Raw genomic sequence first — 44,125 nt, 5'->3', positions numbered from 1 at the left:
GCTTTTCTCTGCTGACCCGGCGGCGTGTGTGCCGTTGTTCCGTGTCAGTGGAGGCGCATTATAGGGAGTTATTCCGAACCTGCAAGGGTAAAGTGAAAATTATTTACTAACTGCTCACTTTCCAGGCAAACCATACTCCAGACCTCAATTTTCGCCTGGTTTTTAAACAAAAACGAGCCGCAAGCAGCTCGTTTTTGCGTTTTGTGACTTACTGCACTGCCACAATACGATCGTCGTTGGCTTCCAGACGGATAACTTTGCCAGGGATCAGCTCTCCGGAGAGGATCTGCTGCGCCAGCGGGTTTTCGATCTGCTGCTGGATAGCACGTTTCAATGGACGCGCACCGTACACCGGATCGTAACCATTCTCGCTCAGCAGCTTCAGGGCCTCGTCGGAGATGTGAATTTCATATCCACGCTCTTCCAGACGTTTGTACAGACGCTGCAGCTGGATCTGCGCAATCGACGCAATGTGTTTCTCACCCAGAGGATGGAATACCACCACTTCATCAATACGGTTGATGAACTCAGGACGGAAGTTATGGCTCACGACACCGAGCACCAGATCCTTCATATGGCTATAGTCCAGTTCACCGAAACGTTCCTGAATCAAATCGGAACCCAGGTTCGAGGTCATGATGACAACCGTATTACGGAAGTCGACCGTTCTCCCCTGTCCGTCGGTCAGACGGCCATCATCCAGCACCTGAAGCAGGATGTTGAACACATCAGGGTGCGCTTTTTCCACTTCATCCAGCAGGATGACGGAATAAGGGCGACGGCGAACGGCTTCCGTCAGATACCCCCCTTCTTCATAACCAACGTATCCCGGAGGCGCGCCGACCAGACGTGAGACGGAATGTTTCTCCATAAACTCGGACATGTCGATACGTACCATCGCATCGTCGCTGTCGAACATAAAGTTAGCCAGCGCTTTACACAGCTCGGTTTTACCGACCCCCGTCGGTCCCAGGAACAGGAACGAACCAATCGGACGGTTTGGATCGGACAGCCCTGCACGACTACGACGAATAGCGTTCGAAACCGCTTCAACCGCTTCGTTCTGGCCAATCACCCGATTGTGTAGATCTTGCTCCATGCGCAGCAGTTTTTCACGCTCGCCTTCCAGCATGCGCGCCACCGGAATACCGGTCCAGCGAGCAAGCACTTCTGCGATTTCTGCATCCGTCACCTTATTACGTAACAGACGCATCGTTTTCCCTTCTGACTGCGTCGCTATCTCAAGCTGTTTTTCCAGCTCAGGAATTTTGCCGTACTGCAGTTCAGACATCCGCGCCAGATCGCCGACACGGCGAGCCTGCTCAATGGCAATTTTGGCCTGTTCGAGTTCAGCTTTAATGGTCTGAGTGCCGGAAAGGGATGCTTTCTCGGCTTTCCACTCTTCTTCCAGCTCAGAATACTGGCGCTCTTTATCGTCCAGTTCTTCATTGAGCATATCCAGGCGTTTCTTACTGGCTTCATCAGACTCTTTCTTCAGCGCCTGCTGTTCCAGCTTGAGCTGAATGATGCGTCGGTCGAGCCTGTCCAGCTCTTCCGGTTTCGAGTCAATCTGCATACGAATGCTCGAAGCCGCTTCATCAATAAGGTCGATCGCTTTATCCGGCAGCTGGCGGTCAGCAATGTAACGGTGTGAAAGCGTCGCTGCCGCAACGATAGCCGGGTCAGTGATCTGCACGTGGTGGTGCAGTTCATAGCGCTCCTTCAAACCACGCAGGATCGCGATGGTATCTTCAACGCTTGGCTCAGCAACAAACACTTTCTGGAAACGACGTTCCAGCGCAGCATCTTTCTCAATGTACTGACGGTACTCGTCGAGCGTGGTGGCACCGACGCAGTGAAGTTCACCGCGCGCCAGCGCAGGTTTCAGCATGTTCCCGGCATCCATCGCGCCGTCCGCTTTACCCGCCCCGACCATGGTGTGCAGTTCGTCGATGAACAGAATGACGTTGCCTTCCTGCTTCGCCAGGTCGTTAAGCACGCCTTTCAGACGCTCCTCAAACTCACCGCGGTATTTCGCACCGGCCACCAGCGCGCCCATATCCAGCGCCAGTACGCGGCGGCCTTTCAGGCCTTCCGGCACTTCCCCGTTAACGATACGCTGCGCCAGCCCTTCAACAATGGCGGTTTTACCGACACCCGGTTCACCAATCAGCACCGGGTTGTTCTTGGTACGACGCTGCAGTACCTGAATCGTACGGCGGATTTCTTCGTCACGGCCGATAACCGGATCAAGTTTGCCCTGTTCAGCACGCTCGGTCAGATCGACCGTAAATTTCTTCAAAGCCTGACGTTGGTCTTCGGCTCCCTGATCGTTCACGCTTTCACCTCCGCGCATTTTCTCAATCGCCTGAGTCACATTGGCGGTGGTCGCACCGGCAGATTTCAGCAGGTCGGTCAAGGTACCGCGTGATTCAAGCGCCGCCAGAACAAACAGCTCTGACGAAATAAAGTTGTCCCCACGTTTTTGCGCCAGCTTGTCGCAAAGGTTAAGCACGCGCACCAAATCCTGAGACGGCTGAACGTCGCCGCCGGTACCTTCTACCTGCGGTAAACGGCTCAGCGCCTGATCGATAGCGGTGCGTAACTGGCCAGCATTAATGCCAGCGGACGTTAATAAAGGACGTACCGATCCCCCTTCCTGATTCAGCAAGGCGCTCATTAAATGAAGAGGTTCGATAAATTGGTTGTCGTGCCCCAGTGCGAGGGACTGGGCATCGGCGAGAGCAAGCTGGAATTTATTAGTAAGACGATCCAGACGCATAACTCCTCCCATAACAGGTCAAATTTGCTACTGGAGATTAAATGAGGTCATCCCTCAATTATTCAAGGTTAATGACCTGAATTATGTGAAAAGAAAACGGCACGTACCGGATCGTCTTGATTCTTTAGGTTATATCAGCCAAATGAAACTTGCCATACGCCCCGTGGTCTTGTCGCGACGATAGGAGAAAAAATCACCCTTTTCGGTGAATGTGCAGCGATCGCCGCCGAAGATCTGCATCACGCCAACGTTATTCAGACGCTGACGGGCGAGCTGGTAAATATCGGCCAGATATTTATCCCCCGAAGGCAGGAAGGCTTCAACCGCTTGCGGATCTTTTTCCATAAAGGCTTCGCGAACCTCTGGCCCCACTTCGAAAGCGCGAGGACCAATGGCCGGGCCAAGCCAGGCCATAATATTGGCTGGCTCATCGCTAAAGCAGGCGACAGTTTCTTCGAGCACGCCTTCACACAGACCACGCCAGCCCGCGTGTGCTGCAGCCACCTCGGTACCTGCACGGTTACAGAACAGAACCGGCAGACAATCGGCGGTCATCACGGCACAAACGGTTCCCGGAGTATTACTGTAAGAGGCATCAGCACGTTTAGAAGCATAGGGTTCTCCCGTCAACTTCAGCACCGCGTTACCATGAACCTGTTCCAGCCAGACCGGTTTCGACGGCAAGTTCCCCGCAGCAAACAGACGTCGGCGGTTCTCTTCAACATGTTCCAGGTTGTCGCCACAGTGCGCACCGAGGTTCAAAGACTCCCACGCGCCCTGGCTAACACCGCCAATACGGGTTGAACTGCAGGCGGCCACGCCTGCAGGCAATGGCCACTCCGGGACAATCAGTTTGGTCATAACCAGTCCACTTGATCCTTATGTTCTTCGAAATCAGCACGCATGGCGTCAATAAGGTCCACCATATCCTGCGGGATAGGCGCATGCCATTCCATCTGAATACCGGTGATAGGGTGGTAAAGACGCAACATAGTTGCATGCAGCGCCTGACGATCGAATTTACGCAATACGCTGATGAACTCATCCGATGCGCCTTTAGGTGGACGCGGACGACCACCGTATACCTGATCCCCGACCAGCGGATGGGTAATGTGGGCCATATGCACGCGGATCTGGTGAGTACGTCCGGTTTCCAGACGCAGACGCAGGCGCGTATGAATACGGAAGTGCTCCATAATGCGATAGTGCGTCACCGCCGGTTTACCCATCGGATGCACCGACATATGGGTACGTTTGGTTGGGTGACGGCTGATTGGCTCTTCCACCGTTCCGCCAGAGGTCATATGCCCAATGGCTACCGCTTCATACTCGCGGGTGATTTCGCGCAGCTGCAGCGATTCCACCAGACGGGTCTGAGCTGGAACGGTCTTCGCCACCACCATCAAACCGGTGGTGTCTTTATCCAGACGGTGCACGATGCCCGCGCGCGGGACATCCGCGATCGGCGGATAATAATGGAGAAGTGCGTTAAGTACCGTACCGTCAGGGTTCCCCGCGCCCGGATGAACAACCAGGTCGCGCGGCTTGTTGATCACCAGAATGTCATCATCTTCATAGACGATGTCCAGTGGGATATCCTGCGGCTCGAAGCGGATTTCCTCTTCGATTTCAGCATTGATGGCGACAGCTTCCCCACCTAACACTTTCTCTTTTGGTTTGTCCCAGATCTTGCCGTTTACCAGCACGCGCTGGTCAAGGATCCATTCTTTTATGCGTGAACGCGAATAATCAGGGAACAATTCGGCCAAAGCCTGATCTAAGCGTTGACCGAGCTGATTTTCGGAGACTGTTGCGGTGAGTTCTACTCGTTGTGCCATAAACTGCTTCTTCGTTTAACGTTGGGTTTTACGGCTTTGCCGTTTAATATAGTGTGCTATTGTAGCTGGTCTTAATCGGGAGCAGGAACAGAGTTTCTCCCGGACAAACATTTGAGGAAAGTCAAAACGTCATGACGCGCATGAAATATCTGGTGGCAGCGGCCACGTTGAGCCTGGCTTTGGTGGGCTGCTCCGGTTCAAATGAACAGGTCCCTGACAATCCGCCGAATGAAATCTATGCGACTGCACAACAAAAGTTGCAGGACGGTAACTGGAAACAGGCGATAACGCAACTGGAAGCGTTGGATAATCGCTATCCATTTGGTCCATATTCGCAGCAGGTACAGTTAGATCTCATCTACGCATACTATAAAAATGCCGACCTGCCGCTGGCTCAGGCAACCATCGATCGTTTCATGCGTCTGAACCCGACTCATCCTAACATCGACTATGTGATGTACATGCGCGGCCTCACCAACATGGCGCTGGACGACAGTGCGCTTCAGGGCTTCTTCGGCGTGGATCGTTCTGACCGTGACCCGCAGCATGCGCGTGATGCCTTCAATGACTTCTCCAAGCTGGTGCGCGGCTATCCGAACAGTCAGTACGTGACCGACGCGACCAAACGTCTGGTGTTCCTGAAAGATCGTCTGGCGAAATATGAATACTCCGTAGCGGAATACTATACCCGTCGTGGCGCATGGGTTGCCGTGGTTAACCGCGTAGAAGGTATGCTGCGTGATTATCCGGATACTCAGGCAACGCGCGACGGCCTGAAGCTGATGGAAAATGCTTACCGTCAGATGCAGATGACCGCTCAGGCTGAAAAAGTGGCGAAAATCATCGCCGCGAACAGCAGCAACACCTGATATTGCCTCAATGCAAAACGGCAGCCCGAAGGCTGCCGTTTTTTTATTCATTTTAGCGCGTCGCTGAAGCGCTTAAGCCTCAACACATCCAGTCAACTATGGCCCCAATTTTTACCTTCGACAAGGTAAATCTCACCTCTTCCTGCCCTGCCTCACAAAAAAGATTCCCTGACAAAAACCGACAAAATAACGTGATCTAAATCACACATTTTGACATTAGGTCGGGTATGCTGGAATCACCAAGACGGAAAGACAAGAGGTAAAATTTATGACAATGAACATTACCAGTAAACAAATGGAAATTACTCCGGCAATCCGCCAGCACGTCGCAGACCGTCTCGCCAAACTGGATAAATGGCAAACTCATTTGATTAATCCACATATCATCCTGTCCAAGGAGCCGCAGGGTTTCATCGCTGACGCAACTATCAATACTCCAAACGGCCATCTGGTCGCCAGCGCAAAACATGAGGATATGTACACAGCAATTAACGATTTGATCAACAAGCTGGAACGGCAGCTCAATAAAGTGCAACACAAAGGTGAAGCCCGTCGCGCCGCAACATCGGTGAAAGACGCCAGCTTCGCGGAAGAAGTTGAAGAAGAGTAATCCTTTAAATTGAGTGTACCGCCAACGCGCCTTCGGGCGCGTTTTTTGTTTTTTATTGACAGGGTGAAAACAGTACGGGTACTTTAACGGTATCAATCACAGGATGACTTTATGAAACTTACGCCGTTCTTCTTCGCATTCTTTTTTACCTTCCCCTGAACGGGAGGCGTTTCGTCGTGTGATAAAGAATGCGAAGACGAACAACAAGGCCTCCCACACCGGGGGGCCTTTTTTATTGATAACGATAAAATGAGACAGGCAACACTATGACACCGGAAAACCCGTTACTGGATCTGCGAGTAAAAATCAGCGCGCTGGATGAGAAACTGCTGGCGCTGCTGGCCGAACGCCGCGCGCTTGCCGTTGAAGTGGGCAAAGCCAAGCTGGACTCCCATCGCCCGGTACGAGATATCGACCGCGAGCGCGATCTGCTGGAACGTCTCATTCAGCTCGGCAAAGTGCATCACCTCGATGCCCACTACATTACCCGGTTGTTCCAGCTCATCATCGAAGACTCCGTTCTCACTCAGCAAGCGCTGCTCCAGCAGCATCTGAACAAAACCAATCCACACTCTGCGCGTATTGCCTTCCTCGGTCCGAAGGGATCTTATTCTCACCTGGCCGCACGTCAGTATGCCGCACGCCATTTCGAAGAATTTATTGAGAGCGGCTGCGCGAAGTTTGCCGACATTTTTAACCAGGTTGAGACCGGCCAGGCGGATTACGCCGTCGTACCGATTGAAAACACCAGCTCCGGCGCCATCAACGACGTCTACGATTTGCTGCAGCACACCAGCCTGTCGCTGGTAGGCGAGCTGACGATCCCTATCGATCACTGCGTGCTGGTCTCCGGCTCAACGGACCTGAGCAAGATCGAAACGGTTTACAGTCATCCACAGCCGTTCCAGCAGTGCAGCCAGTTCCTGAACCGCTATCCGAACTGGAAAATTGAGTACACCGAAAGCACCTCGGCGGCGATGGAAAAAGTGGCGCAGGCTAACACCCCAACCGTCGCCGCGCTCGGCAGCGAAGCAGGCGGGGCGCTGTATGGCCTGCAGGTGCTGGAACGCAACCTGGCGAACCAGACGCAAAATATCACCCGCTTCGTGGTGCTGGCCCGCAAGGCGATCAATGTGTCAGACCAGGTGCCGGCCAAAACCACGCTGCTGATGGCGACCGGCCAACAGGCCGGGGCGCTGGTTGAAGCCCTGCTGGTGCTGCGTAATCACAACCTGATCATGACCAGGCTGGAATCACGCCCAATCCACGGTAACCCGTGGGAAGAGATGTTCTACCTCGATATCCAGGCCAACCTGGAATCTGCTTCCATGCAGAAGGCCCTGCGCGAACTGGGCGAGATCACGCGTTCCATGAAGGTGCTGGGCTGCTATCCGAGCGAAAACGTGGTCCCGGTTGACCCGGCTTAACGTTCGATGAACCGGCTTTTCTTCATCCCTGCCACGTTCACCGGCAGGGTGAATATGGCGCCGGAGAGCGGATACTTCGCCAGCTCGTCCGCGTCCATATTTTCCCGCGTGGTGGTAATAAACAGTGTTTTCATGTCATCGCCGCCAAAGCAGACCATCGTCGGGCAACGCACCGGCATGCGGTATTCTTCCAGCTGCTCCCCTTGCGGAGAAAAACGCGCAATACGCCAGCCGTCAAACAGCGCGCTCCAGTAGCAGCCTTCCACATCCACGGCAGCGCCGTCCGGTATCCCTTCGCCCTCTTTAAACTGACGAAACACCTCGCGCCTGCCGGGTTCGCCCTTCTCATCAAGCTGCGTTCGGTAAATAACGCCGTTTGGCGTATCTGAAGTAAACATCCATTGATTATCAGGGCTAAACGCTAAGCCGTTGTGCCCGTGAATATCGCACTGGATCACTTTCGGCGTCAGGTCGTTGTCGATGCGCATCAGCAGGGCACCGTTGTAATCTCCCGGCCCCCAAAACGTGCCCGCGTAGAATCGCCCCAGAGAATCGGTGCCGCCGTCGTTAAAGCGTGCGAGCTGTGGGTTAGAGGGGTTATCGCACACCTTGCGGCGCAGCAGGCCGTGTTTATCGGTCAGCCAGATACCCGTTCGCATCGCAACGATAAAACCACCCTGCTCGCGCAGCGCGAAACAGCCCACCTCCTCATGGAAAGAGAGTACGGTGTGTTCTGCCGTCGGCAGATGGTAGCGGTGGATCTCCCCTTCCAGAATATCGGCCCAGTAGAGCGCGTGCTCTTCTGCGCTCCACGTCGGGCATTCAGGCAGATGCCCGGTGTAATTCAACAGCAGCTGCGGTTCGGCCATGACAGTTCCCCAAAATAAAAAAAGCCAGCATTGCTGGCTTTCAGTATATACATCATCGCATTACTGGCGACTGTCATTTGCCTGGCGCAACAGCGTCCGGCTCTCACTCTGGAAACGCTGAGCGTAATCGCCAAACCAGTGCTCGACCTTGCGGAAGCTGTCGATAAACGCCTGCTTGTCTCCGTGCTCCAGCAGCGTAATGGCTTCACCAAAGCGCTGATAGTAGCGCTTGATGAGCGCCAGATTGTTCTCGGAGGACATAATAATGTCCGCGTAAAGCTGCGGATCCTGAGCAAACAGGCGCCCGACCATCGCCAGCTCCAGACGATAGATAGGCGAAGAGAGCGCCAGAAGCTGTTCAAGCTGCACGTTCTCTTCCGCCAGATGCAGACCGTAGGCAAACGTCGCAAAGTGGCGCAGCGCCTGAATGAACGCCATGTTCTGATCGTGCTCGACCGCGCTGATGCGGTGCAATCGCGCGCCCCATACCTGAATCTGTTCCAGGAACCACTGATAGGCTTCCGGCTGACGACCGTCGCAGTAAACCACCACCTGCTTAGCCAGGCTGCCGCTGTCCGGGCCAAACATCGGGTGCAGACCCAGTACCGGGCCCGTATGCGCAGCCAGCATCGCCTGTAGCGGACCATTTTTGACGGAGGCCAGATCCACCAGGATACAATCTTTCGGTAAAGCAGGAAGCTTTCCGATGATCTGCTCCGTCACGTGGATCGGCACGCTGACGATAACCATCCCGGCATCTTTCATGAGTTCCGGAGCATGCGCCCAGTCCTCTTTTTCCAGAATGCGCACCTGATAGCCAGAAAGCGTCAGCATTTTTTCAAACAGACGCCCCATCTGTCCTGCCCCGCCGACAATCACCACCGGCCGCAGGGACGGACAGAGGGTTTTGAAGCCCTTGTCGTTTTCGCTGGAATAGGATTCCCGCATCACGCGACGCAGAACATCTTCAATTAAATCCGGCGAAACGCCCAGCGCCTGGGCCTCTTTGCGACGAGAGGCCAGCATTGAGGCTTCGCGCTCCGGGACGTAAATCGGCAGGCCGTATTTGCTTTTCACCTCACCGACTTCGGCAACCAGCGCCATGCGGCGCGCCAGCAGGTCCAGCAGCGCCTTATCCACTTCATCAATTTGATCGCGCAGTGCGGTCAATTCAGCAACCATAACTAACCTCTTAAGCCAGACGCGTCGCCAGCTGGCCTTTCAAATCTTTGTGGATCTCACGCAGCAGCGCATCGGTGGTTTCCCAGCTGATGCAAGCATCCGTCACGGAGACGCCGTGCTTCATTGCACTGCGCGGTTGTTCAGATGATTGATTGCCTTCATGAATATTGCTCTCAATCATCAGACCGATAATCGAACGGTTGCCATCTTTGATCTGTGCGACCACGGATTCCGCAACCGCAGGCTGGCGACGGTAATCTTTATTTGAATTACCATGACTGCAATCTACCATCAGTGCCGGGCGCAGTCCCGCCTGCTCCATCTCTTTTTCACACTGCGCCACGTCCGCCGGGCTGTAGTTAGGTGCTTTCCCGCCGCGCAGGATCACATGGCCGTCCGGGTTACCCTGCGTTTGCAGGAGGCAGACCTGACCCGCCTGGTTGATACCGACGAAACGGTGCGGCATCGCAGCAGCGCGCATGGCGTTGATCGCCGTCGCCAGGCTGCCATCGGTACCGTTTTTAAAGCCAACCGGCATTGACAGGCCAGACGCCATCTCGCGGTGGGTTTGCGATTCCGTGGTACGCGCGCCAATCGCCGACCAGCTGAACAGATCGCCCAGGTACTGCGGGCTGTTCGGGTCCAGCGCTTCGGTTGCCAGCGGCAGCCCCATGCTGACCAGCTCCACCAGCAGGCGACGCGCAATCTTCAGGCCTGCTTCCACATCAAACGAGCCATCCATGTGCGGATCGTTAATCAACCCTTTCCAGCCGACGGTCGTACGTGGCTTCTCAAAATAGACGCGCATCACCAGATAGAGGCTATCGCTGACCTCCTCCGCTAACGCTTTAAATCGACGAGCATATTCAATGGCGGTTTCAGGATCGTGAATGGAGCAAGGACCGCATACCACCAGCAGGCGCGGATCGCGGCCGGCGATAATGTCAGAAATGGTCTGGCGAGAGTGCTCGATCTGAGCCTCCTGCGCGACGCTCAGCGGAAATTCCGCTTTCAGTTGATCCGGAGTGATTAACACCTGTTCGTCAGTGATATGTACGTTGTTCAGCGCGTCTTTTTGCATGATGGCGATCCTGTAAAGCTCGTTTGCGATAGTTGTATTCCTCAATGAGGTGAAACCACGATACCATAAAAAGTAAACATTTCAATCCAAAATACGTACACATTAGTTTACACAAGCCAATTTATTGCAAAAATCAGCCGATAAAAACGTAAACTTTAAATTACAGACAGATTTTCTTTAGCCAGGCTATGCTGAAGAAAAAAGGAGAATGGCTATGCGTTCAATTGCTCTCGCGCTGTTGTCGCTGTTTTTAACGGGCTGTCAGATCAATCCTTACACCTTCCAGCCAGACTGGACCAGCCCATCCTGGTTTGATGCAGGTAAAGAAGACGCCATGAATGGCCTGCCGGTTAAAGATAACCAGACCCTGGCCGATAGCTTTAACGACACACACGTTGATCGCAGTGAATATCTTCGCGGCTATGCTGATGGTCAGAAGAAAGTCTGCGAAGAAGGGTTTATTCACGCCTGGGGATTAGCAGGCAAATCTTTCCCTGCCAGTTGCGATACAGCCGAAAACGCGGCAAAACTGCGTTCGTCATGGCAGCAAGGGATGGATGAAAGTATGCGCTCCAGCAGACTGAATTAATCTATTTTTATCCACCGGAAAATAAACAACAGTAGGATTTAGCTTAGGTCGGCCTCATGCTATTTCTGACATAATGACGGCCCTGATAAACAATGGTATTCTGCCCGCAACTCTTAAGGACATCTATTTCCAGAGCGATGTGGCGGATTCTGGTGAGAAATTTATTCTTGATCTCTTTTTTCCGACTCACTCTGGTGATAATGCTGTTCCTTATGGTGGGCCCTGCGGCGGCAGGCACGCTTACGGAAACGGATAAATCGGTACGCTCGATTGTCTCAGGCATCGTGAGCTATACGCGATGGCCGTCACTTTCCGGTCAGCCTAAACTCTGCGTCTACGCCACTTCGCACTATACGCACGCCCTCAGCGGCGATGAGGGGCATAGCGAGTTACCTTATACTCCCGTTATTGTACGTAACGATCAGGAAGCCCTGGCCGCGACGTGCGATGCGATCTATTTCGGGTCTGAATCACCGGCAAAACAACTTGAATTAATAAGTCAATATCAGGGCAGAGCGTTGCTATTAATCTCAGAGCAAAATCCGGAATGTGTAATTGGCAGTGCCTTTTGCCTGATAATCGATCGCGGCCAGGTACGGTTCGCCGTCAATCTGGATGCATTGACACGCAGTGGCGTAAGAGTCAATCCGGATGTATTAATGCTTGCACGGAATAAGCAGCATGGATAAAGATTTCACTTCAACGCCACGTCCGACGTTTAAAAGAACGTTGAGGCGAAACAGCATGATAAGCGTCATCATCACGATGACGTTAATATGGCTGCTGCTCTGTTTTGCTTCCGTCGTGACGTTAAAACAATACGCGCAAAAGAATCTCGAATTAACCGGCGCAACAATGAGCCACAGCCTGGAAGCCTCGCTGGTGTTCAACGACTCGCTGGCGGCCAACGAAACGCTGGCTGCGCTGGGCAAACAGGGGCAGTTTGCCGTGGCCGAGGTTATTAACGCGCATAAAAAGCGGTTTGCCTACTGGTCCTGGAACCCGGAGGACAACAACGACACGCTGGGCGCACTGGTCAGCCGCTGGCTTTTCCCCGTACCGGTTGCGCAGCCCATCATGCATAACGGCGCAACGATCGGCGAAATTCGCCTGACCGCGCGTGACAGTCTGATCGGCCATTTCATCTGGATGTCGTTTGCCGTTCTGACCGGCTGTATTCTCTTTGCAACCGTCGTCGCGCTCACCATTACCCAGTCTTTGCACCATGGGATGGTCACAGCCCTGCAAAACATCACCGACGTGGTGCATGACGTTCGCACTAACCGCAACTTCTCCCGCCGGGTGAAAGACGGCCGTATTGAAGAGTTTCACCAGTTTGGTGAGGACTTCAACAGCCTTCTGGATGAGATGGAGGAGTGGCAACTGAAGCTTCAGGCGAAAAATGCCCAGCTGCTGCGTACCGCCATGCACGACCCGCTCACCGGTCTTGCCAACCGCGCGGCGTTTCGTAACAGCATTGCGGCCTTAATGAACGACCCTTCTGCCAAAACAAACTCGGCCCTGCTCTTCCTCGACGGTGATAATTTCAAGTTTATTAACGACACCTGGGGACACGCGGCAGGTGACTGCGTGCTGATAGAAGTCGCCAGCAGGATGATGGAGTTTGGCGACAAACGTCACCATGCATACCGCCTTGGCGGTGACGAATTCGCTATGGTGCTGTACGGCGTACACTCTGAGCTCGAGGTTCAACACATTTGTGCTGCGCTATCGCAGCAGTTTATCCGTCCGTTTGATCTTCATAACGGACAAAAAGCATCGATGTCACTCAGCATTGGCTTTGCTCTGGCGTGGGAAAATGCTTCCGTGGAAGCATTACTGGAGAGGGCTGACCGCAACATGTATCAGGTGAAAAACCAGCGTACGAAAACAACAAGTTAGAAAGGATACACTATGTTAAAACGTTACTTCGCGCCGATAGTTCTGGCCTCACTGGTTCTGGCAGGCTGTCAGTCGCCCCCGGAAGGCAAATTCACTCCTGAGCAAATTTCGGCGATGAAGTCTTACGGTTTTAACGAACTGAACGGTGACTGGTCGCTTGGCATGTCGGACACCATCCTGTTTGATAAAAATGACGCCAGACTGCGCCCGGAAAGTGAAACGCAGATCCAGTCCATGGCCTCTCGCCTGGCGGAAACCGGCCTGAACCACGCGCGAATGGACGGTCACACGGATAACTACGGTGAAGAAAGCTACAACGAAGCGCTGTCGTTAAAACGCGCCAATGCCGTGGCCGATGCCTGGGCGAAGGGGGCAAATATCCCGCGCAGCAATCTCACCACGCGGGGGTTAGGTCAAAAATATCCGGTTGCGAGCAACAGTACCCCGCAAGGGCGCGCTGAAAACCGCCGCGTCGCAGTGGTGATCAGCACGCCATAGGGTTATTTAGCGGATGATTCGGCGAGCGTCACCCTGGTTGCCGCTCGCCAGCGCAGCCAGTCCACCAGAACAAACAGCGCCAGACTCACGCCCATGACCGGCAAGGCCAGCCCCAGCAGTATGCTGATTATCACCGTAATCCCTCTTCCCCACCCTGACAGCGCCAGCCAGCTCTGGCAAAGCGTCTGCACCGGATCCACGGCCGACCGTGCCGGACGACGCATCCACCACATCCGGTAACCCCAAATGATGAGCACGCACAGGGCGAGGCCGAACGCCACCAGCAGCAGCTGATTCACCAGCCCGAATAAGATCCCCATATGGAAATCCACGCCCCAGCGGGTCAGTTTTGCCATTAACGGGAAATCCTCGAATCGGGTTCTGTCCAGGATCTGCATCGTTGAAGGATCAACCGCAACGGCGTCCACCTGAGTCGGCCAGCTGCGATCGATTTCCGTCACGGTCCAGGCGCTATCCGCCGTTTTTGCCGGGCGGATCTCCAGCCTGTTGGCATCAATTCCTGCGTTACGCGCCGCGCTTAATACTCCGTCAAACTGCGTCAGATCCATCGCCATTTCCGGCATCATCATGCCGCCGTGATGGCCCCGGTGTTCGGCGTGCTCATCCACGATCTTCTGTTGACCGGAAAGCGTCGTGTTCACCTGCGGGGTAAGCCAGTTCATCTCTGCCCGCACCTTATCAACGTTCCCGCCTGCCCATTGAGACCAGGTCAGGCCGGTTGCTGAGAACAACAGCATTCCGCCCAGCAGACTCCAGCCCAGCGTCACGTGCATCCGACGACGATTCTGGAAGCGATTATTGATCCGCCGTTTGGGTCGGGTATAAAACCACAGGGCAGCACCGCCCAGCGCGGCAACCCACATCCAGGAGGCGGCAAGCTCGCTGTAGAGCCGCCCCACGTCGCCCAGCATCAAAGAGGTATGCAGATAATCAATGGTCTGACGCAGCGGTAAAATCCCGCTGGTGCCGTATACCGTCATATCTCCCAGCACCGCCAGGCTTACCGGATCAATAAAAATAGCCCGGTTCTCCGATGGCCCAAGCGTCGGGTCAGCAAACATCACGCGGGTGGTTTCGCCTTCAGCCAGCCCGGGACGCACGGCGTGCAAATGCACATCTGATCCAACGTTTTTTTCCGCCACGGCAATTTGTTCCGCCAGCGGCTGCGGCACGCCCACGGAATCCGTGTGGAGCGCGTGCCGGTAGAGCGCATTCTCCAGCTGCGGGGTCGCCACATACAGCGTACCGGTCAGCGCGGCAAAGAAGATAAACGGACCAACAAAAAGCCCGACGTAGAAATGGAGGCGACGCAGCAGGTTTCCCCATGCCGCGCGCGGAGTGCAGGTAGTCATGCTTTTCCTTTTTAAGGCAAAAAGTTATCGATTTAGTTTTAAAGGGAAAAAGCAGACTGCCGCGGCGGCGCGCGGGTATCAGGGTAAAGCCAGGGGAAAAAGTGCCAGTGGCTGACCGCCTGGCGCGGCGGCTTAATGCGAAGCCTCTGTAATACCGCGCTGAGCAGGACGATCAGCGCCAGCATCACGCCAGGGACATGCGCTAACAGCACGCAGTAGCCGCACGCTTCCGCATGGTCGACAGGCATCGTATGCGGCATATCGCCCTGATGCTCGTCCATCGACATCATGCTCATGTCATGATGCATGCCCGGCATCGCGCTCATGGGATCTTTCTGCAAGGAGACGGAGATAAGCGGCGCCACCACGATCAGCAGGATCGCAAACAGCGCGGTCAATGCCGCTGCGCGTTTCCGGTTAGGCTGATGCAGTACGTTATCCACTTCTCCTCCTTTCAAGAGGCAAGCATTGTAAATGATTTATGACAAAAGGGTTAACGCGAGAGGTGCGCAGGGATAAAAAAAGGGCCAGCCTTTCGGCCAGCCCTTTCTAACAGGATGTCGCTTAAGCGAATCTTAGTTCAGACGCTCTTTAATACGAGCAGACTTACCAGTACGCTCACGCAGGTAGTACAGTTTAGCTTTACGTACAGCACCACGACGTTTAACAGCAATGCTGTCAACTACCGGAGAGTGAGTCTGGAAGACACGCTCAACGCCTTCGCCGTTGGAAATTTTACGAACAGTGAATGCAGAGTGCAGACCGCGGTTACGAATAGCGATAACCACGCCCTCGAATGCCTGCAGACGTTTTTTGGAACCTTCAACAACCCATACTTTCACTTCCACGGTGTCACCTGGACGGAAGGAAGGTACGTCCTGCTTCATCTGCTCTTGTTCAAGTTGCTTAATAATGTTGCTCATAATTTAATCTCTTATCCTGGGTAAACTGATATTCGGGAGCGTATTACGCATTCCCATCATGTTCATGCTGCTGGTGCGCGTGTTCAGTTTTGAACTCGGCCAGCAACTTTGCTTGCTCTTCAGTCAGAGCCAGGTTTTCCAGAAGTTCAGGTCTTCTAAGCCAGGTTCGGCCCAGCGACTGCTTCAAACGCCAGCGACGTATCTCGGCATGGTTTCCAGACAGTAACACCGCCGGTACTTCCATCCCTTCTAACACTTCAGGACGAGTATAGTGTGGACAGTCCAGCAACCCATCGGCAAAGGAATCTTCCGTTGCCGAAGCTTCATGGCCCAGAACCCCCGGAATGAACCGGGCGACGGAGTCAATCAGCGTCATTGCGGGTAACTCACCACCGCTGAGAACGTAATCGCCGATAGACCATTCTTCGTCAATCTCGGTTTGAATTACGCGCTCATCTATTCCTTCGTAGCGCCCACAGACCAGAATCAGCTTTTGATTCGTCGCCAGTTCGCTCACGCCCGCTTGATCAAGCTTGCGTCCCTGAGGTGACAGATAAATCACCTTTGCGCCTTCACCTGCCGCGGCTTTTGCTGTGTGAATGGCGTCCCGTAAGGGTTGCACCATCATTAGCATCCCCGGTCCGCCGCCGTAAGGACGATCGTCCACGGTACGGTGCCGGTCATGAGTAAAGTCACGAGGACTCCAGCTCTGGATGCTCAGCAGGCCATTCTTTACTGCCCGGCCAGTTACCCCGTAATCGGTAATCGCGCGGAACATTTCAGGAAACAGGCTAATTATGCCAATCCACATAGCGCCGTCTTTTACCGTTTATCCGGAGAATTTAAAAACCAGGATCCCAATCTACTTCAATGGTTTGAGTAGTGAGATCGACTTTCTTGATAACCTGTCCATCGAGGAACGGAACCAACCGCTCCTTGATGCCAAATGCATCTTTCAGGTTTGCCTTAATGACGAGAACGTCATTTGACCCGGTTTCCATCATATCGATGACTTTCCCCAGGCTGTAGCCTTCGGTAGTGACTACCTGGCAACCCATAAGGTCTTTCCAGTAGTAGTCGCCCTCTTCCAGCTGTGGCAACTGCGACGAATCCACGACAATTTCACAATTAGTCAGCGCATTCGCAGCATCACGATCGTCAACGCCTTTCAGCTTGATGATGATGTCCTGATTGTGGTGACGCCAGCTTTCCAGCTCGACCTCTTCCCACTTACCGCCTTTCTGGATAAACCAGGGCTGGTAATCAAAAATGCTATCAGCGTCTTCAGTGGAGGAAAACACTCTGAGCCAACCACGGATACCGTAGCAAGAACCCATTTTTCCCAATACGATCGGTTCAACAGGTGCTTTATTGCTCATCATGACCACCGTGACAGATTAAGCTGCTTTGTTTGCTGCTTTGATCAGCGTAGCAACGCGATCGGAAACAGTAGCGCCCTGGCCAACCCAGTGAGCGATACGATCCAGATCCAGACGAGTTTCTTCTTCTGCGCCAGCGGCCAGTGGGTTGAAGAAACCAACGCGCTCGATGAAGCGACCGTTGCGTGCATTACGGCTGTCAGTCACAACAACCTGGTAGAACGGACGCTTTTTAGCGCCGTGACGAGCTAAACGAATAGTTACCATAACATCCTCTTGTGTGAATAAAACAACCGGGCCCCATCGAGGAACGGAGCCCGGGTGTCATATTAAAAGCCCGAAAATTTTACTCATTTTCGGGCAAAAAGCAATCTCAAAAGCGATTAACGCCCTGGAAAACCGGGTGGCATCATGCCTTTCATGCCGCGCATCATCTTCGCCATGCCGCCTTTCTTCATTTTCTTCATCATGCGCTGCATGTCGTCGAACTGTTTAAGAAGACGGTTAACGTCCTGCACCTGCATGCCGCAACCGGCTGCGATACGGCGTTTACGGGAACCTTTGATGATATCCGGGTTAGCGCGCTCTTTCAGCGTCATCGAGTTGATGATCGCCTCCATACGCACCAGCACCTTGTCATCCATCTGCGCTTTCACGTTGTCAGGGATCTGGCCCATGCCCGGCAGTTTGCCCATCAGGCTGGCCATGCCGCCCATGTTTTTCATCTGACGCAGCTGCTCAAGGAAGTCGGTAAGATCGAAACCGTCACCTTTTTTCAGCTTGCTGGCAAGCTTCTCGGCCTGCGCGCGGTCAACTTTGCTCTCGATATCTTCGATCAGCGACAGCACGTCGCCCATGCCGAGGATACGGGAGGCAATACGATCCGGGTGGAACGGCTCGAGCGCTTCAGTTTTCTCGCCCACGCCGAGGAATTTAATCGGCTTACCGGTGATGTGACGAATCGAGAGCGCCGCACCGCCGCGGGCGTCACCGTCCACTTTAGTCAGCACCACGCCGGTTAGCGGCAGCGCTTCGTTAAACGCTTTCGCGGTATTCGCCGCATCCTGACCGGTCATGGCGTCGACAACGAACAGGGTCTCTACCGGGTTGATAGAGGCATGTACCTGCTTGATCTCGTCCATCATCGCTTCGTCAACGTGCAGACGACCGGCGGTATCCACCAGCAGCACATCGTAGAATTTCAGCTTCGCTTCTTTCAGCGCCGCGTTAACGATGTCGACAGGCTTCTGCGCCACGTCGGACGGGAAGAAATCTACGCCGACCTGCTCGGCCAGGGTTTCCAGCTGTTTGATCGCCGCCGGGCGATAGACGTCCGCAGAAACTACCAGCACTTTCTTCTTGTGCTTTTCACGCAGGAATTTACCCAGCTTACCGACGCTGGTCGTTTTACCTGCACCCTGCAGGCCCGCCATCAGCACCACGGCCGGCGGCTGAGCCGCCAGGTTAAGCACCTGGTTCTCTTCGCCCATCGCCGAAACCAGTTCATTACGAACGATTTTGACGAACTCCTGACCCGGGGTCAGGCTCTTGTTAACTTCATGACCAACCGCCTTCTCTTTAACGCGGTTGATAAAATCACGAACAACCGGCAACGCGACGTCTGCTTCCAGCAGCGCCATGCGCACTTCGCGCAGCGTTTCCTTGATGTTCTCTTCAGTAAGGCGTCCGCGGCCGCTGATGTTGCGCAGCGTGCGCGACAAACGATCGGTTAAATTATCAAACATTGTCTCTCGCCTGAGTAGAAACGTTGGGCCGCCATGGGCGACACATACACAGAATTTTGCCGGAGTATAACATGAAGGCGCCTTTGTTGTTATGCAACGGTTGGAGCAGGCGTCACGTAACGTTATACTGCTTCTCTTTCTTATTAAGACAACTGTCGATGCCTATATGCCTGTTTTCGCACTGATCGCCCTTGTTGCCTACTCTGTCAGCCTCGCGCTGATCGTTCCCGGACTGCTGCAAAAAAACAGCGGCTGGCGGCGCATGGCTATTCTTTCCGCGGTGATCGCACTGATCAGCCACGCGTTTGCGCTGGAATCACGCATCATTCCCGGCGACGGCAGCGTGCAAAACCTGAGCGTCCTCAACGTCGGCTCGCTGGTCAGCCTGATGATCTGTACGGTAATGACCATCGTCGCGTCTAAAAATCGCGGCTGGCTGCTGCTGCCGATTGTCTATACCTTCGCGCTGATCAATCTGGCCCTCGCCACCTTTATGCCTAATGAATTTATTACGCATCTGGAGGCGACGCCGGGGATGCTGGTGCATATCGGCCTGTCGCTCTTTGCCTACGCGACGCTGATCATCGCCGCGCTTTATGCCATGCAGCTCGCCTGGATTGACTACCAGCTGAAAAACAAAAAGCTGGCGTTTAACCATGAGATGCCGCCGCTGATGGTCATTGAGCGTAAGATGTTCCACATCACCCAGGTGGGCGTGGTGCTGTTGACGCTGACGCTCTGCACGGGCCTGTTTTACATGAAGAACCTGTTCAGCGTGGAGAATATCGATAAAGCGGTGCTCTCCATCATCGCGTGGTTTGTCTATATTGTCCTGTTATGGGGCCATTATCATGAAGGCTGGCGCGGTCGTCGCGTGGTCTGGTTCAACGTCGCGGGTGCGGGCATTCTCACCCTTGCCTATTTTGGCAGCCGCTTCATACAGCAATTTGCTGGCTAAGTAACAAAAGGAGTTCCCCCTGGAACACATCTCTACCACCACGCTGATCGTTATCCTGATCGTCATGGTGGTCATCTCCGCCTATTTCTCCGGCTCGGAAACCGGCATGATGACCTTAAACCGCTACCGGTTACGTCATCGTGCTAAACAGGGTAACCGTGCCGCTCGTCGCGTTGAAAAACTGCTTCGCAAGCCGGATCGCCTGATAAGCCTGGTGCTCATCGGCAACAACCTTGTCAACATTCTGGCCTCCGCCCTCGGCACCATCGTTGGGATGCGCCTGTACGGCAACGCCGGGGTGGCGATTGCCACCGGCGTGCTGACGTTTGTGGTACTGGTGTTTGCCGAAGTGCTGCCGAAAACCATCGCCGCGCTTTACCCGGAGAAAGTCGCCTACCCGAGCAGCTTCCTGCTGGCACCGCTGCAGATCCTGATGATGCCCCTGGTCTGGCTGCTGAACATGGTGACGCGCGTCCTGATGCGGATGGTGGGGATCAAAGCCGATGTCACCATCAGCAGCGCGCTCAGCAAAGAAGAGCTTCGCACCATCGTGCATGAATCCCGCTCGCAGATCTCCCGACGCAATCAGGACATGCTCCTGTCGGTGCTGGATCTGGAAAAGGTGAGCGTAAACGACATCATGGTGCCGCGTAACGAAATCGTCGGTATCGACATCAATGACGACTGGAAAGCCATCGTTCGCCAGCTGACGCACTCCCCGCACGGGCGCATTGTGCTCTATCGCGACTCGCTGGATGACGCCATCAGCATGCTGCGCGTGCGCGAAGCCTACCGTCTGATGACCGAGAAAAAAGAGTTCACCAAAGAGGTGATGCTGCGCGCCGCCGACGAGATTTACTACGTGCCGGAAGGGACCCCGCTCAGCACGCAGCTGGTGAAATTCCAGCGCAACAAGAAGAAGGTCGGCCTGGTGGTCAATGAGTACGGCGATATTCAGGGACTGGTGACGGTCGAAGATATTCTGGAAGAGATTGTCGGGGACTTTACTACGTCAATGTCGCCTTCCCTCGCGGAAGAGGTTACCCCGCAAAACGACGGCTCGGTGCTGATTGACGGTAGCGCGAACATTCGTGAACTCAACAAAGCCTTTAACTGGCATTTGCCGGAAGATGAGGCTCGCACGATTAACGGGATGATTCTGGAAGCGCTGGAAGAGATCCCGGCGGCGGGCACGCGGGTGCGCATTGAGCAGTACGATATTGATATCCTGGACGTGCAGGACAATATGATTAAGCAGGTGAAAGTCCTGCCCGTAAAACCCCTGCGCGAAAGTATCGCTGAGTAAGGCTGTAGGCCGGGTAAGGCGAAACCGCCACCCGGCACTACGAATGGCAAATTACGCTTTCGCTTTCACCACGGTCACCATCGCAGCGCGAATGGTACGGCCGTTCAGGGTGTAACCTTTCTGCATCACGCCCAGCACTTTACCGGCTTCCACCTCTTCTGACTCCACCATTGCAATCGCCTGGTGGACGTTTGGATCCAGCGGTACGTTGGTATCGGCAATCACTTCCACGCCAAACTTACGCACCACGTCGAGCATGGATTTCAGCGTCAGTTCAATACCTTCGATCATCGCCGCGTTGTCCGGATTCGCTTTGTCAGCCACTTCCAGCGCGCGATCGAGGCTATCGATTACCGGCAGCAGTTCGTTGACGAATTTCTCCAGCGCAAATTTATGCGCCTTCTCAACGTCCTGCTCGGTACGACGACGCAGGTTTTCCATTTCCGCCTTGATGCGCAGAACACCATCGCGTTCGCGATTCTGTGCTTCTACCAGCTGGGCTTCCAGATTCGCAATTTTTTCATCGCGCGGGTCCACCTGCTCAGCAGATGCGTCTGGCTCTACAGCCTCAACTTCATCGTGCTGTTCCGTGATAATTTCTTCAGGGGCTTGCCCCTCAGGCGTTTTCTGTTCTTTACTACTCATGAATTTCTCCGCGTTTTTCTGCATTCATCTCGCTAACTTCGCTTATTATGGGGATCAGTTTCCGGGATTCAAGGGAACAAGACAGATTGTCATCATTCATCAGGCACAAGGACCTCCAGAAAATGAATAATCATTTCAGGTGTATTGGGATCGTCGGGCATCCGCGTCACCCTACCGCACTAACGACACATGAAATGTTGTATCGCTGGTTGTGTAGCAAAGGCTATGAAGTGATGGTCGAGCAGCAGATTGCGCAGGAGCTGCAGCTGAAGAGCGTCAAAACCGGCACGCTGGCGGAAATTGGTCAACAGGCCGATCTCGCCGTGGTGGTGGGCGGCGACGGCAACATGCTCGGCGCGGCCCGCACGCTGGCGCGTTATGACATTAAGGTCATCGGCATCAACCGTGGCAATCTCGGCTTTTTAACCGACCTCGACCCGGACAATGCCCAACAGCAGCTGGCCGACGTGCTGGAAGGGCACTATATCAGCGAAAAACGCTTTTTACTGGAAGCGCAGGTGTGCCAGCAGGACTGTCAGAAGCGCATCAGCACCGCGATTAACGAGGTGGTTCTTCACCCCGGAAAAGTGGCGCACATGATTGAATTCGAAGTTTACATCGACGAAATCTTTGCCTTCTCCCAGCGTTCCGACGGGCTGATTATCTCCACCCCGACAGGCTCAACCGCCTACTCGCTTTCTGCCGGCGGCCCGATCCTGACGCCCTCGCTGGATGCCATTACCCTGGTGCCGATGTTCCCGCACACGCTCTCCGCCCGCCCGCTGGTCATCAACGGCGACAGCACGATACGCCTGCGCTTCTCGCACCGCCGTAACGACCTGGAGATCAGCTGCGACAGCCAGATAGCGCTGCCGATCCAGGAAGGTGAAGATGTCCTTATTCGTCGGTGTGATTACCATCTGAATCTGATTCACCCGAAAGATTACAGCTATTTCAACACATTAAGCTCGAAGCTTGGCTGGTCAAAAAAATTGTTCTGATTTTGCATCCAGTACTTTACTGTATAAAAAACCAGTTTATACTGTATGAAAACACAGTTATGGTTTTTCATACAGGAAAACAATTATGCTGGCACAACTGACCATCAGCAACTTTGCCATTGTTCGTGAGCTTGAGATCGATTTCCACAGCGGCATGACGGCGATCACCGGGGAAACCGGTGCAGGTAAATCCATTGCCATTGATGCCCTCGGCTTGTGCCTTGGCGGCCGCGCAGAGGGCGACATGGTGCGCATGGGCGCAAACCGTGCCGACCTGTGCGCCCGTTTCTCCCTGAAAGACACCCCTGCCGCCCAGCGCTGGCTGGAACAGAACCAGCTTGAAGATGGACGTGAGTGTTTACTTCGCCGCGTGATCAGCAGCGACGGTCGTTCACGTGGCTTTATCAACGGCACGGCGGTCCCGCTCTCCCAGCTTCGCGAACTCGGCCAGCTGCTTATCCAGATCCACGGTCAGCACGCGCACCAGCAACTCGTCAAACCTGAACAGCAGAAAGCGCTGCTCGATGGCTATGCGGGTGAGTACGCGCTTACTCAGCTTATGGCGGAGCACTATCGCCAGTGGCATCAGAGCTGCCGTGAACTTGCCCAGCACCAGCAGCAAAGCCAGGAGCGCGCAGCACGTGCGGAGCTGCTGGCGTACCAGCTTAAAGAGCTCAACGAATTCAACCCGCAGCCGGGTGAGTTTGAGCAAATCGACGAAGAGTACAAACGTCTGGCAAACAGCGGCCACCTGCTCTCAACCAGCCAGAATGCGCTCAACCTGCTGGCGGACGGCGAAGACGTGAACCTGCAAAGCCAGCTGTATAACGTCCGCCAGCTCATTACCGAATTGGTCGGCATGGACAGCAAGCTTTCTGGCGTCCTGGATATGCTGGAAGAAGCGGCCATTCAGATCTCCGAAGCCAGTGACGAACTGCGCCACTACTGTGAACGTCTGGATCTCGACCCGAACCGTCTGTTTGAGCTGGAGCAGCGTATCTCCCGTCAGATTTCACTGGCGCGCAAGCACCACGTCACGCCGGAAGAGCTGCCAGGATTCTATCAGTCTCTGCTGGAAGAACAGCAGCAGCTTGACGATCAGGCTGACTCGCAGGAGACCCTCTCTCTCGCGGTGAACCTGCACCATGAACAGGCGCTGGCGACAGCGCAAAAGCTGCATGAAATCCGTCAGCATTACGCCCAGGAGCTAAGCCAGCACATCACCGACAGCATGCACACGCTGGCGATGCCGCACGGCATCTTCACCATCGATGTTCGCTTTGAAGAGAACCACCTGACGGCGGAAGGTGCGGACCGCATCGAGTTCCGCGTCACTACCAACCCGGGGCAGCCGCTGCAGGCTATCTCCAAAGTGGCCTCCGGCGGTGAACTTTCGCGTATTGCGCTGGCGATTCAGGTGATTACCGCGCGTAAAATGGAAACCCCGGCGCTGATTTTCGATGAAGTGGATGTCGGCATCAGCGGCCCAACGGCGGCGGTGGTGGGCAAACTGCTGCGCCAGCTAGGCGAATCAACGCAGGTGATGTGTGTCACCCACCTGCCGCAGGTCGCGGGCTGTGGTCATCATCACTTTATTGTCAGCAAAGAAACCGACGGTGAAATGACCGAAACGCACATGAAGCCGCTGGATAAACGTGCGCGTCTGCAGGAGCTTGCTCGCCTGCTCGGCGGCAGCGAAGTCACCCGCAATACGCTCGCGAACGCGAAAGAACTGCTGGCGGCATAAACTTTTTCGGGATCTCAGGGTCATACAGAACAACAAAAACGCCGCCAGACCGGTTTCAAAGTGGGACAAGGTCTATTATCATCGGCATATTACATATGAGCCGCGTTCTGCTCGGGCCCGAAAAGGAATCAAATCACTATGCGTTGTAAAATGCTGACCGCTGCCGCAGCGGTTCTTCTGATGTTGACCGCAGGCTGTTCCACTCTGGAGAAAGTGGTTTACCGTCCTGACATCAACCAGGGGAACTACCTTACCCCTAACGATGTGTCCAAAATCCGTGTGGGGATGACACAACAGCAGGTCGCTTATGCACTGGGAACCCCGATGATGTCCGATCCATTCGGCACTAACACCTGGTTCTATGTATTCCGTCAGAAGCCGGGCCACGAAGATGCGACCCAGCAGACCCTGACGCTGACCTTCAGCAGCGCCGGTGTGTTGACCAACATCGACAACAAGCCTGCCCTGACCAAATAATCGGAAGTCAGAAATGCAAAAAGGTGCTCATTGAGCACCTTTTTTGTTTTTCTTTTATCCCCTCGCCCCTTTGGGGAGAGGGTCAGGGTGAGGGGAAAACACGCTACTTACCCGATTTCTCCGCACGCTGACGTCGCAGCTCTTTCGGGTCAGCAATCAGCGGGCGATAAATCTCAACCCGGTCGCCCTCTTTCAGCACATCACCCAGCTTCACCGGACGGCTATAAATCCCGACCTTATTTTTCGCCAGGTCGATATCGCTGCGAAGTTCGAGGATGCCGGACGCGCGGATAGCCACCTCAACGGTTGCCCCCTCTTCCAGCGTCACGTGCTGCAGATACTGCTTCTCCGGCAGCGCGTACACCACTTCTACAGCAATCTTATGCGACACTGTAAACCTCTTTGGCGCGGGTGGTGAACGCCTGAACCATATTCGAGGCCAGCTCTTTAAAGATGCGGCCAAACGCCAGCTCAATCAGCTTATTGGTAAATTCAAAGTCCAGCTGGAACTCGATGCGACAGGCGTCAGCGCTCAGCGGCGTAAACTTCCAGCCCCCCATCAGGGTTTTAAACGGACCATCCACCAGATGCATCAAAATACTCTGATTGCTGGTCAGCGTATTGCGGGTGGTGAACGTCTTGCTGATCCCCGCTTTGGAGACATCCACCGCCGCAGTCATCTGCGTCGGGCCGGACTCCAGAACGCGGCTCCCGGTGCACCCCGGAATAAATTCTGGATAAGACTGAACGTCGTTCACTAACTGATACATTTGTTCCGCGCTGTAAGGCACGAGCGCAGTACGGCTAATCTGAGGCATAGCATTTCCCATGGTCACACAACGGACAAATAATAACATTTATCACCTGTTAAAAAAACGCTAAGCCTCATCTCGTGCTAAGATAGCGCGTTAGACCTCACAGGACGCAATGAGGTGACTTTTTGAAATCAGATTACCGACGGCTTTACGACACTTATGACGAAGAAAAAAGCACATAAACCAGGCTCGGCGACCATTGCGCTCAACAAGCGTGCTCGCCACGAGTATTTCATTGAAGAAGAATTCGAAGCTGGCCTTGCGTTGCAGGGCTGGGAAGTAAAATCGCTGCGCGCCGGGAAAGCCAACATCGGCGATAGCTACGTGATCCTGAAAGATGGCGAAGCCTTCCTGTTCGGCGCGAATTTTACGCCGCTGACCGTCGCCTCCTCACACTACGTGTGTGATCCAACGCGCACGCGTAAACTGCTGCTAAACAAGCGTGAACTGGAATCCCTCTACGGACGCATCAACCGTGAAGGTTTCACCGTGGTCGCCCTGTCCCTGTACTGGAAAAATGCCTGGTGCAAAGTGAAAATTGGCGTCGCGAAGGGTAAAAAACAGCACGACAAACGTACTGACCTGAAAGAGCGCGAGTGGCAGCTTGATAAAGCGCGCATCATGAAAAACGCAGGACGTTGATTCTGCACACTTATTGTACTATTCAATAAGGTAGCGTTCCGGGCTGGTATCCAGGAAGTGAAATCTGGTATACTTAGTTCAACACTATTGGGGCTGATTCTGGATTCGACGGGATTTGCGAAACCCAAGGTGCATGCCGAGGGGCGGTTTGCCTCGTTAAAAGCCGCAAAAAAATAGTCGCAAACGACGAAAACTACGCTTTAGCAGCTTAATAACCTGCTCTGAGCCCTCTCTCCCTAGCTTCCGCTCTTAAGACGGGGATCAAAGAGAGGTCAAACCCAAAAGAGATCGCGTGGAAGCCCTGCCTGGGGTTGAAGCGTTAAAACTAATCAGGCTAGTTCGTTAGTGGCGTGTCTGTCCGCAGCTGGCGTGCGAATGTAAAGACAAACTAAGCATGTAGTACCGAGGATGTAGAAATTTCGGACGCGGGTTCAACTCCCGCCAGCTCCACCAATTTTTAGTTGTTTGAAGTACAGTGAAGTCTACTAAGCCCGCATGGAACCAGCCTTGCGGGCTTTTTTACGGCTATAGTAGTCTACCGAGAATTGCTAGAAGCTACTCGTTATGGCACCCTTTTTGGGACCCAACACAAAGGGTCCAAAACTTGAGGGTCCCAAACATGGCAAAAATCGCTAAGAAGCTCACTGACACTGAAATCAAAAGCACCAAACCTGCCGAGAAAGAGGTTAACCTTTTTGACGGCGATGGTTTGCTCTTGCGAATCGCTCCCCTGGCGAAGGGAGGGAAGAAAAATTGGTATTTCAGATATGCAGTGCCTGTGACCAAAAAGCGAACTAAGGTGAGCTTAGGAACCTATCCTCACCTTACACTTGCGAAGGCACGAGCTTTACGTGATGAATACTTGTCGTTGCTTGCAAATGGTATAGACCCACAAGTTCATAACACCCAGAAAGCCAATGCCCTAAAAGATGCAACGGAACATACATTTCAAGCAGTAGCCAAGAAGTGGCTTGATGAGAAAGTCAAAACGTCAGGCATCTCCCAGGATCATGCTAACGACATCTGGCGAAGCCTAGAAAGAAATATCTTTCCAACGTTGGGTGATACCCCCATTAAGGAGATTCGCCCTAAAATGCTTAAACAGCATTTAGACCCTATAGAAAAACGAGGTGTCCTTGAAACACTTCGCCGCATCATATCCCGCCTGAATGAAATTTTCCGCTATGCAGCAACAGAAGAACTCATAGAATTCAATCCGGCTGACAATCTTGCCCAGAGATTTAGTAAGCCGAAGAAACAGAACATGCCAGCCCTGCCCCCAACCGAACTCCCCCGCTTCCTTACAGTGTTAAACAACGCCTCAGTCCGTATGGAGACACGATTGCTGATTGAATGGCAGTTACTAACTTGGGTTCGTCCTGGTGAGGCTGTTCGCACCAGATGGGCCGATATAGATACTGACAACTCAATGTGGAACATCCCGGCGGAGTTCATGAAAATGAAGAAGCCTCATAAAGTTCCACTAAGTAAAGAAGCTTTGCGAGTCTTGGATTCAATGAAAGCCATCAGCGGGCATAGAGAGTGGGTTTTCCCCAGTATCAAAGCTCCACTCAATCACATGCATGAACAAACAGCCAATGCGGCCATAATCCGTATGGGCTTCGGAGGTGAGCTTGTAGCCCATGGAATGAGATCTATTGCGCGAACGGCCGCAGAGGAGTCTGGTAAATTCAGGACAGATGTCCTCGAAGCTGCTCTTGCACACTCAAAGAAGGATGAAATAATTGCCGCTTATAATCGTGCAGAATACTTAAAAGAGAGAGGGATACTAATGCAATGGTGGAGTAACTATGTGCAAGCTCAAAGGCTAAAAGCCATTGCAGCCTGATTATCAAAATAATTAACTTTATTAATGGAAGAATAAAAATGTATAGAGTAAATCAAATCATCAAAACAATAAGTAAAATGAATTCTTATGCTCCCTATAATCAAATAAATAAAAAAAGCAACTTACTTAGAAAGGTTCAAGTATTTTCATTTCTCACATCACTCATTTCTCACATCACTCATTTCTCTTGTTTTAATGGTGATAATGGCAGTTATCTATAAAATTTGTGGCCTTCCCAAGGAGCCATTTGTTTTACCAGCACTCGTTCTGTATGTCCTCAATTCCGTTGCCGGTATAGTTTATTTGTTTACACCTATAATTCCAAGTGTGAAGTTCATGCTCAACTTCAAAAAAGAAATTTTCAATGATCTAATTTGTGAAATTGACAATGATGAACAAAATATAGAAAAACTGATGCCTTACTCGTTGACTGAATTAAACTATTCAATAGATTGGTTGAACATAAAGATACAAAGAGTGAAATCAAGAATAAATGATTTCTTTGGAGAAAAAACTGCCGTCTTATCAATAATTGGATTAGCATACTCAGCAGTTCAAGGTTTTGGTGGGTTAGACAAATTGAGTGATACCATATCAAAAGGGATCTTCAATTCCGGCACAGCAAATACATTAATCGTATTTGGACTGGCTTTCCTTTTAGGGTTATCACTTGGAGCATTAGCACTTAAAAATGTAGCAAATCATTTGCAATATCTGAAAGAGATGATTGAATTAGCTAAAAAAATAAAACAACAGAATAATGAGTAAATCATTAGCATTTGCGACATCCTTTACTCACAAAATGAATCCACCGATCATCTTTATATTTACACCTAGAATTGATGGATTCAATGTGGGTAGTATGGTAAAATTGAGATTATTTTTTACTGAGTTGATAACGGATGCCAAAGCCTTCTCATTTCAAAACTCCCCTCCGTTATCCTGGAGGTAAAGCAAAATTCTCTCCACATATAGAGCAAATTCTCCGTTGTAACGACTTAGTCGGAGGTTGCTATGCGGAACCCTATGCTGGTGGAGCAGGTGTTGCTTTAGGTTTGCTACTCAACGGTCTTGTTGAGGACATTTTTATTAATGATATAGACCCAGCACTTTATGCTTTTTGGTCGGCTGTTGTAAATTATAACGAATCATTATGCGAAATGATTAACGAAATCCCTGTAACTATTGAGAACTGGCATATACAAAGAGATATACTATTTAATAATGATAAATATAGTATGCTTGAAGTCGCTTTATCGACTTTCTTTTTGAACAGGACAAACCGCTCAGGCATTCTCAAAGCCGGAGTTATTGGCGGTAAAGAACAAAAAGGAAAGTGGAAATTAGATGCCAGATTTAATAAACAGGACTTAACCAAAAGAATAAAACTAATTGGCACCTATAAAGATAAAATTCATGTATCGAATCTTGATGCTGTAGATTTTCTGATGGCTCAAAAAAGTTCATTACCTAAGAAAAGCTTAATCTATCTTGATCCTCCCTACTATGTTAAGGGTGCCGAACTATATCGCAACTTTTATCAGCATGATGACCATGTTAAAATTGCTAAAACCTTGCGAAATATCACGCTTCCCTGGATTGTTTCTTACGATAACGTTAATGAAATAAGAGAAATCTATCGCGGCCTTAACATGGCTGATTATTCATTAAGTTATACGGCTCAGGATAAGAAGAAAGGGCTTGAAGTTATCATTTATAATGACGGGGTAAATATCCCTGAGATTTGATTTTAAGGATGAGTTGAAATGATCAAAGATATTAGCTTCAAAAAATTCAAGAAACTTATCGATATCGATTTTTCATTCGATAAGGATGTTAACATCATCTCAGGTACAAATGGTACATGTAAAACGACATTACTACACTTGATTAGTAATGGTTTTCAGATGCCAAAAGTAAGGTCTCCTAATTATAACAATAACAATTGCTTAAAAGTAATAAAAACTATAAACAGAATTGCAAACCCCAAAATGGAGGCTATTGTAAGAGAATCCAAAAGTTATACAGATCCTGCGGAAGGAACTAAAGGAAATTTATTCTCAATAAACTATTTAGATGGAAGTGCTCTTGATTTTAGAAAGCACAACTCAACGAATCCTGACGAAGCACAAAGGTATGCCATAAAACCATTGTATCCGAGAGGGGGACCAAAACAATCACTCCCAGCAAAACCTGTTTTGTACCTTGGATTGTCGAGATTGTTTCCTATTGGTGAAACAAAAGATGACGACTTAACGAAAATATCACTTAATCTACCAGATCAATATGTTGATTATATATCCCAACTATATAAGGATTTTTTAGGGATAAGTATAAGCAACATCGAATCCAATAATATTGGAGATTTTAAATCGGGTCCACTATTTGACACAGACAATCCCGAAATTGATTCCAACACTATTTCTTCTGGTGAAGATAATTTATTTATAATAGTGAAGGCTTTAGTAAGCCTCCGTTATTATTTTGAGTCTCTTTTAGTTTCAAATGATATTAAAGAAAGCATACTTTTAATCGATGAATTTGATGCAACTCTACATCCTTCATTACAGTTAAGACTTTTAGCAAAGATTAGAGAATATGCAAGAAGTTACAAGATACAAGTATTTTTTACCACACATAGTCTTTCTTTACTTGAGTATGCTTTTAAAGAAAAGTTCAATATCTTATATCTAATTAATGATTATACAAGCGTTTTCAAATTAGAAGAACCTGATTATTTAAAAATCACTATGTTTTTAAAAAATCAAACTCGTGATGATACTTACAATAGAAACAAGATTCCCGTATTTATGGAAGATCCTGAAGCTCGTTTTTTCTTCGACGAAATTTTCAACTATTGGATAAGTAAAGCTCCAGAATTAGCTATAATAAGAAATTATTTCCATTTAGTTGCCTGCTCAATTGGAGCTAATAATCTTAAAACAATTTTCGATGATCCCCATCTTATGGAGACATCTCTAAAATCGATTTGTATATTCGACGGCGACCATGAGGGCGATATCCGAAAAAGCACTATTTCTCTCCCAGGAAAAAAAGCTCCAGAAGAATTATTTTTCGAACACGCCGAAACTATTTTACACGAAGATGATTCAACTTTTTGGCGTAATCCTGACATATTCAATCAAGGGTATGTGAAAGAATATTATCTCACAGAGATTCAACCACACATTATTGCAATTAAAGAAGAATACGATACAAAAATTCAGAATGAAGAATCAACACATGGTCTGAAAAGGAAGAAAAACAAGGCATTGTTTAATAAGAACACTCAGTTCTTCAAAATGGTGGTTAGAAATTGGCTTGGTCGGCAAGAAAATCAACAATCTATCGCCTATTTTTATAATGGTCTACAACAATTATTTTTTAAAACATCGACTCCAAATGGCATTGATAAGAAAATTTGGAACTTTAATTATACTGAAATGATGAATAAATAATTAGTCTTTTACAATGATGACAGGAGTTAATTGTATGAATGTAGAGACAGCAAAAGATAGAGCTATCACCAAATTTTATAACCAATTCGGTAATATAGCAGCTAAAGAAGATTTAAAAATAAAAATTAAAAGGATAAGGCGATTTTTCACTCCATCTTATTACTCAATTACTATTACAGCTTATAACAACGGATTAGCATTCTCTGATACATATAATATTTGTGATAAACAAAGCTTGTCCAAATCACCTGTTATATGGATATATTTCGCTGTATATGCATTGTTATCTATGTTATTTATAGCGGGGGTTCACAACAACTGGAAATTTTATGAAATTATCTATTTCTCCCCTATGCTATTCGGTTTTATGTATTTTAAATGTTGTTATCCCTGCCTAGGAGATCTTCTTAAAAAGCAAGCTGATACTTTTTCATTTTTCTTAGGAATGATCACAGCATGTAGTCTCTCTTTAAAGTTATCAAATCTCAACATAACGATGCTTTCATTCCTGCCCGACATACTAAAACTCTCAATAATTTTTCTTATACTTCAGCTCTTTTGCATTTTCATTAGTGTAAAATTTTATATCAGTGCTTTTGACCTATTGAAAACAGTGACAACCGACAAAAAAACAGGCTGGATCTGGCTTTTAAAATTACTCTCCTAACTTATTGATCTCACTGATAATATACAATGGAAAAATAAGAACTGAGTGAACTATAACAAAACAGGAAAAGCTATTAATGAATACATGGATGTTTTCATTATTATTTCCAAACACTATAATATCAGCCCAACAGATCACATTAATCATTAAGATAAACAATATCATTTTTATATTCATGAGCACCTCTAATTAAAATCACTCCCATTCATATCATTAACGCCAAAATATATAATAGTCAATTTTATTTTCTACAAGCAAGGGCTAACCAATAGAAGCTCCGCTTCTGTTGGCACCCTTGCTTTTCGCCCTTTGGTTTGAAAAGTAAATCTTACAATTGACTCATTCTAAAAAGGTATAATCATTCAGTTTCCACATTTTTATAATTTGGCCTACGCCACAAAGCAAATCATCTTTTCCTTTAAGATAAACATTTGAATGACACTTATCATTTATTACTTCTGGAGAGTGTTTTTTACAAGTATCAAGTAATTCGCATCGAAAATTTCCTTTCAAAGTAAAGTTCACAAATTCATTTAGCATTGGCAAAAAAAGATAATAGCGGTCATACCTATGATCCGATATAGAATGACCAATATAGCCAGAATTATTAAAAATAGGTGGTATGCCAACAGTTTTCATTATTTCAATTATCTCAGATATGGCCTCTTTTGGTGTTTTAAAAAGAAGCTTTGAAATCATATACAAATCTCCGTTTCGATATATATTAACTGCATCATTGATATGTGAAAGAAGATCTGTGATCGATTTGTAATCCTCAAGACTCGAAAATAATGTTTTATATTCTTCTAAAGTTTCATCAGCATACTTATGTAGCAATTCAATTGAACTATAACTTATAGGACCATCATCAGTTTCCATTATATAGCAAGCATTAAAAATTTTTCTCATATGATCGGGAGTAAGAACATTGTAGTCAAACCCTTGTTTTTTCAATCCGATTAATAAATCATAAAATGTTTCCCCTGGACTTCGACTTTGCAAAGCAAATTCACATAAGCAAGCTATTATCTTATCATCAACCTCCATTTCCAAAATGAATGCAGCAACATCTTTTACAACAAAATATGGAACTTGAGGTAAGATAACATTTTTTTCTGATACATGTTTCTCTATCGCATATGCCATAAATTCATAAATGCAAACGGCACCAAGCATAACATCAATTTTATTAGGATTATCTTTCCTCTGACCGGTTGGGTCAAAAAGATATGTAACTCTAATGTTTTTTGATAATGTTGCCCCTGCTGGTAGCTCCATTATATCTTCATCAAAATCAGGATGCTTGCTAAAGCATTCAGCTTTCACATCATGTACAACATAAAATCCTGAGGATTGATTTATTTTTTTAATGTCACCCTCCTCACCATTACTTCCTTCGAGCATAGTATTCAGAGACATAGCACTTTCAATTAATGCCCCATCTTTCCCGGAAGGACTAAAAAAAGGAAATTGTCTAACGAACCCATTATCCTTGTTATATATGCCATAAACTAAATGCTGAGTAATAATTGCCAGATTACTTATACGATACCAACCATATACAGTCGAAATACTTTGCAAGAAATGAGTATACTCATGGACAAGAGTTTGATTCTCCTCAGGAGTTAATTCTTCCATAGAATTATCTGTATTGATTGTGAGATGAAATCCATCCATTTTATAACTTCCAACATCCTTAAATTTAGAACTACCCATTATACTTCTCCAGAAATAACTCAACTTTATTTGTTATGTAATTTAGGTTCTAAACCAGAAAGCAACGTTCTTAACGAATAGAAACATCATCTCAAAACATAGAATTTTTATTTCAAAGATTATTGACAATTACTATCCATCTTATATAAAAGCATATACTCATCAATATGAAAAGGATTTTATATGGATAAACAACCAACAATGTCTTGCATTGCTGATAACATCACACCTTTATCAAATGAATCTTCAAATTTTACCAGTCTATTGCCAAATACACTTAGAACTCATTGTGTAAGTGTCCGTCTTAATAACTCAGAACTTCAGTTACTCAACACAAAACGAGGTTCTACATCTAAAGGCGAATGGTTACGTATGGCTTCCTTGCAGAAGCTCCCTATGAATGTACCTCCTGTAAACATCGAAACATGGAAGACTCTGGGTGAGATCAATCAGAAGCTAAACCGTATAGCTCTTCATATCGATAGTAAGAGTAAAGATAGCCAGCTTACACATACAGAGCTTTTCGCTGTGAAGCGACAATTGGAAGAGCTTCGCCAGCACCTGCTAAATGCTGACATATGGAGCAAACCCTATGAAGGGTATGCGGAAGATCAAGAGGGGTAAGAACTTTGCTGGTGTGGTCCAATATGCATTGAAGCCAGGTTCACATCATAAAAGTGATCCAATCGTCATTGGCGGGAACATGTTAGGTGATTCAGCCTGTGAACTGATCGCAGAATTCGATAGCACCAAGCATCTACGCCAAGATATCGCAAAACCAGTTTGGCACAACTCGCTAAGATTGCCTGACGGCGAAACATTATCGAATGACCAATGGGCAAGGATAGCAGACGACTATATGAAAAAGATGGGGTTCAATGATACTCATCTCCGTTGCTATGTGCTTCATGACGACGATGGCCAGCATATACACATCATTGCCAGCAGGATCGACATGGCCGGTGGGAAGCTCTACTTGGGTAGGAACGAAAATCTTATAAGCACACGGATCATCAGTGAACTCGAAATCGCTCACGGTCTGACAGTGACCAAGACAGCACCTTCCATTACACCAAAGCAACAGAAGCGAAGAAAAGTTTCCCGTAATGAACAGATGCTTTCAGAACGGACTGGCCTTCCCTCCCCTAAAGAAGTTCTGCAGCAGATACTTGATAAAAGTTTATCTGATAAGCCGGACCTTCTAACTTTCACAAAACGACTGGAAGAAGCAGAAGTCGGCTGGACGGCGAATGTCGCTTCAACCGGGAAAATGAACGGGTTCTCATTCTCCTACCGCGATATAGCTTTCAAGGCATCTAAACTTGGAAAGGCATACTCTTGGGTAAATCTTCAAAAGCAGCTTAACTACAACCCTGACCACATAGAAGCTCTGCAAAGCGACATATCGATAAAAGACCAATCTGCTGCTCCTGCTCCTGCTCCTGCTCCTGCTCCTGCTCCTGCTCCTGCTCCTGCTCCTGCTCCTGCTCCTGCTCCTGCTCCTGCAACAATTTTGGAAACCAGGGAGCAAAAGGAAAGTATCAGTGAAAAAATTGCTGAACTCGAACTGCGACTCAGAAAAGACAGACGAAACGAGATCGTTGAGAAGATTCTCCAAAAGAATGCGGTTAACCAGCAAAAGCATCTCAGGCTTATCGGCTGGCTTCCATTTCTTAGAAGGCTTACAGAGCTTCTCCGAAGCTATGGTAAGAGCATTCTTCACAAGCCCCTCCCTGGATTCTCAAAACTCCATGCCACACGACCTCTACACAAAGGAAGAAAAATTCATTTATAGACATCAAGTTACCGCTTACACCCGACTGCGATATCAGTTAGAAAGTGATGGGTTTAGGATAAGTCAACAAAATATTGATCGTTATTACAGATCAATAATCTATTTGTGATAGCTTTAACCTATCATGATTCAAACATCGATCGGTACAAGTGATTTTACTAAAGATAATTATTCATCGAGAATCCCTGAAAAGAGCCTGATGATTTTTAAGCAATAGCAGTATCAGGAACCGATTGTAAAAATGGAGTTAATATGAATAACGAAACCATTAAGTGTCCGTTCTGCTTCAAAGAGAGCCAGTTTGGTGTCCGTGTCTGCACTGGCTGTCATTCAACCATCAAATATGGCGAAGTTTCAGCCTGGTTATCGTTGTTCATAGGATTTATTTTATTAGCAATTGCCTACATCATACTTTATATAAGTCAAAGTTTTTTAGTAGCTATCATTATTTTATTGGTATTAATGGTTTCGACAAGATTGTATATTCGTAAAAAATTTGCACATAGAGCAATTTTCACGCACCAAAATTAATAAAGGGATTTAAAATGAAAACCTATGCTATCATAACAATCATTCTTTCAATTTTTTTATTAACCGCCTGTAATTCTGAACCATCAGACAAAGACATCTATAATGCATTCAAAAGTGTTGTAGATAGAACCAACGCAAGTATGAAAGCTTTTGATTCAAGAGTTTCTGAAAATGATCTTTTAACAATCGATTATGTGAAAAAAGTTAGCTGTTCAAAAGAAGCTAATAATGTTTATAACTGTATAGTAGATGCTTCTATTAGCAACAATAAACAGACAAAGCCTGTTAAGCTTGTGAAAGCTGATGGTGTCTGGAAAGAAGTTCAGTAGTAGTTTATATCGAGAAGTCTCTTTTAGCCCCTGCATAGGGGCTTTTTATTGTCTATAATCTGACGGTTCTTACGCGAACTTCATGGATTAACTCTTTTTCAATTACTTTCATTTCATATTGTGCTCTGACCGTAGCATAGATTTGTTCTGCTTTTTTCTGATTGTTATCTATGAAATTAACAAGCGAGTTTAGCTCTCTTAGAACCCCTTCTTTGTTATTTAATCGTTGTAGTAGATTGCTTGTCAGACTTTTGTATACCGAGATAAACATAGCCATTATGTTATCAATATTACGATTAGATCTAGAATAAATATTTTTAGGGTAAAAATATTTTAGATGGTATCCCACAAAAATTAAATAAAGCTGGTATGAGAAACTTTTATCATGCGGCTGATATCGCTTAGAGATATATTTATCTACGATGACGATAAGCTGCTCTTCCAGTGTTTCCACTGGAAAGTTGTTTTTTTTGTCCATAAATTGCATCCTTGCAAGTTAGTTTTGTCTTCCTGACTACATATACAAATACCATATTAATATTCACTGTCAATAGGTAAAACCTATCAAGATATTATTTTCTTGCTCTCTGTGGCAGTTCTTCTTCAAGAATAGAAGCCAATATATTATGCCTGTAAGCATTTTCGTGCATTCTTTGAATCATAAGCAGTAAATTATTATTTTCATATTTTAGTGCCGAATTATCATTTTCAAGTCGTTCTATTCTTTTCGCCGCAAGGCTCAGGCTACCGGGTAACTTCGTATTTTGACGTTTAACCATACCAGATCTTTTTCTGGTCCTATACGCAATGACAATCTCACTATGCTGGCTTAATGCTTGCCGTGTAGGTACTTTACCTAAAATTTTTTTGCAAGCCACGCATAAAGAATCCCAAGTGAAATCAGGCTTACTCCAGGTTTCAATAAGTTTAACAATAGCTTTTATTTCTTTATCATAAAATTTTCTTGCCATATAATCTCCTCACATTAATATGCATTCAATTTCCATTCTTAAATCTTTAATTTTTTCCAGAATATATTTTCTTTTTCTTGGATCTGAATTTTGGATTTTTAATTCTAGTTTTTCAAATTTATCTTTAATCAAATTCATAATAATCGATTGTTCATTAAATGAAGATTCTGAATTTTTTGTTTCTTCGTAGGTGTTTCTGTTCAATAGTTTCTTTGATAGTTCTGATAACTCGTCGTGAGACATATGATCATATACTGAATTCTGCTTAACACTCCTTCTCCCAGACCATTGGGCAATTTGTATCTCTGACAATACGCTTCGTTGAGCTATAGTATTAAGTAAATGTCTAATTTGATGGCTTAGGAAAATTAAAACAGAATCATCAAAGTTAAAATGTATATTCCTATGAAATATGTTATTCATATTATCAGTGCGAAAATCCGCTCTAAAATACTTTGAAGATGCCTTAATGGTTGTGAAAATATCAGCACCCTTGATAGAGTCTAATAAATTATGATTTATGGAGCATAAATTAGCATTAATATTTTCAGAATTAACATTCTTTCGCTCTATATAAATCCAAAATGCTTTTACACTGACTGTGCCATGTTTTATCTTAGACAAGAATTTTAGATTTTCTTGGGAGATATTTAATTGATTTATAACAAAGCCAAGTTTGTGGAGATCTTCAATTGTTAAACAATCAAATGCACTTCTGTTTAATGACTCGTATAAATTAATTTCCCCTGCTCTTATCAACCGTGAAACAACCCTTGCATTCCTTGTAAGTTTTTTCAATCGCATGATAGCCTTTGAAGCTACAGGAACCATACAGTCTGGAATCCATTTGGTATGGTATCCAAAGCCCTTCAGAGAATGAAATCGCAAACCATATCTTGATATGCCATTACTATCTTCAACTATAACTTCACAGTCCTCTTCCAAGAGCATAATTTCACTAATTCGAGATGGAGCACATAAGAGCAATGCAAAAATAGAAGATGTAAATATGTCCCTTTCATTAACTGGATTAGAGCTAAATATTTTACCAATAAAATCTATAGCTTTTTCATCAGGAAGTTTTTTCTGATTGGATAAATTTCCCATCGAATCCATTGTGCTATTTGTGTAAGCATCATATGCCTTAAATGGATATGACCATCGTGTAATGGATGCTGGCAACATTTCGTTCTTAGACATAAAAGAACATAATACCCTAATATCTAAATATATTTTATAAGAAGTGGATATTGCAAAATTTTCTTGAACAATAGTCATAACTTCATCTAATACTTTATGATCTATACTTGAAACCTTAACTTCTTTATTTGCTTTAACTATGGCAATTTCTAATATCCTAAATAATCTCAGCACTCTGAAAGCTACAGATAAATCATGAAAGCACTCATGCCATACATATGCTTTTGCGAACTCTACAATGTTATAATTCATTAATTTTTTATTCTTGTTCCCCATTCTAACCTTGATTCCGCTAAAAAATGTAATTCCGCCTCCCCAACTTGAATTATCCCACTCAAAATTTCCAAAATTTTTCGCATGAGCCTTATTAGCGATAATGAAGTTATTGATCATTTTATCATGGATTTCTTTCATCACTTTATCCTTCTTTTAAATGCTATTGATCATATCGTCGATAGAATTAGTTACTAACGATATTGCTGTATTATCAAAAGAGTTAGTTTTATATCCACCGCAGTATTCTTCTATCATATGCTTCAAAGAAGCTAACTCTTTCTGAAGCTCTTTTTCCTCAATAAATTTGTTAGCCAGTGGCTTCATTAGTTCGTTTACAGCTTCATTAATCCTCTTGCCATTTTCCGCTGTATTTTCTATATAACTCATAACAGAATTGATTGAAGAATGGTCCAAAACATTTGCTATCAGTGAAGGACTATAACCCAATTGTGCAACCTTAGTGCCTAATGAATATCTAAATCTGCGCGAATTTATACCCCCCAGATAGGCTTGATATTCATTTATTGAACGATTTATTGTGTTCCTTATTTTTAGTGTTATGGCATAGGGGTTAAGTTTTAATCCACCACTTTCAATCATGTTTAGCTCAACACATCTTTTTTTGAATGGATATGTGTTTATAAAAATTGGTAGTTTTCTCTTTTGTTTTTCACTTAAATCGATTTTTAATGTATCACTGACCAGCGAATTCACAGCTTCAACGAGATATTTCAATTGGCTGAAAAGCTCTTCTGGAATTTGTAATTTTCTAAACTCTTTTCTATATCCATTCCGTTGTTTAATTCTTGGGATATTGAGAAAGTACTCTCCATTAAAAGATAAGAGATCACCAGCTTCAAGTTGAGATATTTGCATAGGTCGCCGCCCGGAATATGCAACAAGGAAGGTTAGCAGATAGTTTGACAGACTTACCTTTTCTTCCTTATAAGCTATCGCTACAGAATCTATAATTACCTTTAATTGCGAGTCACTGAAGGGACCTTTTTTATAATCATGTGTCTTTATAGACTTGTTTGCATTTGCTTTTTTAACTTTAATATTTTCTAAAAATATGATTGCTTCTGTCGAAAATAAAGAAGGGTAAAGACCACTTATCTTAATAAAAAAATATTTCACTGACTCTGCATGTGTGTAATCTAATGAGCTCACAACTTTATAGTAATACTTCATGCATTCTTTAGAAAACAAGCCATCATTCTTATTACAGGCCTTAATGTAATGCTTTATTGCATAAAACATTTTCTTAGTATAACTGGCACTATAATTTATAGCGAAATATGCCAAAGTGGTTTTGATAGGTATAAATTCACTGATGACGACTCTTAAAGAATCAATGTTCAATGTTATACTTTCACTTATCTTCCACTTGGAATAAGAAAAGTTCACTTTGAAGTTACCATCCTTGGTTTCAAAAACCGAATATTGACTTTCTTGTAGCTTTCTTAGAGTTTGAAACATTGGATTTGTCCTCTACTATGTTTTTGAGTGGGTTAATAACAGCCATTATTTTTCGGCTTTCTTGTGCTATAAATGCTTGGTTATAGATATCTGAGGTTGTACTATTCTTTTTCCACCCCATAAGATAATTTCTTACTTTCTCATAGGTAATATAATCCTGAGAGTTCGAATTCATGAGCATCATTTCTGAGAATTTCACATTCCAGGTATGTCTTAGCGAATGCCCCACAATATCGCTCAATACATTACTATTTTTCCTAATTTGTTCGAAAATTTTCTGATAACCTGAAATAGTCAATGCATGACCTAATTGACCTTTACTGCTATGAGTAACAAGCAGATAGTCATGCTCCCCTGCATGACACTGCCTACTTCTGAAATCACTAATATAATTCTGTATTAACTCAGTCAATTCTATACTCAATGGTATTTTTCTTTCTAAAGTTTTAACCAATGGTTGCCTTAATCGTGGTTCGTTTTGATCATCTGGCCTTCTTACTATGCATAGACTTTTGTGGACATAGTCAAAATCAACCAACTTAATATTAAGTAGTTCCCCTCCCCTAATACCTGTCTCTAACAAAATTTCAATTATTAGGTTATTTCGAAACCTTACATGCGCCGAAAATGGATTAATCTTAGATTTAACACTTACCATATCAGTCAAAGTTGTGACTTGTTCATTTGTCAATGATTTGCTTTCGCTTTCAATATTGTAATTCTTTCCGTTCTCTATTCTTGGCTTTATAAAATCAAATGCACGACTGATTGTTTCATAACGAGAAGAATCAATATTATTGATAGCAATGTTATCAAAAAACCATTTGACGTAATTTTCAATTGTCATTATCTTGAAATAAAGGGTTCTTTTAGAGACATGTTGTTTTTTAAGAATGCTTGTCACATTCTCTAAGTCGTTTCTGTAAGATAGGGCATTCATTAACCCGAATAAATATCCTTTGTTCGAGACAAGTTTTTCGATATCAGAATTTACCATATCAAAAACCCCCACATTCATGTCAGCATTATATCTTTCAAATAAAAGCAAAGCATTTGCTATTGCTTCCATTGTTGAAAATGAATAGCTATTTGTTCGTGAAATAACACTCATATATAAGTTAGGGTAAACCAAGGGTAATCCATTGCTCTCATTAATAATAATGCAACTTCTGATACCATCCTTATTCTTCAATCTTTTTATTCTATATTTCAAAGTCATACCACCTCTATTTACATTTAATCGTCAGTGAAAATAAATAAAGCATATAACATAAGCAATTTACAAATATATTTTCCTGAATTTAACATTATTCCCTTTTACAATGACGCATCCCGGTCGAAAATTTATAATATCCCTCTAGAGGGATATTATAGTCCTTTCTTTTCACTTGAAATAGTTAACCCATTATTTTAAAAGGAATTAAAGATGTTTTGTAAATCAAATAGTAAATAGCACTATCATTTCAAGAATGCAATTTACAAAATAGTACTAAACATAAGTTCATTCAAAGAATGGTTTTCAGCCCTATCTGATATCGAATTATCCGTTTCGATAAATTCCTAATTTCATCAGGGCATTTAATTAGCGAAAACCATGTCTCATAAACATAAAACTGTTCGAAAATATTAAGCTCAGAGATCGAATCTAAGGGTTCTCTTAGATTCCCCACTAAATACTGGCTTAACCAGTAAACAATCTTTCTGTTAAACTCATTATCAGGTAAATCGTAAATCGCTCCGGGTTCGAAAATTTCACAAAAAAGTTCCTGACCCAGATTACACATATGGTTATCTTCACTCACAAATTCTTCGATATTCATAACATGTCTCCCAAAATTAACTAAGCAACATTATTTCGACTTGTTTCGATTACAGACTGAATCCAGATATCAATCTCACTTTCAACGAAAGCTACTGCACGACTTCCAATTTTGACAGGAGCAGGAAACTTGCCATCGTTGATCAGACGATAGATCCATGCTTTTCCGTAGCCAGTTCGTTCGAGAACTTCTGGTAGGCGTATGAGGCGGGTTGGTTGATTGTTCATTTTGTTTTCCCTTGTCGTTGCGGTGAAGTCACTATACGAACACTTGGGAAAAGAAAGGAGTGAGACTCCTGAAGCGGAGGTTCCTTGCTGCTATGCAGGATGGTTCTCTCGAAGTTGGTGCCGTACAAAACAGGGGAACTTGAGAGTAGCTGAAATTCCCCTGTTTTATAGCAAGTGGCAAAATGGCCGGTTTAAAGTAAAAATCGCAAAAAAAGCATCATTTAAAATGATGCTTTGAGTTTCTTTTTTATAAAGAAAAACAAACAGTTATGGATATAAACTAATCCGATAGTTTCATTACATCAGCGACTTTCATTTGCTTCAAATGGCTATTTTTGTTCATGAAGTAATGGAATTGTCGGATAAAGTCAGTTGTGCAGGATTTAAGAGCCAAAGGCCTGTCGGTATCTTTGATTTGGCTGGACTGCCTCATTTCGCTTTCTTCGTCATCGTCTGTATATAGTAGTCTGGATAACCTGTCGTCAGAGACACGGATTTTTTTAACGGCTGCCCACACCAGGATATCCAGCATAGGTATTACACGATAACTGATGAGTTTCTTGATAGTTCCGTATCCAAAACGAACAGATTCCAATGGGTTTTCATCAATACCCTTTACTTTACGCCATTGCGGTAATGCAGCTTTAAGCGACTCTGCAATCTCTTCGTCTGTGCCACTTGCCAAATCAATCTCGAACATGACTGTTCGTGTAAACTGATCTGGCATAATGTCTGAAAGTGATTCCTCTCGAAGCTCTGCGTTTATAGAATAATTGTCACCTTCATGCCAAAGAAAACCTCCACGTTGCATTGCAATAATGCTCGTTTCAGCAAGGCGATCAAGGGTTGTTAGAAAAAAATGGGGTGGCTGAAAAAGTTTGTTGGCAGGAGTCATGTATCCCAGTTGCCCTTCTTCAATTAAAAAAGGATTGCCGCTGAAAATTTTTGAGAAGTAACCCATAAGAGTTCTGCTCTCAAACTCTTCTCGATACTCCTTAAAGAACAAGTTCCGAGCCCATATCTCATGGTAGAACTGGAGCAATGAGAGGTCTTCAAATTTGTGATATGTATCAATCTTAAACCAACTCTTGATGTCTTTTGTATGCTCTGGTGACCAGTTGTTCAAAATCCATTCTCCACCTATGCTGG

General features: G+C 46.9%; 48 protein-coding genes, 1 other RNA gene and 1 other annotated feature. Of the genes, 24 read left to right on the top strand and 25 right to left on the bottom strand.

Going from position 1 to position 44,125, the window contains the following annotated elements:
* Positions 1 to 208: 208 nt before the first annotated feature.
* From clpB to rluD, 3 genes are all read right to left on the bottom strand, one after another.
* Positions 209 to 2,782 carry an ATP-dependent chaperone ClpB gene (gene clpB / locus AC27FC_RS20590; protein ID WP_023308864.1) on the bottom strand — a complete coding sequence of 858 codons (2,574 nt, stop codon included), beginning with the start codon at positions 2,780 to 2,782 and terminating at the stop codon, positions 209 to 211.
* Between the two features lie 129 nt (positions 2,783 to 2,911).
* A complete protein-coding gene (yfiH, locus tag AC27FC_RS20585) occupies positions 2,912 to 3,643 on the bottom strand; it encodes a purine nucleoside phosphorylase YfiH (protein WP_039263469.1) in 732 nt (243 codons plus the stop codon).
* Positions 3,640 to 4,620 (bottom strand): 23S rRNA pseudouridine(1911/1915/1917) synthase RluD, encoded by a 981-nt coding sequence (rluD, locus tag AC27FC_RS20580; protein ID WP_023308866.1) that lies wholly within the window; start codon positions 4,618 to 4,620, stop codon positions 3,640 to 3,642. Before rluD ends, yfiH begins: the two co-directional genes overlap by 4 nt.
* A gap of 131 nt (positions 4,621 to 4,751) precedes the next feature.
* Here rluD and bamD point away from each other — a divergent pair, with 131 nt between their 5' ends.
* The 4 genes from bamD to pheA all read left to right on the top strand — a co-directional run bounded on the left by bamD (position 4,752) and on the right by pheA (position 7,526).
* A complete protein-coding gene (gene bamD / locus AC27FC_RS20575; RefSeq protein ID WP_023308867.1) occupies positions 4,752 to 5,489 on the top strand; it encodes an outer membrane protein assembly factor BamD in 738 nt (245 codons plus the stop codon).
* Between the two features lie 268 nt (positions 5,490 to 5,757).
* On the top strand, positions 5,758 to 6,099 hold the full coding sequence (gene raiA / locus AC27FC_RS20570) for a ribosome-associated translation inhibitor RaiA (RefSeq protein WP_003863162.1): 342 nt from the start codon (positions 5,758 to 5,760) through the stop codon (positions 6,097 to 6,099).
* 110 nt (positions 6,100 to 6,209) lie between these two features.
* Positions 6,210 to 6,335 (top strand) — a sequence feature (Phe leader region).
* On the top strand, positions 6,211 to 6,258 hold the full coding sequence (gene pheL / locus AC27FC_RS20565; protein WP_100249759.1) for a pheA operon leader peptide PheL: 48 nt from the start codon (positions 6,211 to 6,213) through the stop codon (positions 6,256 to 6,258). It overlaps the preceding feature by 48 nt.
* 30 nt (positions 6,336 to 6,365) lie before the next feature.
* Positions 6,366 to 7,526 (top strand): bifunctional chorismate mutase/prephenate dehydratase, encoded by a 1,161-nt coding sequence (pheA, locus tag AC27FC_RS20560; RefSeq protein WP_048977008.1) that lies wholly within the window; start codon positions 6,366 to 6,368, stop codon positions 7,524 to 7,526.
* Here pheA and AC27FC_RS20555 read toward each other — a convergent pair.
* The 3 genes from AC27FC_RS20555 to aroF are packed head-to-tail and all read right to left on the bottom strand — an operon-like array spanning position 7,523 to position 10,658.
* Positions 7,523 to 8,395: an SMP-30/gluconolactonase/LRE family protein gene (locus tag AC27FC_RS20555; protein WP_196355034.1), complete on the bottom strand. Its 873-nt coding sequence runs from the start codon at positions 8,393 to 8,395 to the stop codon at positions 7,523 to 7,525. The genes pheA and AC27FC_RS20555 overlap by 4 nt on opposite strands.
* Before the next feature lie 60 nt (positions 8,396 to 8,455).
* Positions 8,456 to 9,577 carry a bifunctional chorismate mutase/prephenate dehydrogenase gene (gene tyrA, locus AC27FC_RS20550; RefSeq protein ID WP_033146250.1) on the bottom strand — a complete coding sequence of 374 codons (1,122 nt, stop codon included), beginning with the start codon at positions 9,575 to 9,577 and terminating at the stop codon, positions 8,456 to 8,458.
* A 10-nt stretch (positions 9,578 to 9,587) separates the two neighbouring features.
* The gene (gene aroF, locus AC27FC_RS20545) at positions 9,588 to 10,658 is read right to left on the bottom strand and encodes a 3-deoxy-7-phosphoheptulonate synthase AroF (RefSeq protein WP_033146251.1); all 1,071 of its coding nucleotides are present in this window, start codon (positions 10,656 to 10,658) and stop codon (positions 9,588 to 9,590) included.
* A gap of 214 nt (positions 10,659 to 10,872) precedes the next feature.
* On the opposite strand from aroF, the gene AC27FC_RS20540 reads away from it, so the two are divergent.
* The 4 genes from AC27FC_RS20540 (at position 10,873) to AC27FC_RS20525 (ending at position 13,647) form a co-directional block, all read left to right on the top strand.
* Positions 10,873 to 11,247 (top strand): DUF2799 domain-containing protein, encoded by a 375-nt coding sequence (locus tag AC27FC_RS20540; RefSeq protein ID WP_167819640.1) that lies wholly within the window; start codon positions 10,873 to 10,875, stop codon positions 11,245 to 11,247.
* A 200-nt stretch (positions 11,248 to 11,447) separates the two neighbouring features.
* The gene (gene yfiR / locus AC27FC_RS20535; RefSeq protein WP_072196595.1) at positions 11,448 to 11,936 is read left to right on the top strand and encodes a regulatory sequestration protein YfiR; all 489 of its coding nucleotides are present in this window, start codon (positions 11,448 to 11,450) and stop codon (positions 11,934 to 11,936) included.
* Positions 11,929 to 13,149, top strand: coding sequence for a diguanylate cyclase DgcN/YfiN (dgcN, locus tag AC27FC_RS20530; protein ID WP_196355033.1), 1,221 nt, complete (start codon positions 11,929 to 11,931; stop codon positions 13,147 to 13,149). The genes yfiR and dgcN overlap by 8 nt, the downstream gene beginning before the upstream one ends.
* A gap of 12 nt (positions 13,150 to 13,161) precedes the next feature.
* Positions 13,162 to 13,647 carry an OmpA family protein gene (locus AC27FC_RS20525; protein ID WP_029741023.1) on the top strand — a complete coding sequence of 162 codons (486 nt, stop codon included), beginning with the start codon at positions 13,162 to 13,164 and terminating at the stop codon, positions 13,645 to 13,647.
* A gap of 2 nt (positions 13,648 to 13,649) precedes the next feature.
* Here the strand turns inward: AC27FC_RS20525 and AC27FC_RS20520 are convergent, their stop codons facing one another.
* From AC27FC_RS20520 to ffh, 7 genes are all read right to left on the bottom strand, one after another.
* Entirely contained in the window at positions 13,650 to 15,020 is a 1,371-nt protein-coding gene (locus AC27FC_RS20520) for a PepSY-associated TM helix domain-containing protein (protein ID WP_196355032.1), read from the bottom strand.
* A 38-nt stretch (positions 15,021 to 15,058) separates the two neighbouring features.
* Positions 15,059 to 15,463: a DUF2946 domain-containing protein gene (locus AC27FC_RS20515; protein WP_094935668.1), complete on the bottom strand. Its 405-nt coding sequence runs from the start codon at positions 15,461 to 15,463 to the stop codon at positions 15,059 to 15,061.
* Between the two features lie 132 nt (positions 15,464 to 15,595).
* Positions 15,596 to 15,943: a 50S ribosomal protein L19 gene (rplS, locus tag AC27FC_RS20510; protein ID WP_002914145.1), complete on the bottom strand. Its 348-nt coding sequence runs from the start codon at positions 15,941 to 15,943 to the stop codon at positions 15,596 to 15,598.
* A 43-nt stretch (positions 15,944 to 15,986) separates the two neighbouring features.
* The gene (gene trmD / locus AC27FC_RS20505; RefSeq protein ID WP_014832949.1) at positions 15,987 to 16,754 is read right to left on the bottom strand and encodes a tRNA (guanosine(37)-N1)-methyltransferase TrmD; all 768 of its coding nucleotides are present in this window, start codon (positions 16,752 to 16,754) and stop codon (positions 15,987 to 15,989) included.
* Positions 16,755 to 16,785: 31 nt separating this feature from the next.
* Entirely contained in the window at positions 16,786 to 17,325 is a 540-nt protein-coding gene (gene rimM, locus AC27FC_RS20500; RefSeq protein WP_029741020.1) for a ribosome maturation factor RimM, read from the bottom strand.
* A 15-nt stretch (positions 17,326 to 17,340) separates the two neighbouring features.
* Positions 17,341 to 17,589, bottom strand: coding sequence for a 30S ribosomal protein S16 (rpsP, locus tag AC27FC_RS20495; RefSeq protein ID WP_003863133.1), 249 nt, complete (start codon positions 17,587 to 17,589; stop codon positions 17,341 to 17,343).
* 116 nt (positions 17,590 to 17,705) lie between these two features.
* Positions 17,706 to 19,067 carry a signal recognition particle protein gene (ffh, locus tag AC27FC_RS20490; RefSeq protein ID WP_014884878.1) on the bottom strand — a complete coding sequence of 454 codons (1,362 nt, stop codon included), beginning with the start codon at positions 19,065 to 19,067 and terminating at the stop codon, positions 17,706 to 17,708.
* Between the two features lie 166 nt (positions 19,068 to 19,233).
* Here ffh and AC27FC_RS20485 point away from each other — a divergent pair, with 166 nt between their 5' ends.
* Entirely contained in the window at positions 19,234 to 20,025 is a 792-nt protein-coding gene (locus AC27FC_RS20485) for a cytochrome C assembly family protein (protein WP_014884879.1), read from the top strand.
* A gap of 19 nt (positions 20,026 to 20,044) precedes the next feature.
* The gene (locus AC27FC_RS20480; protein ID WP_094935667.1) at positions 20,045 to 21,331 is read left to right on the top strand and encodes an HlyC/CorC family transporter; all 1,287 of its coding nucleotides are present in this window, start codon (positions 20,045 to 20,047) and stop codon (positions 21,329 to 21,331) included.
* 51 nt (positions 21,332 to 21,382) lie between these two features.
* On the opposite strand, the gene grpE is transcribed toward AC27FC_RS20480, so the two are convergent.
* Positions 21,383 to 21,976, bottom strand: coding sequence for a nucleotide exchange factor GrpE (grpE, locus tag AC27FC_RS20475; RefSeq protein WP_139157721.1), 594 nt, complete (start codon positions 21,974 to 21,976; stop codon positions 21,383 to 21,385).
* Between the two features lie 122 nt (positions 21,977 to 22,098).
* On the opposite strand from grpE, the gene nadK reads away from it, so the two are divergent.
* The 3 genes from nadK to bamE all read left to right on the top strand — a co-directional run bounded on the left by nadK (position 22,099) and on the right by bamE (position 25,201).
* Complete coding sequence (gene nadK / locus AC27FC_RS20470) at positions 22,099 to 22,977, top strand: NAD(+) kinase (protein ID WP_008502500.1); 879 nt, start codon at positions 22,099 to 22,101, stop codon at positions 22,975 to 22,977.
* 85 nt (positions 22,978 to 23,062) lie between these two features.
* Positions 23,063 to 24,724 (top strand): DNA repair protein RecN, encoded by a 1,662-nt coding sequence (recN, locus tag AC27FC_RS20465; RefSeq protein ID WP_033146256.1) that lies wholly within the window; start codon positions 23,063 to 23,065, stop codon positions 24,722 to 24,724.
* A gap of 138 nt (positions 24,725 to 24,862) precedes the next feature.
* Positions 24,863 to 25,201 carry an outer membrane protein assembly factor BamE gene (gene bamE, locus AC27FC_RS20460; RefSeq protein ID WP_008502502.1) on the top strand — a complete coding sequence of 113 codons (339 nt, stop codon included), beginning with the start codon at positions 24,863 to 24,865 and terminating at the stop codon, positions 25,199 to 25,201.
* 103 nt (positions 25,202 to 25,304) lie between these two features.
* Here bamE and AC27FC_RS20455 read toward each other — a convergent pair whose 3' ends face one another.
* The gene (locus AC27FC_RS20455) at positions 25,305 to 25,592 is read right to left on the bottom strand and encodes an RnfH family protein (protein WP_048979774.1); all 288 of its coding nucleotides are present in this window, start codon (positions 25,590 to 25,592) and stop codon (positions 25,305 to 25,307) included.
* Positions 25,582 to 26,019: a type II toxin-antitoxin system RatA family toxin gene (locus tag AC27FC_RS20450; RefSeq protein WP_024908332.1), complete on the bottom strand. Its 438-nt coding sequence runs from the start codon at positions 26,017 to 26,019 to the stop codon at positions 25,582 to 25,584. The genes AC27FC_RS20455 and AC27FC_RS20450 overlap by 11 nt, the downstream gene beginning before the upstream one ends.
* 156 nt (positions 26,020 to 26,175) lie before the next feature.
* Between AC27FC_RS20450 and smpB the strand changes: the two genes are divergently transcribed.
* The 7 genes from smpB (at position 26,176) to AC27FC_RS20415 (ending at position 32,632) form a co-directional block, all read left to right on the top strand.
* Positions 26,176 to 26,658, top strand: a complete 483-nt coding sequence (smpB, locus tag AC27FC_RS20445) for an SsrA-binding protein SmpB (protein WP_024908331.1) — start codon at positions 26,176 to 26,178, stop codon at positions 26,656 to 26,658.
* Between the two features lie 89 nt (positions 26,659 to 26,747).
* Positions 26,748 to 27,111: a transfer-messenger RNA gene (ssrA, locus tag AC27FC_RS20440) on the top strand.
* A gap of 166 nt (positions 27,112 to 27,277) precedes the next feature.
* Complete coding sequence (locus AC27FC_RS20435) at positions 27,278 to 28,507, top strand: integrase domain-containing protein (protein WP_487160350.1); 1,230 nt, start codon at positions 27,278 to 27,280, stop codon at positions 28,505 to 28,507.
* Positions 28,508 to 28,711: 204 nt separating this feature from the next.
* Entirely contained in the window at positions 28,712 to 29,275 is a 564-nt protein-coding gene (locus tag AC27FC_RS20430; RefSeq protein WP_487160349.1) for a hypothetical protein, read from the top strand.
* Between the two features lie 134 nt (positions 29,276 to 29,409).
* Entirely contained in the window at positions 29,410 to 30,255 is an 846-nt protein-coding gene (locus AC27FC_RS20425; protein WP_024139402.1) for a DNA adenine methylase, read from the top strand.
* 18 nt (positions 30,256 to 30,273) lie between these two features.
* Positions 30,274 to 31,965, top strand: a complete 1,692-nt coding sequence (locus AC27FC_RS20420; RefSeq protein ID WP_109578972.1) for an AAA family ATPase — start codon at positions 30,274 to 30,276, stop codon at positions 31,963 to 31,965.
* Between the two features lie 34 nt (positions 31,966 to 31,999).
* Positions 32,000 to 32,632, top strand: coding sequence for a hypothetical protein (locus tag AC27FC_RS20415; protein ID WP_024139401.1), 633 nt, complete (start codon positions 32,000 to 32,002; stop codon positions 32,630 to 32,632).
* 339 nt (positions 32,633 to 32,971) lie between these two features.
* Here the strand turns inward: AC27FC_RS20415 and AC27FC_RS20410 are convergent, their stop codons facing one another.
* Positions 32,972 to 34,348, bottom strand: a complete 1,377-nt coding sequence (locus AC27FC_RS20410; protein WP_487160348.1) for a hypothetical protein — start codon at positions 34,346 to 34,348, stop codon at positions 32,972 to 32,974.
* 183 nt (positions 34,349 to 34,531) lie between these two features.
* On the opposite strand from AC27FC_RS20410, the gene AC27FC_RS20405 reads away from it, so the two are divergent.
* From AC27FC_RS20405 to AC27FC_RS20390, 4 genes are all read left to right on the top strand, one after another.
* Entirely contained in the window at positions 34,532 to 34,972 is a 441-nt protein-coding gene (locus tag AC27FC_RS20405; protein ID WP_487160347.1) for a hypothetical protein, read from the top strand.
* Complete coding sequence (locus tag AC27FC_RS20400) at positions 34,941 to 36,143, top strand: relaxase/mobilization nuclease domain-containing protein (protein WP_487160346.1); 1,203 nt, start codon at positions 34,941 to 34,943, stop codon at positions 36,141 to 36,143. The genes AC27FC_RS20405 and AC27FC_RS20400 overlap by 32 nt, the downstream gene beginning before the upstream one ends.
* A gap of 252 nt (positions 36,144 to 36,395) precedes the next feature.
* A complete protein-coding gene (locus AC27FC_RS20395; protein ID WP_487160345.1) occupies positions 36,396 to 36,674 on the top strand; it encodes a hypothetical protein in 279 nt (92 codons plus the stop codon).
* Positions 36,675 to 36,688: 14 nt separating this feature from the next.
* A complete protein-coding gene (locus tag AC27FC_RS20390; protein ID WP_487160344.1) occupies positions 36,689 to 37,003 on the top strand; it encodes a cell wall-binding protein in 315 nt (104 codons plus the stop codon).
* A gap of 52 nt (positions 37,004 to 37,055) precedes the next feature.
* Here the strand turns inward: AC27FC_RS20390 and AC27FC_RS20385 are convergent, their stop codons facing one another.
* The 8 genes from AC27FC_RS20385 to AC27FC_RS20350 all read right to left on the bottom strand — a co-directional run bounded on the left by AC27FC_RS20385 (position 37,056) and on the right by AC27FC_RS20350 (position 44,102).
* On the bottom strand, positions 37,056 to 37,481 hold the full coding sequence (locus tag AC27FC_RS20385) for a hypothetical protein (RefSeq protein ID WP_487160343.1): 426 nt from the start codon (positions 37,479 to 37,481) through the stop codon (positions 37,056 to 37,058).
* A gap of 94 nt (positions 37,482 to 37,575) precedes the next feature.
* Positions 37,576 to 37,974, bottom strand: a complete 399-nt coding sequence (locus tag AC27FC_RS20380) for a hypothetical protein (RefSeq protein WP_050157595.1) — start codon at positions 37,972 to 37,974, stop codon at positions 37,576 to 37,578.
* A 9-nt stretch (positions 37,975 to 37,983) separates the two neighbouring features.
* On the bottom strand, positions 37,984 to 39,588 hold the full coding sequence (locus AC27FC_RS20375; protein ID WP_487160342.1) for a hypothetical protein: 1,605 nt from the start codon (positions 39,586 to 39,588) through the stop codon (positions 37,984 to 37,986).
* Between the two features lie 15 nt (positions 39,589 to 39,603).
* Positions 39,604 to 40,929: a tyrosine-type recombinase/integrase gene (locus AC27FC_RS20370; protein ID WP_308564236.1), complete on the bottom strand. Its 1,326-nt coding sequence runs from the start codon at positions 40,927 to 40,929 to the stop codon at positions 39,604 to 39,606.
* On the bottom strand, positions 40,880 to 42,148 hold the full coding sequence (locus tag AC27FC_RS20365; protein ID WP_487160341.1) for a tyrosine-type recombinase/integrase: 1,269 nt from the start codon (positions 42,146 to 42,148) through the stop codon (positions 40,880 to 40,882). The genes AC27FC_RS20370 and AC27FC_RS20365 overlap by 50 nt, the downstream gene beginning before the upstream one ends.
* A 286-nt stretch (positions 42,149 to 42,434) precedes the next feature.
* Positions 42,435 to 42,749 (bottom strand): hypothetical protein, encoded by a 315-nt coding sequence (locus tag AC27FC_RS20360; protein ID WP_001019188.1) that lies wholly within the window; start codon positions 42,747 to 42,749, stop codon positions 42,435 to 42,437.
* A gap of 20 nt (positions 42,750 to 42,769) precedes the next feature.
* The gene (locus AC27FC_RS20355; RefSeq protein ID WP_085551739.1) at positions 42,770 to 42,976 is read right to left on the bottom strand and encodes a helix-turn-helix transcriptional regulator; all 207 of its coding nucleotides are present in this window, start codon (positions 42,974 to 42,976) and stop codon (positions 42,770 to 42,772) included.
* Between the two features lie 280 nt (positions 42,977 to 43,256).
* Positions 43,257 to 44,102, bottom strand: coding sequence for a DUF6387 family protein (locus AC27FC_RS20350; protein WP_487160340.1), 846 nt, complete (start codon positions 44,100 to 44,102; stop codon positions 43,257 to 43,259).
* Positions 44,103 to 44,125 lie beyond the last annotated feature (23 nt).

This window comes from Enterobacter sp. C3_dUdeg (assembly GCF_057536195.1).
The sequence above is the reverse complement of the archived record's forward strand: the minus strand, read 5'-3'. Positions and strand labels throughout refer to the sequence as shown.

Bases quoted from the DNA above. Each gene is read 5' to 3' on its own strand.
- clpB (WP_023308864.1), bottom strand. From the start codon at position 2,782: ATGCGTCTGGATCGTCTTACTAATAAATTCCAGCTTGCTCTCGCCGAT.
- yfiH (WP_039263469.1), bottom strand. From the start codon at position 3,643: ATGACCAAACTGATTGTCCCGGAGTGGCCATTGCCTGCAGGCGTGGCC.
- rluD (WP_023308866.1), bottom strand. From the start codon at position 4,620: ATGGCACAACGAGTAGAACTCACCGCAACAGTCTCCGAAAATCAGCTC.
- bamD (WP_023308867.1), top strand. From the start codon at position 4,752: ATGACGCGCATGAAATATCTGGTGGCAGCGGCCACGTTGAGCCTGGCT.
- raiA (WP_003863162.1), top strand. From the start codon at position 5,758: ATGACAATGAACATTACCAGTAAACAAATGGAAATTACTCCGGCAATC.
- pheA (WP_048977008.1), top strand. From the start codon at position 6,366: ATGACACCGGAAAACCCGTTACTGGATCTGCGAGTAAAAATCAGCGCG.
- AC27FC_RS20555 (WP_196355034.1), bottom strand. From the start codon at position 8,395: ATGGCCGAACCGCAGCTGCTGTTGAATTACACCGGGCATCTGCCTGAA.
- tyrA (WP_033146250.1), bottom strand. From the start codon at position 9,577: ATGGTTGCTGAATTGACCGCACTGCGCGATCAAATTGATGAAGTGGAT.
- aroF (WP_033146251.1), bottom strand. From the start codon at position 10,658: ATGCAAAAAGACGCGCTGAACAACGTACATATCACTGACGAACAGGTG.
- AC27FC_RS20540 (WP_167819640.1), top strand. From the start codon at position 10,873: ATGCGTTCAATTGCTCTCGCGCTGTTGTCGCTGTTTTTAACGGGCTGT.
- yfiR (WP_072196595.1), top strand. From the start codon at position 11,448: ATGCTGTTCCTTATGGTGGGCCCTGCGGCGGCAGGCACGCTTACGGAA.
- dgcN (WP_196355033.1), top strand. From the start codon at position 11,929: ATGGATAAAGATTTCACTTCAACGCCACGTCCGACGTTTAAAAGAACG.
- AC27FC_RS20525 (WP_029741023.1), top strand. From the start codon at position 13,162: ATGTTAAAACGTTACTTCGCGCCGATAGTTCTGGCCTCACTGGTTCTG.
- AC27FC_RS20520 (WP_196355032.1), bottom strand. From the start codon at position 15,020: ATGACTACCTGCACTCCGCGCGCGGCATGGGGAAACCTGCTGCGTCGC.
- rplS (WP_002914145.1), bottom strand. From the start codon at position 15,943: ATGAGCAACATTATTAAGCAACTTGAACAAGAGCAGATGAAGCAGGAC.
- trmD (WP_014832949.1), bottom strand. From the start codon at position 16,754: ATGTGGATTGGCATAATTAGCCTGTTTCCTGAAATGTTCCGCGCGATT.
- rimM (WP_029741020.1), bottom strand. From the start codon at position 17,325: ATGATGAGCAATAAAGCACCTGTTGAACCGATCGTATTGGGAAAAATG.
- rpsP (WP_003863133.1), bottom strand. From the start codon at position 17,589: ATGGTAACTATTCGTTTAGCTCGTCACGGCGCTAAAAAGCGTCCGTTC.
- ffh (WP_014884878.1), bottom strand. From the start codon at position 19,067: ATGTTTGATAATTTAACCGATCGTTTGTCGCGCACGCTGCGCAACATC.
- AC27FC_RS20485 (WP_014884879.1), top strand. From the start codon at position 19,234: ATGCCTGTTTTCGCACTGATCGCCCTTGTTGCCTACTCTGTCAGCCTC.
- grpE (WP_139157721.1), bottom strand. From the start codon at position 21,976: ATGAGTAGTAAAGAACAGAAAACGCCTGAGGGGCAAGCCCCTGAAGAA.
- nadK (WP_008502500.1), top strand. From the start codon at position 22,099: ATGAATAATCATTTCAGGTGTATTGGGATCGTCGGGCATCCGCGTCAC.
- recN (WP_033146256.1), top strand. From the start codon at position 23,063: ATGCTGGCACAACTGACCATCAGCAACTTTGCCATTGTTCGTGAGCTT.
- bamE (WP_008502502.1), top strand. From the start codon at position 24,863: ATGCGTTGTAAAATGCTGACCGCTGCCGCAGCGGTTCTTCTGATGTTG.
- AC27FC_RS20450 (WP_024908332.1), bottom strand. From the start codon at position 26,019: ATGCCTCAGATTAGCCGTACTGCGCTCGTGCCTTACAGCGCGGAACAA.
- smpB (WP_024908331.1), top strand. From the start codon at position 26,176: ATGACGAAGAAAAAAGCACATAAACCAGGCTCGGCGACCATTGCGCTC.
- AC27FC_RS20435 (WP_487160350.1), top strand. From the start codon at position 27,278: ATGGCAAAAATCGCTAAGAAGCTCACTGACACTGAAATCAAAAGCACC.
- AC27FC_RS20430 (WP_487160349.1), top strand. From the start codon at position 28,712: ATGGCAGTTATCTATAAAATTTGTGGCCTTCCCAAGGAGCCATTTGTT.
- AC27FC_RS20425 (WP_024139402.1), top strand. From the start codon at position 29,410: ATGCCAAAGCCTTCTCATTTCAAAACTCCCCTCCGTTATCCTGGAGGT.
- AC27FC_RS20420 (WP_109578972.1), top strand. From the start codon at position 30,274: ATGATCAAAGATATTAGCTTCAAAAAATTCAAGAAACTTATCGATATC.
- AC27FC_RS20415 (WP_024139401.1), top strand. From the start codon at position 32,000: ATGAATGTAGAGACAGCAAAAGATAGAGCTATCACCAAATTTTATAAC.
- AC27FC_RS20410 (WP_487160348.1), bottom strand. From the start codon at position 34,348: ATGGGTAGTTCTAAATTTAAGGATGTTGGAAGTTATAAAATGGATGGA.
- AC27FC_RS20405 (WP_487160347.1), top strand. From the start codon at position 34,532: ATGGATAAACAACCAACAATGTCTTGCATTGCTGATAACATCACACCT.
- AC27FC_RS20400 (WP_487160346.1), top strand. From the start codon at position 34,941: ATGAAGGGTATGCGGAAGATCAAGAGGGGTAAGAACTTTGCTGGTGTG.
- AC27FC_RS20395 (WP_487160345.1), top strand. From the start codon at position 36,396: ATGAATAACGAAACCATTAAGTGTCCGTTCTGCTTCAAAGAGAGCCAG.
- AC27FC_RS20390 (WP_487160344.1), top strand. From the start codon at position 36,689: ATGAAAACCTATGCTATCATAACAATCATTCTTTCAATTTTTTTATTA.
- AC27FC_RS20385 (WP_487160343.1), bottom strand. From the start codon at position 37,481: ATGGACAAAAAAAACAACTTTCCAGTGGAAACACTGGAAGAGCAGCTT.
- AC27FC_RS20380 (WP_050157595.1), bottom strand. From the start codon at position 37,974: ATGGCAAGAAAATTTTATGATAAAGAAATAAAAGCTATTGTTAAACTT.
- AC27FC_RS20375 (WP_487160342.1), bottom strand. From the start codon at position 39,588: ATGAAAGAAATCCATGATAAAATGATCAATAACTTCATTATCGCTAAT.
- AC27FC_RS20370 (WP_308564236.1), bottom strand. From the start codon at position 40,929: ATGTTTCAAACTCTAAGAAAGCTACAAGAAAGTCAATATTCGGTTTTT.
- AC27FC_RS20365 (WP_487160341.1), bottom strand. From the start codon at position 42,148: ATGACTTTGAAATATAGAATAAAAAGATTGAAGAATAAGGATGGTATC.
- AC27FC_RS20360 (WP_001019188.1), bottom strand. From the start codon at position 42,749: ATGAATATCGAAGAATTTGTGAGTGAAGATAACCATATGTGTAATCTG.
- AC27FC_RS20355 (WP_085551739.1), bottom strand. From the start codon at position 42,976: ATGAACAATCAACCAACCCGCCTCATACGCCTACCAGAAGTTCTCGAA.